The following is a 57367-nucleotide window of genomic DNA, read 5'->3' as shown; positions in this document are numbered from 1 at the left end:
GAGCGATCGTTGACGTCACCGTCCGGTCGAGGAAATCACGATCGTGGCTGACGAGGATGACCGTGCCCGGAAAGCCCGTGACAATCTCCTGCAACAGATCCAGCGTCTCGATGTCGAGGTCGTTGGTCGGTTCGTCGAGGATGAGAAGGTTCGCCGGCCGGGACAGGATGCGCGCCAGCATCAGCCGAGCGCGCTCACCGCCTGAGAGGTTCTTGATCGGCGTGCGTGCCTGCTCCGGCTGGAACAGGAATTCCTTCATGTAGCCGGTCACATGCCGCTGCTCGCCATTGACGAGCAGGTTCTCGCCGCGCCCGTCCGTCAGGTAATTGGCGAGCGTATCCTCGGGATCGAGATCCTCGCGCTTTTGGTCAAGCGTGGCGATCTCGAGATTGGTGCCGAGCTTGACCGCGCCGCTGTCCGGCGCAAGCTGGCCGGTCAGCATCTTCAGAAGCGTCGTCTTGCCGGCACCGTTGGGTCCCACGAGACCGATGCAGTCGCCGCGATGCACGCGGATCGAAAACGGCGCGACGATCGCGCTGTCGTCGTAGCTCTTGGTGATCTTGTCGGCCTCGATCACCAGCTTGCCGGATTCCTGCGCGTCGGAAACGCTCGCCTGTACCGTTCCCTGCGGCCCCTTGTGGCCGCGATACTGCGCGCGCATCGTCTGCAGCTCGCCCAGGCGGCGCATATTGCGCTTGCGCCGCGCCGTCACGCCGTAGCGCAGCCAATGTTCTTCCCGCTCGATCGCCTTGCCGAGCTTGTGCTGTTCAAGCTCTTCCGCCTCCAGCACCTGATCGCGCCAGGCCTCGAAAAACGCAAAACCCTTGTCGAGCCGGCGAGAGGTGCCGCGGTCCAGCCAGACGGTCGCCGTCGAGACTTTCTCCAGGAAACGGCGGTCGTGCGAAATCAGGACCAGCGCGCTGCGCGTCTTCTGCAGTTCGCCTTCCAGCCATTCGATGGTCGGCAGGTCGAGATGGTTGGTCGGCTCGTCGAGCAGCAGAATGTCGGGCTCCGGTGCCAGCACGCGCGCAAGGGCTGCGCGACGCGCCTCGCCGCCGGAAAGATTTTTCGGGTTTTCCTCGCCGGTGAGCCCCAGGTGCGAAAGAAGATAAGTGACACGGTAGGGATCGTCACCCGGCCCGAGCCCGGCTTCGGCATAGGCCTGCACGGTCTCGAAGCCGGCAAAATCCGGTGCCTGCTCCAGGTAGCGCACCGTCGATGCCGGATGACGGAATACCTCACCGGACTGGGCATCGACGAGGCCGGCAGCAATCTTCAGCAGCGTCGATTTGCCCGAGCCGTTGCGGCCGACGAGGCAGATCTTGTCGCCCGGCTCCACCTGTAGCGCAGCGCCGGCAAGCAGCGGCGTGCCGCCGAAGCTCAGGAAGATATCGTCGAGTTTCAGGATGGGAGGCGCCAAGTATCAGACTCCGGAAAGATCATAGGGCCGCGCGAGCACGATGGCCCTGCCGCTGGCAAGCGAGAAGCGCACGCGGCCTTCCGCCACATTGGAAATGGTGCGCGACGAGCCGAAGGGCAAATGGAAGTCGATGAGCGGATAGCGGGCATTTTCGATGGACAGCCCGTTGAGTTCGCTGAAGCCCGGCACCGAAAACAGGCTGCCGGGCGGAAGGTCGATCTCCAGCGCACCGGGAAGCAAAGGTACCGCCTCCTCGCTGCCCGAGGTGAGCAGCACGTCGAAACCTTGCTGTGCCAGTTCGACCCCGTAAAGCAAATGTTGAAGCGCATGGTCGGAACGTTCGCCGCCCAGCGCACCTGCAAGGATCAGGCGTTTTGCGCCGCGCTCGATCGCCTCGGCAACGGCGATTTCACCATCGGTCGCAGCCTTTGCGGCCGGATAGGGCTGGCGCGGCACGGTGGGAAAGGCCCCGTCGAGATCGGGCGGCGTCGAATCGAAATCGCCGACCCACAGTTCCGGCACCACGCCGAGAGCCGCCGCATGGCGCATGCCGCCATCGGCCGCAATGAAGCGGCTGTCCCGAACGGCGTCGCGCAGGCGATCCGTCAGGCTGAGTGCCCCGCCGAGCAGGATGGTGAAGGTGGACTGGCTCATGGGCATTGCCCATAGCGCAAACGGGGGGTGAAGGGGAAGGGGCGCCAGACATCCGGCCGGGCATCCGGCGCCTTTCTCCTAGAAGCGGTAGGTCACGCCGGCGCCGATCAGCCAGGGATCGAGTTTCGCTTTGCCGCTGACGTCGGCACCGCCGACTGTCGCATCGAAATCCGGGCGCAGGAAGATCTTCTTCACATCCACGTTCGCGCCCCAGTGCTCGTCGAACATATAGTCGAAGCCCGCCTGCAGGGCGACGCCGAACGTGTTCTTCACGTCGAGGCTGTCGGCGCTCTTGCCGGACTGGTTGTAGAAGACCGTGTAGTTCACACCGGCGCCGAGATAGGGCTGGAAGGCACCGAAATCGGTGAAATGATATTGCAGTGTCAGCGTCGGCGGCAGCAGCCAGGTCTTGCCGATTTCGCCGAGCCCGGCAATCGAACCTTCGCCATGCACATTGGCATAGGTCGTGCCGAGAATGAGTTCGGCGGAAATATTGTCGGTGAAGAAATAGGAGATATCCACTTCCGGAACCACAGTGTCCGAATAGGACAGACCCGATCCGGAGATGCCGTCGACCGAACCGTTGTCGCGCGTGATCACCCCGAGCGCGCGCAGGCGCACCTGCCATGGGCTTTGCGCGGCCGCCGGCGCGTCTGCCGGAGGCGTCAGATCGGCGCAAAGCGCCGCCTGCCCGAAGGATGCGAAAACAATGGCGGCAAACATGCCTCTCAGCCGAAGCCGATGATGTTTCATGTGAATCTCTCCTGATGTCGTCGAACGAGGAGAGACTTAGACTTGCCTTGGACGGGCCGGCTTGAGCGAGATCAAACGCTCCGCCTATTTTCCTCAGCCCGGCGTATCCTTGTCGCGGGAAAGGAAGATCGCCTCATAGCCGCCGATGAATTTCTCGAACAGCAGCGAGAAAGTTTCGACTTCTTCCTGCGGCCAGTCCCGCACGACCTCGGAAACGAAGGCAAGCTTCTGGGCCTGGATTTCCGCCAGCAGATTCTGCCCGACCGGCGTCATGACGACGACGATACGGCGCGCATCCGCCTGCGAAGCCTCGCGGCGCAGGACGTTGCGGCCGACCATATCGGACACGACCCGGCTTGCCCGCGATGGGTCGATGCGCAGCATCTCGGCAATGGCCCCGACCGTCACCTCGCCGTTTTCCTGCGCGCGGCGCACGGCATCGAGCACGTCCAGATGCGAAAGCTCCAGATCCGGCGCCACGCTCTGGATCGCCAGGCGGCCGATCAGCCGGCGGCCTGTCATCATTCGCATGCGCGTCATGGTGCGGCCGATGCGTGGCACGCTGTCCATGGAAGCGTCGTCAAGCGCGATCGGTCTTGTCTTGGGCAGGGTCTCGTTCATGACGGAACCATAACAGACGGGAGTCGAAAATAAAATATGCCGATGTCAATAATGTGCCATTGACAAATATATGACATTAGCACATAAAGCACTGGCACAACGAATATGGCCCTCCCATGGATATGCAACCTGCCCCCGCACCGCTCGTGACGGATCCCCGCAAGCGTCTCATCCTTTTCCTCTTCCTGATGACCGCCATGTTCATGGCAACGCTTGACAACCAGATCGTCTCCACCGCTCTGCCGACAATCGTCGGCGAGTTCGGCCATCTGGATCGCTTCGGTTGGGTCGGTTCTGCCTATCTGCTGGCGCTCAGCGCCGTCATGCCGCTCTACGGCAAGCTCGGCGATCTCTTCGGCCGCAAATATGTGATGATGACGGCGATCGCGATCTTCACGGCGGGCTCTGCCGTCTGCGGCCTTGCCGTCTCCATGAACACGCTGATCGCCGCCCGCGTATTGCAGGGCTTCGGCGGCGGCGGCATCATGGTTTCGATCTTCGCCGTCAACGCCGACCTGTTCGAGCCGCGCGAGCGCGCCCGCTACCAGAGTTATTCCAGCCTCGTTCTGATGGCCTCCGGCGCCATCGGCCCGGTCCTCGGCGGCACGATGAGCGATCTCTTCGGCTGGCGCTCGATCTTCCTCGTCAACGTGCCGATCGGTTTCATCGTATTGACCGGTCTCGCCTTCATGCTGCCCTACCGCAAGCCGCATCGCCGGCCGAAGATCGACTATGCCGGCGCGCTCCTGCTGGCGCTGACGACGACCAGCATCGTGCTTGCGACCGACAGCAGCGAGCTTTTCGGCGCGCTGATCTCGCCGCAAAGCATCGGCATCGTCGCCTTCGGCGTGGTGTGTGCCGTCACCTGGGTATTCGTCGAGCGCCGCGCGCCGGAGCCGATCGTACCGCTGCAGCTTTTCCGCAATTCAACCTTCAGCCTGTTGCTGGTGATCTCCATCATGGGCGGCGCGATCGCCATCGGCATGGTCAACTATCTCGCGCTGTTCCTGCAGACGACGACGGGCCTTTCGCCCTCCGGCGCCGGCCTGCTCTTCATCCTGCTGACAGGCGGCCTCGTCTGCGGCTCCCTGAATGCCGGCCGTATCATTTCGAAGACCGGCCGCTACAAGCCCTTCGCCATCGCCAGCCTCACCTGCAGCGCCATTGCCTTCGCCTTGATCTCGCAGGTTCATGCCGGAACGCCGATCGCCTTCATCGGCGCCATCATGCTTCTGCACGGCATCGGTATCGGCCTTGCACAGCAGGTTCCGGTCATCGGCGTTCAGAACGCCGCCCCGGCCCGCGATGTCGGCGCGGCGACCGGCTCGGTCACGCTGTCGCGCATGGGCGGCGCCTCGATTGCCATTTCCATCTACGGCGCGATCATCGCATCACAGCTCGGCAGGCTCGGCTCCTCCATTCCCGGTGTTGCCAATATCGAGGAGCTGACGCCGAAAATGATGGCAGCACTTCCCGAGGCCAGCCGCCAGGCCGTGGCCGACGCTTATGCCGCTGCCTTCTCGCCGCTGTTCATGACCTCCTGCGGCATTGCTTTGATCGGTCTGGTGGCCGCCATCATGCTGAAACCGGTGCAGCTGCCGCGCGCCGGCGAACGCAAGAGCGACCCGGCCAATCTCGCTGCGGAAGCCGCAGAATAGGCACAGGCGCACCCTCGCCTGCCCTCTCTCATTTTAGCAGAGACGAAACACCACCCTTAATTGCATTCTTCGCGCAAGCGTTACGCTTGCCCGCATCGGTCGCCGTAATGGCCGATTTTTTCCGCAGTGCGGTCGGAATCTGCACTTGCGATGGAACTTTCGCCATAATTTCATCGGAGCGAGAAGTGCCTCGACGGGCGAGGCATTGCCGAAATGCAACGGCGCCACATTTAGATAGAGTCTCGCTATGCAACCCACGCGGAAATCAGCTACAGCAAAGACTTGGATTGGCCGATTGTGCAGCGCGAGAACCGAGGCGGAAGCCTATTGAATTTTCCTGGCAACGGCCGGCCCGAAGATGCGGCGGACCGGCGACTTAAAATGACGCGGAGAGACAGACTGGACAGCATGACGACGTGGAAATCGCCCGCGCTTTCCAGGAATGCCTTTCTTGCGCCACGCCGTTGGGCGCGCCGCCTCCTGCTGCTTTCGGTCTGCGCCGTGGCGCTGAACGGTTGCGAGTCGCTGATCGAGCAGTCCTATCAGCCAACCGTCGGCCCCTCGTCCAACCCGCAAATCGTCGACGAAGTGCAGAAGAACGATCCGCGTGCCGCCATGGGCGCGCGCGAACATCCGCGCATCGTTGCGAGCTACGGCGGTGAATACAAGGACGCCAAGACCGAGCGCCTTGTCGCCCGCATCGCCGGCGCGCTGACGGCCGTCTCGGAAAACCCGAGCCAGTCCTACCGCATCACCATCCTCAACTCGCCTGCCATCAACGCCTTCGCACTGCCGGGCGGCTATCTCTATGTTACCCGCGGCCTGCTTGCGCTTGCCAACGACGCCTCGGAAGTGGCCGCCGTTCTTTCGCACGAAATGGGCCATGTCACCGCAAACCACGGCATCGAACGCCAGAAGCGCGAAGAGGCGGAAGTGATCGCCAGCCGCGTCGTCGCCGAAGTTCTGTCGAGCGATATCGCCGGCAAACAGGCGCTTGCCCGTGGCAAACTGCGCCTTGCCGCCTTCTCCCGCCAGCAGGAACTGCAGGCCGACGTCATCGGCGTGCGCATGCTCGGCGAAGCCGGCTATGATCCCTATGCGGCCGCCCGGTTCCTCGATTCCATGGCCGCCTACAGCCGCTTCATGTCGGTCGATCCGGAAGCCGACCAGAGCCTGGACTTCCTGTCGAGCCATCCGAATTCCGCCCAGCGCATCGAGCTTGCCCGCAGCCATGCCCGCGCCTTCGGCCAGGAAGGTTCGGTCGGCGACAAGGGCCGGGACTATTATCTCGACGGTATCGACGGCCTCCTCTATGGCGACAGTCCGGAAGAGGGGTATGTGCGGGGCCAGACCTTCCTGCACGGCGGCCTCGGCATCCGCTTCGACGTGCCGCCCGACTTCAGCATCGACAACAAGGTCGAAGCGGTCATGGCAACCGGCCCGAACGATATCGCCATCCGCTTCGACGGTGTGGCCGACAACCAGAACCAGAGCCTGACGAATTACATTTCCAGCGGCTGGGTGACCGGCCTCGACCCCTCGACCATCCAGCCGATCAACGTCAACGGCATGGAGGCCGCGACCGCGCGCGCCACCGCCGACCGCTGGGACTTCGATGTCACAGTCATCAGAAACAACAACCAGATTTTCCGTTTTCTGACGGCAGTGCCGAAAGGCAGCCCGTCGCTGGAGCCGACGGCAAACGTTCTGCGCGCGAGCTTCCGCCGGATGACGCCGAGCGAAGCCGCTTCGCTGAAGCCGCTGCGCGTGCGGGTGGTGACGGTCCGCCCCGGCGACAACATCACCACGCTCGCCTCCCGCATGATGGGCACCGATCGCAAGCTCGATCTCTTCAAGCTGATCAACGCCCTGCCGACGGGTGCCGCCGTGTCTCCGGGCGACCGGGTGAAGATTATCTCCGAATAAAAGAAAGCCCGGCTTTAAACCGGGCCAGTCTGTGCTGCTGGGGAGTAATTCCTGGTCAGGCGTAGGTTGCCATATGCGGGTCGGCGCTGACGAGCGCCGTACGAAGCTTTTCCATCGCCCGGCTTTCGATCTGCCGCACGCGCTCCTTGGAAATCCCGAGGTCGGCGCCGAGCTCTTCGAGCGTTGCCCCGTCTTCGGCGAGCCGGCGCGCGCTGATGATCTTCATTTCCCGTTCGTTGAGATGCTTGAGGGCAGACGCAAGCCAGACGCGGCGGCGCTCGCCGTCAATCATGTTGGAGACCTGCTCATCCGGCAGCGGTTCGTCGCTGACGAGGAAATCCATCTTTTCGGCGCTGTCGGCATCACCCGACACGGAAGGCGCCTGCAGCGAGGCGTCGTTGCCGGAAAGGCGCGCGTCCATCGTCTGCACGTCGGCGAGGCTGACACCGAGAGCAGCGGCGATTTCCTGATGAATGGACTGCAGCGTCAGTTGCGTGTCGCCCTTGGCAAGCTTGGCACGCAGGCGCCGCAGGTTGAAGAACAGCGCCTTCTGGGCCGAACTCGTGCCGCCGCGCACGATCGACCAGTTGCGCAGGATATAGTCCTGGATCGAGGCACGGATCCACCAGCTTGCATAGGTGGAAAACCGCACATCGCGCGCCGGTTCGAAACGAGCCGCGGCCTCCAGGAGCCCGACATAGCCTTCCTGCACGAGATCGCTCATCGGCAGGCCGAAATTGCGGAACTTGCCGGCCATGGAAATCACGAGGCGCATATGCGCCATGGCGATCTGATTGCGGGCACCGCGGTCCTCATGGTCTTTCCAGCGGATGGCCAGGTTATGCTCTTCTTCACGGGCGAGATAGGGAGCCGCCATTGCTATTTTGATCATGCGCCGATCTGCAGACATGTTCTTCATATCGCTCTCCTAAACGGGCCACGTGCCTAAAAATGAACAAGCAAACATCGTTTCCGGAACATCGCTGTTCCGGAGCAAACTCGGATCCTGAATGCATAAGGGCCTCGCTCCTGGACTTTTCAGGAGGAGGCCCTATCTCTCATCATATGCCGCCGAAGCGGCTGGATTGGATCAGTTTCTTGAGATTGCCGGAAAGGCAAATTCTGGAGATCATGATCCGCTCCTCATCGAACATTGACAGCTTTGGCGGACATCGGGCCGAGCTTCAAGGCTCCGGCTTAAGTCCGCATCACTGTGTATGAACGCTGGAGCGTCGAAAAAGTTCCAATAAAAAACCCGGCACCAAGGCCGGGTTTTTTCGTCAGCAAAAACAATGCGCTGTTAAGCGGCTTCGTCCTGCGAGTCGTCCTCTTCGATTGCCTTGCCGCGCTTCGGACCCTTGTTGAGATTGGTCTCGACGAGGCGAACGGCTTCGGTTTCCGACATCTTGTTGACGGCCGCGATTTCGCGGGCCATGCGGTCGAGAGCGGCCTCGTAAAGCTGGCGCTCGGAATAGGACTGTTCCGGCTGGTTCTCTGCACGGTAAAGGTCGCGAACGACTTCTGCGATGGAAATCAGGTCGCCGGAATTGATCTTCGCATCATATTCCTGGGCGCGGCGGGACCACATGGTGCGCTTGACGCGAGCCTTGCCCTGCACGACCTTGAGGGCACGCTCAACGAAGTCGGTCTCGGAAAGCTTGCGCATGCCGATGCTCATGGCCTTCGCGACCGGAACCTTCAAACGCATCTTGTCCTTTTCAAAATCGATGACGAAAAGTTCAAGCTTCATGCCTGCGACTTCTTGCTCTTCGATAGCCGTGATGGTACCGACGCCGTGTGCGGGATACACGATCGATTCACCAGTCTTGAAGCCGTGACGTGCGGTAGAAGGTTTTTTCTGCTGGGTGGTCATTCTAATCAAAAACTCCCTGTTACGCTTCCGGCAGCGGCCGGAGCCGGGTCAGTCAGGCCCGGATGAGACGGTTAAATCCGTCGGGTGACTTCACTCTGGTTCCACCAGACAGAAGCAAAAGCTATCCTTGCGCGCGATCTTGGGATCCGACAGCTCAAGTTATTGATATGTCACGGAAACCGCGTACGGATTTGTTCTACTTTCGTGATGGTTTTGGGCATGCGTCATGCCACAAATGGAACAGTGTGGTGAACGTATCACAAAAATATGAGGAAATCAATAATTTGCTGAACGTGAGTCATGTAGGCAACACATAGCCCCCATGTGACTCACGCGTAATTTGAAACGTTTAACCTACCGTTGAACCCGGTTTCAACGGCACGGCACGCGGATATTTTCAATCGCCGCTGCCGGGCTTTTCCGAGAAGTATTTCTCGAATTTCCCGGTCTCGCCGTCCAGTTCCTTGGCCCCGGCCATCGGCTCTTTTTTCACCGTGATATTCGGCCAGATGCTGGCATATTCGGCATTGATCTTCAGCCACTTGTCGAGCCCCGGCTCGGTATCGGGCTTGATTGCCTCGGCAGGACATTCCGGCTCGCAAACGCCGCAGTCGATGCACTCATCGGGATGAATGACGAGGAAATTCTCGCCCTCGTAGAAACAGTCGACCGGGCAGACTTCGACACAATCGGTGTATTTGCAGCGGATGCAATTGTCGGTCACGACATAGGTCATGAAGAACTCCAGGATGTCCATGCGGGCGGGGTCGGGCAACCTGGAACGTCGCGCCTGTCCCCTGAGCCGGAGAGAAAGCGTGGACAGGCTTGGGAGGCAAGCACGCTACCCGGCAGGCTGCGTGTGACGTATCGGCTTTACAGCAGGATTTCAAGGACAAACGATCTCTGAAAGGCTGACGGCGGGAAGAGTTTTCTAATCCTCGTCCGACATCAGCCTGTCGATTGCACGGCGTTCCTTTTTCGTCGGCCTTCCGGAACCGCTAGCGCGAATGGCCTGCTCATAGGGCGTGAGACGTTTTGCCTCATCCGGGGGCGGCGACAGATCCTCGTAGAGCAGCTTAGCCTCCTCATAAGGTCCGCGCCGGTCGCCGGGCAGGCGGACGACCAGGACGACATCTCGCCGCTCCAGCGTCAGGTCGACGCGGTCGCCCGCCTTGACCGTCTGGCTGGGCTGCGCGCAGCGCGTGCCGTTGATGCTGACGTGACCGGACTGGATATGGCTCTGCGCCAGCGAGCGCGACTTCACCATGCGGGCGAAAAACAGCCATTTGTCGATGCGCTGGCGCGAACCGCTTCCTGGCTGTGTTTCTTCGCCCATGGTTACTTCTTCATCTGCTCCTTGAGCGCAGCAAGCTTGGCAAAGGGAGAATCCGGATCGATCGGCTTCTCCTTGCGCGGCGGCTTGGCCTCGAAGCGCAGCGGCTGCGAATTGCCGCGGTTGTTGTTGCGGTCGTTGCGATCGCCACGATCCTTGCGGTCGCCGCGATCCTGACGATCGCCGCGCTGCTCGTTGCGGTCATTGCGCGCATGTTGAGGACGTCCGCCGTCACGATTGCCGCCTTCGCGGTTGCCGCCGTCCCGGTTGCGGTTGTTGTTGCGGTTGCCGTCCCGGCTTTCGCCGCCTTCGCCGCCATGGCGGCGATTGTTGCGGTCTGCGCGGTCCTGCCCCTGGCCTTGTCCGCCACGGCGCTCGCCATGGCCGCGCGCCTGACGCTGGTTTTCGTTGCGTCCCCCGAGACGCCACAGGAGAACCGGCTTGGGCTCCGCAGCCTCGCCGGCCTCGGCCGAAGCTTCGGCAACTGCCGGCGCTTCCGCAGCCGCCGGCGCGGCTTCGACGGCGGGCGCCTCTTCCGAAGCGCCGTCGGCGTCGTCATGGTCGGCCTTCTCAGCCGTTTCTTCGGCCGCAGGCTCGGCCGCAACCGCCGCCGGTGCGGATGCAGCATCCTGCGTCGCAAGGAATGCGGTCGCCTCTTCGGCCTTTACCGCGTCGGCACGGTAGCCGAGACCCTTGAGGATCTCTTCCATGTCTTCCAGTGTCGCGCCGAGAATGGACAGCATTGCCGTCGTCGTCGTGAAGCGGCGTCCGTCATAGGCGCCGTCCGGGCGCGCGCCCTGACCCGGCTTCCACTGCAGCAGCGGACGGATGAGGTCGGCAAGTCGCTCGAGAATGTCGATGCGCACCGCGCGCTTGCCGAGGAAACGGAAGCCCGCGAGTTTGTAGAACATGCGCTCGAAGCTCGGATCGGTGACGACGGACGTGCGGCCGGCGGCCAGCACCGGGATGAGATCGCCATAGCCTGGCTTTTCGAGGCCGTCGTTCTTCAGTGCCCAGAGCAGGGTGATGAGTTCCGCCGGCGCCGGCTTGAGAAGCGCCGGTACGAAGATGTGATATGCGCCGAAGCGGATGCCGTAACGGCGCATGGAGGCGCGGGCATCCTGGTCCAGGGACTTCACCTCTTCCGTCACATCGCGGCGGAAGAGCACGCCGAGATTTTCCACGAGCTGGAAGGCGAGCCCCTTGGCAAGACCCTGCAGGTCCTCGGCGCGCGACAGGTCGTCCAGCGGCTTCAGTACCGTGCTGATATGGTGGTTGACGAACCGTTCGATACGGGCGGCGACATGGTCGCGCGCATTGCCCGTCAGCTGCTCGTCGGCAAGCAGGATGACGCGCGGCCGCATCACATGGTCGCTGCCGGAAAGACGGCCGACGGGATCGCCGAGCCAGCGCACCAGCCCATCCGAGCCGATCGCCAGATCGGCATTGCCTGCGGCATGCAGGCGCGCTGCGCGAGCTTCGAATTCGAGCGCGAGCGCCTTTTGCGACGCAGCCTGAACCGCCTTGGCGTCCGGCCCGTCCGTTCCCCCGACAGGCGTGAAACGGAACCCGGTCAACTGCCCCACATGATGTCCTTCAACGAAGACATCGCCATTCACACTGATTTCAGCTTCCAGCATCGCATTCTCTCTCAGGCGCTTCATGAGCACAGATGTCCTGCGATCAACAAAGCGTTTCGTCAACCTTTCATGTAACGCATCGGACAATCGATCTTCGATTTCCCGCGTCTTTTCCTGCCAGTGTGTCGGATCGGCAAGCCAGCCGGGCCGATTCGATACATAGGTCCAGGTTCTTATCTGCGCGATTCGCGCCGAAAGCGTGTCAATTTCCCCATCTGTCCGATCAGAGCGGTGAACTTGCTCCGCAAGAAATTGCTCGTTCACCGTGCCATAGCGCACCAGATCGGAAAAGAGGGTAGAGATAAGATCGGCATGTTGCGCAGGCGTTATGCGCCGATAGTCCGGCAGAGCGCAAGCCTCCCAGAGCTTTTCGACCCGCGCCGGCGTGTCAGCGAGATCAATGATTTCCGGATAGCGCGACAGGTGTTCGAGCGCCTGCTGGTCGACTGCCGGCAGCGCCCGCGTCAGGCCCGGCACGCGGGGGCCGGTCTCCAGGCTTGCCCGCAGGGATTGTATCGAGGAAAAATCGAGATCCTTGGTGCGCCACTGCAGAACCTTGATATTGTCGAACTCATGGCCCTCGATGCGCTGCACGAGCTCCTCGTCGAAGGGCGAGACCTGGCCGGTGACGCCAAAGGTACCGTCGCGCACGTGCCGGCCGGCACGGCCGGCGATCTGGCCGAGTTCGCCGGGATTGAGGTTGCGGAACTGGTAGCCGTCGAATTTCCGGTCCTGGGCGAAGGCCACATGGTCGACGTCGAGATTGAGGCCCATGCCGATCGCATCGGTCGCAACGAGATATTCGACATCGCCGGCCTGATAGAGCGCCACCTGCGCATTGCGGGTGCGCGGGCTGAGTGCGCCGAGCACGACGGCTGCCCCGCCGCGCTGGCGTCGGATCAGCTCCGCGATCGCATAGACCTCGTCCGCCGAGAAGGCGACGATCGCCGAGCGCTGCGGCAGCCGGGTAATCTTTTTCTGCCCGGCGTAAAGAAGGTGGGAAAGCCGCGGCCGCTCCGTAACCGTAATCCCCGGCAGAAGCTGCTGCAGGATCGGCCGCATGGTGGCAGCGCCAAGCAGAAGCGTCTCCTCGCGGCCGCGCAGATGCAGGATCCGGTCTGTAAAGATATGGCCGCGCTCGAGATCGCCCGCGAGCTGCACTTCATCGATGGCGACGAAGGCCGCCTTGGTCTCCCGCGGCATTGCTTCGACCGTGCACACCGAGAAACGCGCATTCGGCGGCGAAATCTTTTCTTCGCCTGTCACCAGCGCCACGTTCTGGGCACCGACCTTTTCGACCACCCGCGTATAGACCTCGCGCGCCAGCAGACGCAGCGGCAGGCCGATGACACCCGTGCCGTGCGCCACCATGCGTTCGATCGCATAATGGGTCTTGCCGGTATTGGTCGGCCCGAGCACCGCGGTCACGCCGCGCCCGCTCAGTATCATCGGCTGCGAAGTCAGGGTCATGGTCCATGCAAGTGAGGCGCGAACGCCCCGGGGTCAAGTCGGCTCCTGCGGGAGAGGCACAGAACACATGGACAGCCGAAGCACCAAACGCAAGGGCAGATTTGAAATAGACTTTGGATTGAGCGTGGAAGCCACAGTAGCTAAGTGCTTGATTTAAGATTCGGAACAGCTTGAGAACGAATCGGAGACGAATCGCTGACTCCCGCTGATTCAGCTTTTGTTCACGGCTAAGTATTGATTTTGAATCACTTTTTTACACTAGATGCTGAATCTGCCGATCCGACCGAGAACAAATGCCGGCAACCGCGATTAACGCTTGTGGCATGCACCGCAGAAACGCAAGGTCAAGCCCAAAATTAACAGTTCGACCAAAGCCGGAACGAATCGGAGACGAATCGCTGATGTCGAGGTTTTCCCTTTTCGTTCACGGCGAGATCTTGTGAGCGCTGTGGTCTCTGATCCCAAGATACGGATTCCGATCTTGCTGCCGCCGTTCAAAGCCGTATGACCGCATTAATCTTTTACATGTCGAATTCACGAAGCTTTAAGCCGGCCGCTGCCGGCAATCGGCTTAGGAGTCACCGCCGATCAAAGCCGGAACGAATCGCCGACGAATCAGAGACATCTTCATTTTCCGGCTTTGTTCACCGCAACATATTGTATTTAAATGGAATTTTAACCATAACAGGAAATGGCCGACATCGGTTTGCCGACTTGCTTTCCTCGAAACCGGCTAAATCCGGTTCTGTCATAGTGGCCGATAACGCCGGCGTGATATTCCGAGAGCTTAGCCGGGAACAAAAATCGAGGATGCGTGTTACTAGTCCAGTCGAAATGAGGATGAGGCAGGACAAACACCATGCTTGGCACGATACTTCTTATTATCCTTATTCTATTATTGATCGGCGCCTTGCCGAATTGGGGTTATAGCCGCGGATGGGGCTATGGACCTTCCGGAGGTTTGGGGTTAGTTCTCGTCATCATTATCATTCTTGTCCTGATGGGCCGAATTTAAAGGCCAGAACCTGGGGAGTTTAGACATGAAGAAGATTGTTCTTAGCTGCGCTCTCATCGGCGCTCTCGCATCCTGCACGCCGACGGAGCAGGGCACGGCGATCGGCGCCGGCACGGGCGCCATCATCGGCGGCGCTGTCACCAACAGCTGGGGCGGCGCGGCAGTCGGCGCAGTCGCTGGCGGCCTGACAGGCGCCCTGATCGGCCAGTCGGTCGAACGCCGCGGCTACTGCATCTATCGCGACCGCTACGGCCGCCGCTACGAAGCGCGTTGCCGCTAATCGGCATCGGCCCATCAGAAATTTTCAACGGGCGCTTCGGCGCCCGTTTTTCTTCCGCCTTTTCGTCGTCAACGCTGCGTTGACGATGGGTCGCTGAAGTCAAACCTACCGCGTCGCCAGCGCCGAGCCCATATTCCTTTCAACATCGCAGGGACCGAGCACATACCGCCTGCGAGCGCAAAGGAACGCTACCATGGCCCAGATTTTCCTCAATTCCGCCGTCGCCGTCCTGATCGCCTCGGCTTTTCTGACGACGGCAGTCGCTGCCCTCCGCAGCCGGGACCGCGCTGTCCAGAAAGTGCCGGTCAGAGCCGGCAGGCGCCATCATCCAAACGCCTGACCTATCCACGAAACCGGAGCCGCGTGGCAGCGGCTATCCGAGCCCCCGACCACGGGGAGAAGCGAATATGAACAGGATCATCGCAATCGCTGCCCTCATCACCATCGGCCTTGCAGCCTATGGTGCGTCTGCCGGCCCCTATGACGGTACCGGCAGCTTCCCGAACAGCTATGCACACAGCCAGAAGAAATAGGCTCAGACGAAGAACTGGCCGCCATTGGCCGTCAGCGTCGAACCGGTAATGAAACCGGCATCGTCGGAAACGAGGAAGGTTACGCAGCGCGCGATCTCCTCGGGTTCGCCCAGGCGCCCGACCGGGATTTGCGGAATGATCTTCTCGTTCAGCACCTTTTCCGGCACCGCACGCACCATCTCCGTCCCGATATAACCGGGGCAGATGGCATTGACGGTGATGTTCTTGACGGCGCCTTCCTGGGCAAGCGCCTTGGTAAATCCAAGGTCGCCGGCTTTTGCGGCCGAATAGTTCACCTGCCCCATCTGACCCTTCTGGCCGTTGATGGAAGATATGTTGACGATACGGCCGAAGCTGCGGTCACGCATGCCGTTCCAGACATGGTGCGTCATGTTGAACAGGCCGGTGAGATTGGTGTTGATGACCTCGTGCCATTGCTGCGGCGTCATCTTGTGGAACATCGCGTCGCGCGTGATGCCGGCATTGTTGACGAGGATCTCGACCGGCCCGAGTTCGGCCTGGACTTTCGCTATGCCCTCGCCGCAGGCGTCGTAGTCGGAGACGTCCCACCTGAAGGCCGGAACACCGGTGGCATCGTGAAATGCTCTCGCCTTTTCCTCATTGCCGGCATAGTTGGCGGCCACTCGATAGCCGGCATTCTTGAGCGCCATCGAAATTGCCGCGCCGATGCCGCGCGTACCCCCAGTGACCAGAGCCACTCTGCTCATGTTCCGCTCCCCTTTTGTTGTCAGCCCGCTCTCGGGCGGGCCTCAAGAAACATGCATCGTACGCTATTTACATTGCTTCGAAGCACATCGCGACGCCCATGCCGCCGCCGATGCACAGAGTAGCCAACCCCTTCCTGGCGCCCCGGCGCTTCATCTCGAAGAGCAGGGTGTTGAGAATACGCGCTCCCGAAGCGCCGATCGGATGACCGATCGCAATCGCACCGCCGTTGACGTTGACGATATCGGGATTCCAGCCGAGATCCCTGTTGACGGCGCAGGACTGGGCCGCAAAGGCCTCGTTGGCTTCGACAAGGTCGAGATCGCCGACAGACCAGCCCGCCTTTTCCAGCGCCTTGCGGGAAGCCGGGATCGGGCCTGTGCCCATGACCTGCGGGTCGACGCCGGCCGTCGCCCAGGAAACGATGCGGGCAAGCGGCTGGATACCGCGGCGCGAAGCTTCCGCCTCGCTCATCAGCACGGCGGCGGCGGCCCCGTCGTTGAGACCGGAGGCATTCGCGGCGGTCACCGTGCCATCCTTGTCGAACGCGGGCCGCAGCTTGGCCATGGCCTCGAGCGTCGCGCCGTGGCGAATATACTCGTCGGCATCGACGGTCACGTCACCCTTGCGGGTCTGAATGACGAAGGGAACGATTTCATCCTTGAAGCGGCCGGCTTTCTGCGCGGCTTCGGCCTTGTTCTGCGAGCCGACGGCGAACTGGTCCTGGTCGTCACGGGAAAGCTGCCATTGCCGCGCGATATTTTCCGCGGTGATGCCCATGTGGTAGCCGTAGAAGGCGTCGGTCAGGCCGTCCTTGATCATGGTGTCGATCATTTTCATGTCGCCCATCTTCACGCCGCCGCGCAAATGCGCTGCATGCGGCGCCATCGACATGGATTCCTGGCCGCCGGCGACAATGATCTTCGCATCGCCAAGCGCGATCTGCTGCATGCCAAGCGCAACGGCGCGCAGGCCCGAGCCGCACAGCTGATTGACGCCCCAGGCAGTCGCCTCCTTGGGAATTCCGGCCTTCATCGCCGCCTGGCGGGCCGGGTTCTGGCCTTCGCCAGCCTGCAGAACCTGGCCGAGAATGACCTCATCGACCTCTTCAGGGGAAACACCAGCTCGCTCCAGCGCGCCCTTGACGGCGGCAGCACCAAGCTCGTGAGCGGGAACGGTACCGAAAGCACCGTTGAAGGAACCGACAGCGGTACGCGCTGCGCTGGCGATGACGACGGATGAACTGCTCATGGGTGGTTTCCTCGTTTCTCATCACACATATAAGTCGAAACTGACAAAGCTGCAGGCCCAAGTCAAATGCCAAGACGGCGGGGGCACATTGTTGCAGCGCGCCAGAATGAATTTGCTCGTAAAGGAAAGGGCTTGCCGCATCGCACAAAGAGATTGTCACCACCCTTCTTTTGCGTCTACAGTCGCAACCGGAGGAGTATCCATACAATCAGACGGGGTTCGGGAGACTGATAATGGCAAAGACCGAAGGTCAAATCGTCATCAAAAAATATGCCAATCGCCGCCTCTATAATACAGGCACCAGCACCTACGTGACGCTGGAAGACCTGGCGGAGATGGTGAAGAAGGGGGAGGACTTTGTCGTCCAGGACGCAAAGAGCGGCGACGACATCACGCATTCGGTATTGACCCAGATTATTTTCGAGCAGGAGTCGAAGACCGGCAACACCTTGCTTCCGATCTCCTTTCTCCGCCAGCTCATCACCTATTACGGCGACCAGATGCAGATGGTCGTTCCGAGCTTTCTCGAACATTCCATGCGCGCCTTCACCGAACAGCAGGCACAGATCCGCGAGCAGGTGAACCGCGCCTTCGGCGAAACGCCGCTCGGCAAGAACCTGCAGCTTCCCATGCAGATGGTCGAGGATCAGGTCCGCCGCAACACCGAAATGTTCCAGCAGGCCATGCAGATGTTCTCGCCCTTCATGACGCCGCCGCCCAAGGAAACGCGCAAGGCGGAGGCCAAGGATATCGACGAGCTGAAGGAACAGCTTCGCGCGCTGCAGAACAAGCTCGACAGCCTATAGGCCGATCGAGACGTCGCGGCCGGCACTGCGGATCGACACCGCAAAGCCGCCGATCACGTCGATCAGCGCAATGGTCATCAGAATGAAGAAGACTTGGGTCGCCGCATCCTGGACGAGCAGAAACTCGACCAGGAAGGCGATGAAGACCAGCATCGACAGCATGTGATTGACGAGGTTGCCGGAACCGTTCCGGGTTGCTTTCAATATTTCGAAGAAGAGCACGATGAGCGCCACGACGATGAAGAGATCGCCGAGCGCCATGCTCCAGATCGCACCCGAGAGCATCGACAGCACGATAACGTCGTGCTGGAGCGCGGGAATACCGCCGCCGCCCAACAGGCCCAACATCGCCAGATTGTAAAGAATAAAAGGTATAACCATCAGCGGTATTACGGTCATCATGCGGCCTGATCTCCCTGAACTGTCAGGAATACTGCCCGACATCACCGCCGCACTTCAAGACACCGAAGGTTATAATATCCTGAAAAGAAAAGGCCGGCGTCGAGCCGGCCTTCAAAACTTCATCGGACAAGCCGCATAAGGAATTATGCGTTTTCCTTCGGCGTCAGAACCTGACGGCCGCGGTACATACCGGTCTTCAGATCGATATGATGCGGGCGACGCAGTTCGCCGGAGTTCTTGTCTTCGACATAGGTCGGAGCCTTCAGTGCATCAGCCGAACGGCGCATACCGCGCTTGGACGGGCTTGTTTTTCTCTTCGGTACAGCCATTTCTCTTACTCCACTTGCGGGCAAAACATCTCCGCGGCCAGACTGGCGGCCGAAACGGACATGTCGCGATTTCGGAAATTTTGCGCGCTTATACATGCAAGGCGCGGTCTTGACCAGTCCCCAGATGTATTTTTTGCGATGCCGCTGATTCCCCGTTCAGACCTCGTCTTCCGGCACGATCCACGGCTCGGCACGCGCGGCCTCTTCCCATTTCCGCCAGGCCGGGTGCGCCTTCATCGCATCCATATAGGCCAGGATATCGGCGCTGCCGACGAGATCGTAGGCATCGAAGCGGTTGACGACGGGGGCAAACATCGCATCCACGCCGCTGAAGGCACCGAACAGGAATGGCCCGCCGGATGCCTGCAGCAGGTCGCGCCAGATCGTTTCGATCCTGATGACATCGGCCGAAACGCCGTCCGGCAGCGCAATCCTGCCCTTCGGCCGGCGGATATTCATCGGGCAGGCGCTGCGCAGCGCCCGGAAGCTCGACATCATCTCCATGCAAACCGACCGCGCAAGCGCCCGACCGGCACGGTCCTCCGGCAGCAATCCGGCTTCAGGAAAAAGCTCCGCCACATATTCGATGATGGCGAAGGATTCCCAGATCTTCAGTCCGCCATGCTGCAGCAAGGGCACATGCCCGCTCGGCGATACGGCCTTGATGTTGGGATTGCCGTTTGGATAATCGAAGGGGATCAGCACCTCTTCGAAATCGATGCCGACGCCCGTCAGCGCCATCCATGGCCGGAAGGACCAGGAAGAATAGTTCTTGTTGGCGATATAAAGCGTCAGCTTGTCCATGTGATTTCCTGTCAGGGTTCGAAATCGAAAATCAGCACTTCGTGGAAATGGTTCATGTCCTCGAACACGCAGAAGGCCGGGGGCATCAGCTCGAATACCGGAGCCTCCCGGCGGATATCCTCCGTCACCTCGTCGAGCATGGCCTGCCAGCGCGGCAGCGCCTCGTCTTCCAGTCGCTCGATCGCGTAGGCGAAGGTCATGTGGAACTTGTAGTCGTCGTGGTTGGGCTGACGATAACCCAGAAGATCGGCAAACGCATCCCGCCAGGCGCGCATCACCTTGCGGTCTGCCGCCGTTGCCCCTTCGACGAGCAGGCCGGTCGGCCGTGCATTGACGACGGCGACCTTGAAAGGCTCGAACACCGAGAACCCTTCGAGCCGCGCCGCCATAAGCTCGGTCATGTCGTCGATCGGCGTTTCCAGGGGAATGTCGCCGGGCCAGAAATTCTCCGCACGGCGGCCCTCGATAACGCCCTCGAAAAGCGTCATGTGGAGGCTTGTGATCGGCGTGAAGAGAAACTGCGGCGCTTCTGGCATCGCGAGATATTTTTCGCGTGCCGCGATCAGCGTCCGTTGCGTCTGCGAGCCCTTTACCGGGTGGCAGACGATCGTGTTGCCCTGCTCCGGCAGGAAACCGCCGACCTTGCGGTAGCGTGTGCCCAGATGCGCCGGCGGATGGGGATTATGGGTCCTGGAATATTGAAGAAGTTCGGGGGAAAATATCGTTGACGTCATGGGCGACTCAGGGCTTCCGTTGGTGCTGCTTTCGCCCTTATGGCAGGACCAAGAATGTCAGATGACGCTTGCCGCTTCCAACGACAAGTTCTGATATCAATCATAGATGCATTTGATGTAATCGCCCGAACCTTGAGCCCGTCGCTCGATCACGCCCGCCAGCCGCCGCAGACCCCGCCCGGGTTTTCCGGCATTGCGGTCGATGGGATTCGGCAGGGAAACCGCCAGAAGCGATGCCTGCCGGCGGGTGAGCTTGGCAGCCGGCACCTTGAAGTGATACTGCGCCGCGGCCTCGATGCCGTAAATGCCGGGACCCCACTCGGCGATATTGAGGTAGATCTCCATCAGCCGCCGCTTCGACCAGACGAAATCGGAGGCAACCGCGAGCGGCAGTTCCAACCCCTTGCGGATGAAGGAGCGGCTGTTCCAAAGGAAGAGGTTCTTCGCCGTCTGCATGGGGATCGTGCTGCCGCCACGCGTTTCCTGGCCCTGCAGCGTATCTTCGACCAGCATGCGCATCTCGCGCCAGTCGACGCCGCCATGGAAACAATATTGGCCGTCCTCCGACATCATCACCGATTGGACGAGAACAGGCGCGACATCGTCGATCGACACCCACTGCCGGTCATAACCGCGCAGGAGCACGAGATCCCGCAACATCAGCGTCGAAACCGGATGGATGAAGGGCAGAAGATAGAGGAAGATCAGGACGTAAGGCAAAAGCAGCACGGCCAGAACGGCAAGAACGATGCGCTTCAGCACCTGGCGGTCTCCAAACCAGCGCCGGCGAACCGGCGCCTCGGCGCTCTCCTCTGTCTCCGGCGCTATATCCAATGTCCCAGTCCGTTTTCGCCCTCGCCGTTGTCATACCGCCTGAAAACCCGCATTGCCAGAGCACAGCTGAAATCTTGGAGCGGTGATCGACAATTCCGTTGCCAGCAGCCGTTCCGTCGTGCCAAAGAGCGCGCATGGACGCCAAACGGGAAACATTCGAGACACGGTTGAAAAGCGGCGCTGCCGAGGTCGAGGCGCTGCTTGACCAGTTGCTGTCTGCGGCGGTCCTGTCCGACGAGATCGCCCGTCCGGATCTCCTGCGCGGCGCCATGCATTATGCCGTGCTCAACGGCGGCAAGCGCCTGCGACCCTTCCTTGTCGTGGAAAGTGCGGCCCTTCTCGGCGGCAACAGGCAGGCGGCCTTGCGTGTCGGAGCGGCCCTCGAATGCATTCATTGTTATTCGCTCGTTCACGACGACCTTCCGGCGATGGACGATGACGATCTGCGACGCGGCAAGCCGACCGTGCATATCCAGTTCGACGAGGCGACCGCGATCCTCGCCGGCGACAGCCTCCTGACCTACGCTTTCGATGTCATTGCCGCGCCCGAAACGGACCTGCCGGACCGGGCCAAGACGGAACTCGTGCTGGCGCTCGCCCGTGCTGCCGGCCTCGGCGGCATGGCCGGCGGCCAGGCGCTCGATCTCGCGGCGGAAAAACAGGCGCCCGACGAGGCCGGCATCATCCGCCTGCAGGCCATGAAGACGGGGGCGCTGATCCGCTTTGCCTGCGAGGCCGGCGCCATCGTCGCCGGCGCTTCCGCAGACGACCGGCAGCGCCTGCGCCGTTTCGGCGAGAAGATCGGCCTCGCCTTCCAGCTTGCCGACGATATCCTCGACCTGACCTCGGACATCAAGACGATGGGCAAGGCAACCGGCAAGGACGCTGCCCGCGGCAAGGGAACACTGGTGGCGCTGCACGGGATGGAATGGGCTGAAAAACAGCTGCGCCGGCATGTCGAGGATGCGGAAACTTTGCTTTCCCCCTATGGCGAACATGCCGCGGCGCTGGTTGCCACGGCCCGTTTCATCGCCGAACGAAAAAGCTGACGCAACAGAAGAGGCGCCGCTTGCGCGACGCCCTCTCCCTGCCCCACCCATTGCCTGTCAGGCGCGTGCGAAATGCCCCGTTTCTTTCGCGGGTGAGGACTGCCGCATCAGGATCGCCACGACCACAAGTCCGCCGATCACGCTCAGATGCTCGATCGCAAACATCATCTCGAGAAACGCCGCCTCGCCGCTCATGCCCCAGAAGGCGTGAGCGATCGGAATGGTCAGCACGGTGAAGACGCCGAGGGCGCCGGCCCCGAGCCAGACGTAGCGCCCTGATATGACCAGCGCCGATCCGACGAGCTGTACGAAGATGACGGCAAGCGCGACCGGCGCTGCCGGCGAAAGCCCGTAGCGCTCCATCTCGGCAAGCGCCGTGTTGAAGTCGAAAAGCTTGGCAAGCCCGCTCGACCAGAACATCAGGGTCAGGAGAATGCGGGCGAAAAGCCTGGTGATGGCAGATGCCAGCAGCCGGTTGATGAAATCGGGTGTCATGATCGCTCCCCTTCGATGATGCTCAGCCCATGGGCGGAAGCGGAATGTCGATGCCGAACCTGGCGGCCGTCTCGACGATCTTGCCGACATCGGGAACGCCCATTGGCGGGAAGGTCGTCGTTCCCGGCGCGAGCGGATCGCCGACGGCCACGAAGAATTCCTCGTGCAGGTCGCCGGGGAAATTGATCAGCAGCATGCGCGACGGCTTGCTGTCGATATTGCGGAAACTGTGCATGACGCCCGGCGAGACATGAACGAAATCGCCCGGGCCGCAATGCTTCGTCTCGTCGCCGACGATGATCTCGTAGCGACCTTCGAGAACCAGAAAGGCTTCCTGATCGGTCTGCGTATGCGGCGGCGGGCCGGCATTCGGCGCGGTATAGACTTCGATCACGGTAAAGCTGCCTTTCGTATCCGCATAGCGGGCGCGGAAGGTGAGGATGTTGCCGAGGAAGTGGACGGTCATCGGTGCCGCTGCGCCCGTCTTGAAGGAAGGTGTGGAATTCATTGCCTTGTGCTCCAAATAGTTTGTGATACACTCAACTCTTAATGAGACTAAAATCTCATAACGAGGCAAAAATGGACAGTCAAGAAAAAAAGTTCGAGCGCGTGAACCAGAAGCGCCGTACCCGCACGGAACTGTTGCGGGCGGCGCGAAAGATCATTGAAAAAGGGGGGCATCCCTCGGTCGCCGAGGTGGCCGACTTGGCCGGGATCTCCAGGGCAACCGCCTATCGCTACTTCTCGACACCGGACGAGATCATCCGCGAAGCGGTACTGGATGGCGTGGCCGATGTGATCAAGGTTGCGCCCGCGCCTGACAATGCCGGCGCGGCAACCGTCGCGGACCGGCTGGACAGGCTGGTTGCGGACGTCTTTCAGATGGTGCTCGGCAATGAGAGCGTCTTCCGCGCGCTGCTCGGCAGCTCGGCGGTCGGCGACAGCCAGGTTCGTCGTGGCGGCCGCCGCATCGACTGGCTGAAACAGGCGATGGCGCCTTTGGAAGGCGAAATACCGCCAAAGGAGTTCAAGCGCCTCGTCAACGCGCTCTCGCTCGTCATGGGCATAGAGTCGGTCGTGGTGATGCGCGATATTTGCGAGCTGGAGCCGAAGGAAGCCGAAAAGACCCTGCGCTGGGCCGCAAGGACCTTGCTTGCCGGCGCGTTGGCAGAAAGCACGAAGGCGGAGTGATTACTCCGCCGCTGTCTTCCTGCCGAAGCGCTTCTCGATATAGTCGATGACAAGCGCTTCGAAATCCGAAGCGATGTTCGGCCCGCGCAGCGTCAGCGCCTTCTTGCCGTCGATGAAGACCGGAGCGGCCGGCGTCTCGCCGGTGCCGGGCAGCGAGATGCCGATATCGGCATGTTTGCTCTCGCCCGGACCGTTGACGATGCAGCCCATGACGGCGACGTTCAGCGCTTCCACGCCCGGATATTTCTCGCGCCAGACCGGCATGTTCTTGCGGATGTCGTTCTGAATGTTCTGGGCAAGTTCCTGGAATACCGTCGAGGTCGTGCGCCCGCAGCCGGGACAGGCCGCAACCACAGGCACGAACTGGCGGAAACCCATGACCTGCAACAACTCCTGCGCCACCTGCACCTCGCGCGTGCGGTCGCCGTTCGGTTCCGGCGTCAGCGAAATGCGGATCGTATCGCCGATGCCGTTCTGCAGCACATAGCCCATGGCAGCCGAAGAGGCGACGATGCCTTTCGTGCCCATGCCGGCTTCGGTCAGGCCGAGATGGAGCGCATGGTTGGAGCGTTCGGCCAGCATGGAATTCACCGCGATCAGATCCTGCACCTGGCTGACCTTGGCCGACAGGATGATGCGGTTGCGCGGCAGACCGATCTCTTCGGCAAGCTGGGCTGAAAGCAACGCCGACTGCACGATCGCCTCATGCGTCACTTGGCGCGCCGAAAGCGGCGAGCCCTCCGCCTGGTTCTTGTCCATCAGCTGCGTCAGCAGTTCCTGATCGAGCGAACCCCAGTTGACGCCGATGCGCACCGGCTTGTCGTAGCGGATCGCCATCTCGATGATTTCGGCAAACTGCTTGTCCTTCTTGTCCTTGAAGCCGACATTGCCGGGATTGATGCGATATTTCGCCAGCGCTTCAGCACATTCCGGATGGTCGGCCAGCAGCTTGTGGCCGATATAGTGGAAATCGCCGATCAGCGGCACGTCCATGCCAAGGCGCAGCAGGCGTTCGCGGATCTTCGGCACGGCAGCCGCACTTTCATCGCGATCGACAGTGATACGCACCAGTTCCGAACCGGCGCGGTGGAGCGCGGCCACCTGGGCCACGGTGGAATCGACATCCGCCGTATCGGTATTCGTCATGGATTGCACGACGACCGGCGCCCCGCCGCCGACAATGACGCCGCCGACATCGACAGCAACGGAAGCGCGGCGCGGTTTCGGATCGAAATCGAAAGCAGACATGAAGAACTCTACACCCGGAAAACAGAGCCTTTCAGGTGGATCAAGCCCGCGAGCTTGTCAACCGCCCCGCATATCACTTTTGTTTGGAGGCGGCTCAGTGGCCGCCACCCGAGGCGCCGTCCGCATAATGCGCAAGCCTGGAGAAGGCGAGCACGACCAGAAGCAGCACCGGCAGCGCCATGAAGACGGCCGCAAAGCCGACATGCTCCGCCACGAAGCCGATCACCGAAGGCGCCACCAGCATGCCGGAATAGCCCATGGTCGTGACCACGGAAATGCCGATGCCGGGTTTCAGGCCGGGAATGTTGCCTGCCGCCGAAAAGGCAATCGGCACCATGTTGGAAATGCCGATGCCGCAGAAGGCAAAGCCGAGTATGGCGATCTCCGCATTCGGTGCGAGGCTGGCGAGCAACATGCCGACGATGGCAAACAGGGTGCAGATACGCAGCGTTTTCACGCCGCCAAGGCGGTCGCGGACCAGATCGCCCGCAAAGCGCATGATCGCCATGGTCGCCGAGAAGGCTGCAAAACCGAGGCCGGACAGCGCGACCGACGCACCCATTTCCTGCCGCAGATAAAGCGCGCCCCAATCCAGCACCGCGCCCTCCGGCACCATGCAGAACAACGCCATGAGACCAAGCAGCCACGGCAGCGGTACCATCGGCAGCCGCGTCTTTTCCTTCTTGTCTTCGGGATGCGGCGGATCGGCGAGAACCATCGGCCAGGCGACGGCAAGGAAGATTGCGGCCAGCACGGTCGCCAGTTCCGCATGGCCGAGAATTCCGAGCTTGGAGATGACGAAACCACCGAGGCCGGAGCCGATCAATCCGCCAAGGCTCCAGAAGGCATGGCAGGACGACATGATGGCACGGCGCATGGATTTTTCCACCGCCACCGCATTGGCGTTCATCGCCACGTCCATCGCACCGATGAAGCCGCCGAACAGGAACAGCGAGATTGCACCGGTAATGACGTTTGGTGCCAGCGTCAGGGCCAGAAGCATTGGCAACACACAGACGGCAAGCGCCAGCGCGACGACGCGCGAGCCATGCCTTGCGATCTGCGCGCCGGCGATCGGCATCATGACCAGCGAACCGAAGCCGAAGACGAGGATCATCAACCCGAGTTCGAACTTGGTAAGCCCCAGTCGCTCGGCAAAATCGGGAATCTTCGGCGCCCAGCAGCCGACGACGAAGCCGTTCATGAGAAAGAGCAGCGAAACCGCCGCCCTGCTCCTGGTGATGAAGCCGCTCCGTGCCCCCGGAACCGTGCGCACCTGATTATCCATTTCCTTGTCTTTCCTCTTGATCCGGCTGACCGCCCGATCCCAACAACAGGCGGAACGGCCTCAGACCGTTTTCTCCGCAATGATCGTCCGGCACCCCCGCGCGCGGTATTCCTCAAGCATGACGGCATCCGCGTCATGTTCCACCACAAGACATTCGCAATGCGCGACCGGCAAAACGCTGTGCGGCGCCGCCGTACCGAATTTCTCCGACGTGGCCGCAACCATGACCCGCTTGCTCCGCGATGTGGCGAACCGCTTGAACTCGGCGTCCTCGAAGCCGAAGGTCGTCAACCCCGCCTCTATATCGACGCCGCAGGCACCGAGAACGCAGAGATCGGGCGACAGCTGCTCCATGTCGCGCAGCGCCTTGGCGCCGAGCGAACCGCCGGTCTGGCGATCGACCAGACCGCCGATCAGGATCACGTTGACATCGGGTTTCTCAATCAGGGCAGCGGCGATTGCCGGTGCATTCGTGGCGGCCGTCAACGGAAGATCGGCCGGCAGCGCATGGGCGATCGCCAGATTGGTACTGCCCGCATCGAAAAAGACCGTGCTGCCGGCTGCAATTTCCCGTGCCGCGGCGCGCGCCAGCGCCTGTTTCCGCTCGGCGGCAAAGCTCATGCGCTGGCTCAGGCTTCCGCGCGCCGGCGAAGCCGGCAACGCGCCACCATAAACCCGCTCGCAGAGCCCTGCCGCCGCCATCTCGCGCAGGTCGCGCCGCACCGTATCCTCCGAGACGCCGAATTCGAGAGCAAGCTCCGCAGCCAGTACACGGCCACGCGTCTTGAGCCTCTCGGAAATAACAGCCTGGCGTTCTCGCAACAGGAAATCTTGCATGTTTATACCGGATCAACCTTTCAGGATCTCAAACCATGCATAAACAATGACAAACGTGCATGCAACATGCACGGCTACACGTTTTCTGACGGTGTGAAACAATGCCCCACGCAAAGGGCGAAATATCGCATATTGACCGTCCCCGGGGGCGGGACTATCGATCGGCCGTTCCCGATTCCTGCCGGCACATCCTGCCTCTGGTACGTCCCCGTGAAAAACTCCGTCAGCCTGGGCATTCTGCTCACGACAACAGCCTATATGGCGTTCACCTTCCATGACGCCATCGTCAAGGTTCTGACGGCGAGCATTCCCGTCTGGCAGATCCTGTTCTTCCGCAGTCTCACCATTCTTCTCGGCTGTCTCGCCTATGGTCGCGCCAGGCTGGTGCATCAGGCCCTCACCTCGCCGATCATCAAGCCGATGATCGCCCGGAGCATCCTTCTGCTCTGTGCATGGCTTTCATACTATACCGCCGCGAGCCACCTGCAGCTCGCGGAGGTCACGACCCTCTACTATGCCGCACCGGTCGTCGGCACGGTGCTTGCCTGGTTCATTCTGAGGGAAGAGGTGACGCCTGCACGCTGGCTCGCCGTCGGCATCGGCTTTATCGGCGTGCTCATTGCCTGCAACCCGGTTGGGCTGACGATTTCGTGGTCGGTCTATCTGGCACTGCAGGCAGCCGTGCTCTGGGCATCCGCCATGGTACTGCTGCGCAAGACCTCGCTGCATGAGAAGACAATCGTCCAGCTTGCGGTTTCCAACGTCTTCTTCCTCATCATGACGAGCATCGCCGTCATCTACACCTGGCAGACCCCGACACTGTCGCAACTCGCCCTGTTGATCGGCACCGGCGTGTTGGCCGGTTGCGCCCAGTTCGCCCTCTTCGAAGGCATGCGTCAGGCGCCGGTCTCGGTGCTGGCGCCCTTCGAATATACCTCGCTTGTCTGGGCCTTCGTCCTTGGATATCTGATCTGGGCCGACATTCCCGCGCACAATGTTGTCGTCGGCGCGGTCATGATCCTCGGGGCAGGTTTCATCATCATCGTCAGCGAGCGGCTGCGCCGTCGCGCCGCGGCCTGATACCGGTTTCAGCGGGATTCACGGCTGGAGCGGCGACTTGAGAAAAATATTCGCAGTTGCCGCTTTTATTTGCAGTTTTCTACGCTTCCGTTGCCGCAATTTTCTGCGATGTATCGCCATCCGAACACACTCTTCCCAAGGATGGAAAGAACAATGAACTGGTTGAAAACCGTCGCCGCCGCCGCTCTCATTCAGGCCGCAGCCCTCATGCCCGCCCATGCCGGCGAAAACCTGAGCGCCATCAAGTCTGCCGGCGTCTTCAAGATCGGCACCGAAGGCACCTACGCGCCCTTCACCTATCACGACGAAAGCGGCAAGCTCGTCGGCTTCGACGTCGAGATCGGCGAAGCGATTGCCGCCAAGCTGGGCGTCAAGGCAGAGTTCGTCGAAGGCAAGTGGGACGGCCTGATCGCCGGCCTCGACGCCAACCGCTACGACACCGTCATCAACCAGGTCGGCATTACCGACGCGCGCAAGCAGAAGTACGATTTCTCCGAACCCTATATCGCGTCCAAGGCCGTCCTGATCGTCCGCGACGGCGACGACAGCATCAAGTCCTTCGCCGATCTCAAGGGCAAGAAAGCCGCCCAGTCGCTGACCAGCAACTTCGGCAAGCTCGCCACCGAAGCCGGCGCCGAACTCGTCGGCACCGACGGCTTCGACCAGTCGATCCAGCTCGTGCTGACGAAGCGCGCCGACGCAACGATCAACGACAGCCTGTCCTTCCTCGACTTCAAGAAGCACAAGCCGGACGCCCCGGTGAAGATCGTCGCCCAGCAGGAAAATGCCGACTATTCCGGCATCATCATCCGCAAGGGCGAGCCTGAACTGCTCGAAGCGATCAACAAGGCGCTCACCGACATCAAGGCCGACGGCACCTACCAGAAGATCGCCGACAAATATTTCGGCCAGGACGTTTCGAAGTAAGTCCTGAAACCGGCGGTTTCGCGCTGCCGCCATATCCTTTATAGCTGCATGAAAAAGCGTTCGGCGAACCCTCGCCGGACGCCTCTTTTCTTGAGGACACGCCCTTGCCGCACTGGCTTCAACTGATGGCGGAATCGCTTCCCTCGCTCCTCTGGGCAGGGCTGATCTTCACCATTCCGCTGACCCTGCTTTCCTTCCTTTTCGGCCTGATCCTGGGCCTGATTACCGCGATTGCGCGGCTCTTCGGTCCCGCACCTGTCGCAGCCATCGCCCGCTTCTACGTCTGGGTCATCCGCGGCACGCCGCTGCTCGTCCAGCTTTTCGTCATCTTTTACGGCCTGCCGAGCATCGGCATTCTGCTTGATGCTTTTCCGGCCGCCCTGATCGGCTTCACGCTCAACATTGGCGCCTACAGTTCCGAGATCATCCGCGCGGTCATCTCTTCCGTGCCGAAAGGCCAGTGGGAAGCGGCCTATTCGATCGGCATGAGCTGGCGCCAGGCGATGAGCCGCACCATCCTGCCGCAGGCCGCGCGCGTCGCGGTTCCGCCCTTGTCGAACACCTTCATCTCGCTGGTCAAGGATACGTCGCTTGCGGCCGCCATTACCGTGCCCGAGCTCTTCCAGGCGGCCCAGCGCATCGTCGCCACCACTTATGAGCCGCTGATCCTTTATATTGAAGCGGCGCTGATCTATCTCGCCCTAAGTTCCGTTCTCTCGGCGCTGCAGCAGCGGCTCGAACGCCGCTTCGCGCGCTATGGCGGCATGCTGGAGGCAAATGCATGATCGAGCTCTCCAATATCGAAAAGCGTTTTGGCGACGCCGTCATTCTGAAGGACATCAGCATCCGCATCCCGGAAGGCAGCGTCACCGCCCTGGTCGGCCCTTCCGGCGGCGGCAAAAGCACGCTGCTCCGCTGCATCAATCTTCTGGAGATTCCGACCGCCGGCACCATCCGCCTCGGCGAAGAAGCGCTCTCCTTCTCCCCCGGCAAGCGCGTCGGATGGCAGGCGATCCAGAAGATCCGCCGCCAGACCGGCATGGTCTTCCAGAACTTCCAGCTCTTCCCGCACCAGACGGCGATCGAAAACGTCATGGAGGGCCTGGTCACGGTCCTGAAATGGCCGAAGGAAAGGGCCCGCGAACGCGCCCTGGAACTGCTGACCAAGGTCGGCATGGCCCACAAGACCGACGCCTGGCCCTCGACGCTTTCCGGCGGCCAGCAGCAGCGCGTGGCGATCGCCCGTGCCCTTGCCCCTTCGCCCCGCGTCCTCCTCTGCGACGAGCCGACCTCCGCGCTCGATCCGGAACTGTCTGCGGAAGTGGTGGATGTGCTGGGCCAGCTTGCCCGCGAGGGCACCACCATGGTCATGGCGACCCACGATCTCAGGCTCGCCTCCAAGATCGCCAACGACGTGGTCTTTCTGGAAGCCGGCAGCGTGGTGGAAACGGGCAGCGCAAGAGCGATCTTCAATGCGCCGGAACGGGAGCGCACCAAGCGCTTCATCTCCACGATCAACGCCGCCCATACCTACGATATCTGAAGCGATGCCGGGACACGGTAATCCCGGCATCGCTGACATTCCGATCAGCCGGCATAAACGACGAGCAGATCCTTGGCATCGATCTGGTCGCCGGCCTTGACCAACACCTCCAGGATCGTCCCATCCTTCTCCGCGTGCAGCGCCGTTTCCATCTTCATCGCCTCGATGGAGACGAGCACGTCGCCGGCGTTGACCGCTTGTCCGGGGGTAACGAAGACGCGCGAAATGACGCCCGGCATCGGCGCCCCGACATGGGCCGCATTGCCGGCTTCCGCCTTGCGGCGCGCCGCCGCCCCCGAAGCGCCGTGGGCGCGATCCGGCACCTTGATGCGGCGCGGCTGGCCGTTGAGTTCGAAGAAGACCGTTACCATGCCCTGGCTGTCGGTGCCGCTCATCGCCTGGTTGACGATGACCAGCGTCTTGCCCTTTTCGATATCGGCAAACAGTTCCTCGCCGTCAGCCAGACCGTAGAAATAGGCAGGCGTCGGCAGCACCGAGACCGGGCCATAGGTGTCCGAAGCCAATGCGAAATCGGTAAAGACCTTGGGATACATCAGGTAGGAGGCGAACTCGAAGTCGCTGACCTCGCGCTCCAGCTTGGTCTCGATCACCTGGCGCTCCGCATCGAGATCGGCATCGGCAAGCAGCGAGCCGGGGCGCACGGTATAGGGTTGCTCGCCCTTCAGCGCCTTCTTCTGCAGCGCTTCCGGCCATCCGGCCGGCGGCTGGCCGAGATCGCCCTTCAGCATCGAGACGACCGATTCCGGGAAGGAAACTTCCCTGTCCGGGCTCACGACATCGGCAACCGTCAGGTCCTGCGAGACCATCATCAATGCCATGTCGCCGACGACCTTGGAAGACGGCGTCACCTTGACGATATCGCCGAACATCTGGTTGGCGTCGGCATAGGCCTGCGCCACCTGGTGCCAGCGCGTCTCAAGCCCCAGCGAGCGAGCCTGTTCCTTGAGGTTGGTGAACTGCCCGCCCGGCATTTCGTGCAGGTAGACTTCCGAGGCAGGTCCCTTCAGGTCGCTCTCGAAGGCTGCGTATTGATGGCGCACCGCCTCCCAATAGAAGGAAATGCGTCGGATCCATTCCGGGTCGAGGCCCGGATCGCGTTCGGAACCGCGCAGTGCCTCGACAATCGAGCCGAGGCAGGGCTGCGACGTATTGCCGGACAGCGCATCCATGGCCGCATCGACGGCATCGACACCTGCATCCACGGCCGCAAGAACCGTGGCGGCGGCAATGCCGGACGTATCGTGCGTATGGAAGTGGATCGGCAGGCCGGTCGCCTCGCGCAAGGCCTTGAACAAAACCTTGGCCGCTGCCGGCTTCAGAAGACCCGCCATATCCTTCAGCGCGATGATATGCGCGCCGGCCTTTTCGAGCTGGACGGCAAGATCCGTATAATATTTCAGGTCGTATTTCGGCCGCGCCGAATTGAGGATGTCGCCCGTGTAGCAGATCGCCGCTTCGCAGAGCTTGTTCTCCTCGGCAACCGCATCCATCGAGACGCGCATGTTCTCGACCCAGTTCAGGCAGTCGAAGACGCGGAAGAGATCGATGCCGCCCTTTGCCGCCTGACGGACGAAATATTTGACGACGTTGTCGGGATAGTTCTTGTAGCCGACGCCATTGGCGCCGCGCAGCAGCATCTGCAGCAGCAGGTTGGGAGCCGCCTCGCGGATCAGCCCCAGACGTTCCCAGGGGTCTTCGGTCAGGAAGCGCATGGAGACGTCGAAAGTCGCTCCGCCCCAACATTCCAGCGACAGGAGGTTCGGCAGCGCATGCGCATAGGTGCCGGCAATCCGGGCGATGTCATGCGTGCGCATCCGGGTGGCGAGCAGCGACTGATGACCGTCGCGCATCGTCGTATCGGTCAACAGCACCTGCTTCTGTTGCCGCATCCACTCGCCGAACTTCTTCGGTCCGAGCTTGTCGAGAAGCTGCTTCGTACCGTCGGGGATCTTGCCGCCGTCTGCATAGGGTACCACCGGCTTTGCGGCATCTTCCGACGGACGCGGACGATCCTTCGCCTCGGGATGGCCGTTGACGGTGACATCGGCAAGGTAGGTCAAGAGTTTGGTGGCACGATCCTGCCGCTTGACCTGCTGGAAAAGTTCCGGCGTCGTGTCGATGAACCGCGTCGTATAGGAATTATCCTTGAACCGGGGATGCGTAATGATCGCTTCGAGGAAGGTCAGGTTGGTCGCGACACCGCGGATACGGAACTCGCGAAGCGCGCGGTCCATACGGGAAATGGCTTCCAGCGGGTTCGGCGCCCATGCCGTCACCTTCACCAGCAGGGGATCGTAATAGCGCGTAATGATCGCGCCGGTATAGGACGTGCCGCCGTCAAGACGGATACCGAAGCCGGAGGCCGAGCGATAGGCGGTGATGCGGCCGTAATCCGGAATGAAGTTATGCTCGGGATCCTCCGTCGTGATACGGCACTGCAGCGCATGGCCGTTGAGCCGGATATCCGCCTGCTTCGGCACGCCGGATTCCTCCGTGCCGATCGCAAAACCGTCGAGGATATGGATCTGCGCCTTGACGATATCGATGCCCGTGACGACCTCGGTAACGGTATGCTCGACCTGGATGCGCGGATTGACCTCGATGAAATAGAATTTGCCGGTATCGGCATCCATCAGATATTCGACCGTGCCGGCGCCGATATAGTTCGTCGCCTGCGCGATCTTCAGCGAATAGGCGGCAAGCTCCTGGCGCTGCGCTTCCGAAAGATACGGCGCGGGCGCGCGCTCGACGACCTTCTGGTTGCGGCGCTGGATGGAGCAGTCGCGCTCGAAGAGATGCACGACATTGCCGTGCGTGTCGCCGAGGATCTGGCTTTCGACGTGACGGGCGCGCTCGACCAGCTTTTCGAGATAGACCTCGTCCTTGCCGAAGGCGGCCATCGCCTCGCGCTTGGCCTCCGTCACCTCGCGGGCAAGATCGGCTTCCGAGCGGATGACGCGCATGCCGCGCCCGCCGCCGCCCCAGGAGGCCTTCAGCATGACGGGATAGCCGATTGCAGCGGCCATCCTGGCAACTTCCGCCATATCGTCCGGCAACGGATCGGTGGCCGGCACGACCGGCACGCCGACCGAAATGGCAAGATTGCGCGCCGCCACCTTGTTGCCGAGCTGACGCATCGTATCGGCCCGCGGGCCGATGAAGGTGATGCCGGCGGCATTGCAGGCATCGACGAATTCCGGGCTTTCCGAAAGCAGGCCGTAGCCCGGATGAATGGCGTCGGCGCCGGAAAGCTTGGCGACGCGGATCACCTCGTCGATCGACAGATAGCTCTCGATCGGCCCGAGATCACGGGCAAGATGCGGGCCGCGGCCGACCTGATAGCTCTCGTCGGCCTTGAAGCGGTGCAGCGCCAGCTTGTCTTCCTCGGCCCATATCGCAACCGTTTTTATCCCGAGTTCATTGGCCGCGCGGAAGACGCGGATGGCGATTTCGGAGCGGTTGGCGACAAGGATCTTCGATATGGGCAATGTACTCTCCTCAAAGCACGAAAACGGGCAATGCTGCACCCGCGAAAAGAATTCTTAACGTGCTGTTACAGAAAGTTCAATTTCCTCCGCTATGGCGAAACAGAATTTCTCAAATTCTAGGTAATCAGCCCATATCGGAACGCCAGCGCTACTGCCTGCTGCCGGTTCTTGGCCTTCAGCTTATCCTGCAGGCCGTTCATGTACCAGTCTACCGTATGGTTGGAAATCTTCAGATGTTTGCTGATCTCCATCGAGGTCATGCCCTCGGCAAGATAGTGCAGGATTTCCATTTCGCGCCGGGTCAGCTGCGTATCCGTCACCGGCACCGTTTCCAGCGCAGCAGCTTCGCCCTGCAGATCGAGCAGCCGCCAGAAAGCCTTGCGGGCGATCGCGTCGAAAAGCGAGATTTCGGCCGGTGACAGTTCGACGGGTTTACCGCCAAGGCTGAGGCTGCCGAGGATGCCGTTGCGTCCGTAGATCGGGAAGACATAGCCGTCTTCCAGCCCGTGACCGAAGGCATCGACCATCATCTGCTCCATGCGGCGCTGATGCGGGTCCTCCCGGAAGGCCGCCATGCTGTCGCGCCAGCGGAAGGGCCGTTGCGCATGCGCAAGATACCGCACGGTCGGATCGACGAGCACGTATTTTTTCACCGCGTAGACGTGTGACCATCTGTCGGGCCACCGGCTGGCCATAGTCACACTCCATGGGTTGTCTCCCTGCTTGGGGTGGCGAAGAAGACCGTAGAAATCGAATCCCCTGGCATGGATAACCTTGCCGAGCTCTTCGACCGCACTTTCGCTGTCGGAATATTCCTCTAGAACAACAAGTAATTGAATTAAAGAATGAATTTGCACAAAATGCCCCTTGCCCGGACCCTCGAGGCCGCCGGAGCAGGCCTCATAACCCGCCGCTGAACGGTCTTTCTTAAAAGCTGCAGTTCACAAACCGGATGGTGCGCTAGACGCTCCGGGGAATGCAAGCGCAAATTGTCGCGATGTATGCCTAAGCAACAATTTCGAAACTGGGGCCACTTATCGCACTTTACGATCGCGCAGGACGCGCGAATTTCGAAGCCGGATTCCAAACCTGAATATCCCGTTAATCGTCGGTTCAGGTAGGTTTTTATAGCATCGCATCATCCCGTTTTTCGCAGATGCAAAAGAGGTCCCGACGTGTCGTTATTCAAGGTCTATGCAAGGGCTCTGCGCTATCTCGGCGCCTACAGGCTCCGCGTATCCCTCGTCGTTATCGCGAATATCGTATTGGCGGCCATCACCATCGCCGAACCGATCCTGTTCGGACGCATCATCGATGCGATTTCCGGCAAGGGTGAGGTCAAGCCGATCCTCATGATGTGGGCGGCATTTGCCGTCTTCAACACCATTGCCTTCGTGCTCGTGGCGCGTGAAGCCGACAGGCTGGCCCATGGCCGCCGCGCGACGCTGCTGACGGAAGCTTTCGGCCGCATCATCTCCATGCCGCTTTCCTGGCATCACCAGCGGGGCACGTCCAACGCGCTGCATACGCTGCTGCGCGCTTGCGAAACCCTGTTCGGCCTTTGGCTCGAATTCATGCGCAACCATCTTTCGACGGCCATTGCGCTCGCCCTGCTTGTCCCGACCGCGATCTCGATGGACTACCGCCTCTCTGCGGTCCTGATCGTCCTCGGCATCGCCTATTGGCTCATCGGCCGCGTGGTCATGAGCCGCACGAAGGACGGCCAGGCTTCGGTCGAAAACCACTATCATACCGTCTTCGGCCATGTCAGCGATTCCATCAGCAACGTCTCGGTGCTGCATAGCTACAACCGCATCGAGGCCGAAACCCGCGCCCTGAAATCCTTTGCCGACCGCCTGCTGCAGGCCCAGTATCCGGTTCTCGACTGGTGGGCGCTGGCCAGCGCGCTGAACCGCATGGCCTCCACGATCGCCATGATGATCGTGCTCGTCATCGGCACCGTGCTCGTCCAGAACGGCGAGTTGCGCGTCGGCGACGTCATCGCCTTCATCGGCTTCGCCAACCTGCTGATTGCCCGCCTGGACCTGATGCGCCAGTTCGCCACGCAGATCTTCGAAGCCCGTTCGAAGCTGGAGGACTTCTACAATCTGGAAGATTCCGTCCGTGAACGTGAAGAGCCGGCCGGCAACGGCGAGATCAAGGACGTCAAGGGCGATGTCGAGTTCAACGACGTATCTTTCGGCTTCGCCAACAGTTCGCAGGGCCTGCACAACGTCTCCTTCAAGGTAAAGGCCGGCCAGACGGTTGCGATCGTCGGCCCGACCGGTGCCGGCAAGACGACGCTCGTCAACCTGCTGCAGCGCGTTTACGATCCGCAAAGCGGCCAGATCCTCGTCGACGGCCATGATATCAGCAAGGTCACGCGCAAGTCGCTGCGCCGCTATATCGCCACCGTCTTCCAGGATGCCGGCCTGCTGAACCGCTCGATCAGCGACAACATCCGCCTCGGCCGCGAGAACGCCTCGGAAGAGGAGATGCGCCGCGCGGCCGAAGCCGCCGCCGCTGCCGACTTCATCGAGAACCGTGACGAACAGTACGAGACCCATGTCGGCGAGCGCGGCAACAAGCTCTCCGGCGGTGAGCGCCAGCGCATCGCGATTGCGCGCGCCATCCTCAAGGATGCGCCGATCCTGGTGCTGGACGAGGCGACTTCCGCGCTCGATGTCGAGACGGAAGCCCGCGTCAAGGCGGCGATCGACAATCTGCGCCAGAACCGCACCACCTTCATCATCGCCCACCGTCTCTCGACGGTCCGTGAGGCGGACATGGTGCTGTTCCTCGACAACGGCCGCATCGTCGAGCACGGCAGCTTCGATGAACTTAGCCATTCGAACGGCCGCTTCGCCGCCCTGCTGCGCGCCAGCGGCATCCTGACGGATGACGAAGTCCGCAAGGCCCACGCGACCGAGGCCGCCTGATCGGCCTGACAGGAACATGATCGGGAGCCGGAAGAGCATCGCTCTTCCGGCTCTTTCGTTGGTTGGGATTCCACGTGAAACATTGACGGAAGGCCCGCCCGTCATTTGCGCCATCCCCGCAACACCCAGCTGAGCTAGGCCGCCCTCTCATAGACAAGATCGGGCGCAACGATCCATTCGCCCCGCTTGAGGGACAGGACATCCAGCCTGCCTTGGCCGTCCCTGGCAGCGACGCCGACGAAGCGGTAACGACCGCCGTTCCGGTCAATCACCAGAGCGGAAATCGGCCTGCCGCGAAGGTGGCCGATCACGGGACCATCGGTCCTGGCGGCATCAAGCAGGAAATATTCATGCGGGACGTTACGGCTGACCATCAGCTGCGGCCCTCGCCTCGCACAACGCTCTTGGCCTCTGCCTTCGCCATGACATCCGTGCGATTGCCCGCGATCGCAGCAGGCTTGCGGCAAAACTGTTTCGCCTTCTTGATCTCGACAATGAATGGCTTTCGCTGCAGCCTCATGATCCGTCCTTTCCATTTGAAACGCGTGTCACTTAAAGATGCATTCGATCTGCCCAAGCGGCCCGAAATCCGCCGCCAGATGCTGCCCGGGCCAGACCTGAAGAATGGCCGTGCACGATCCCGTAGCGACGATATCGCCGGCCTGAAGCTGCCTGCCGTTGGCAGAGAGCCGATCCGCCAGCCAGGCGACGGCATTGAGCGGATTGCCCATGACCGAAGTCGCCCTCCCGGCAAAGACCGTCTGCTTGAACAGGAAGGTCGTAACGTCGATGTCGGCGAGGCCTGCGGGCGAAAAAGTTCCGATACGATCGCCACAGATGGTTGCGACATGCAGGCCGAAGTCGGCGATCGCGGCCCTGTCCCCGGCAAAGACACGTCGCGTCCGTCGCCCGATGATGCCGATGGCCGGCCGACAATCGAGCACTGCGTCGGCAGCACTGTCGAGAGTGACCGGCTCTCCGGTTTGCGGATAGGGCCGCAGCATGGTGAAAGCCAGTTCGCACTGGACGCCGATGGTCCCGGCAGGCAGCTGAAATTCCTTGACACAGGCATGCAGTGCGGAGGCGGGAATCTCGGAATAGATCGGCGTGAGAAGGCCGAGAGTGCGGCGCGATTGCTCGCTGCTGCCGATAATAGCATAGCCCCTGCGCTCGAAACCCAGCGCGTCCTGCGCAATCGCCTGAATGTCGTAGGCTTCGCGTTCGGAAGAAATCAGGTCGAGCGGAAGATCGCAAACGTCGTTGTGCCGGCGGCTCTTGGCGAGGATATCGGCCGTAGCGTCCTTGAGTTCGAAGTACACCGTCGTGCTCCCTGTCATTGGCATTGCTTTCGCAGCCAAGATGGATCGCGGGACATAGCCGTTCCATTCGAGTTGAATGGCTAAAAAATCAAAATCTTATAGTCGTGACCTGGTCTTCGAAGCCGCACAATCGCGGTCGTTCCGCACGAAAGGAAAGCCGGCGGCCTTCCGACCGCCGGCTTGACGATTATCCAGCAAAGCCTCGGCCTATTTCCGTTTGCCTTGGCTGTAAGCCCGGCTGATACGAACCGGCACCGGGATAGCGCCGCCGCCGAGAGGCCGGGCCTTTTCCTGTTCGCGCTTGTCTTCGAGATAATAAGCGTAAGCGAACTGGGCAGCGATGCCGGCAAGCACGAAGATCGGACCGATGACCTGGTCCCGATTGGTGATGTAGAGCAGCACCTGCCCGACCATCGCAAGGATCGTGCCGGCAACGAAGATGTTCAGCGAGTGACGACCGAGGATCGTCAGCGGGTGATCGGCCGGGCGGCGGAAAGCCTGCGACACCGCCGGAATATTGACCACGAGATAGGCGAGCGCCAGCACGTGCAGAAGGCGCGGCAGCGACAGGAATGTCTTGTCGAAGCCCGTCAGCACGGCAGGCAGGCCGAGCGCGGCAAGATGGTTTCCGAGATCCCAGAGATGCGCCGTCACCCAGATGAAGGAGAGAACGACATAGCCCAACGCCAGCGCGAAAAGCAGCGGATGACGGGGAAGGCTGCCGCCGCGTTTGACATGCATCATCGAGACGATGCCGATCGTGAACAGGAACTGCCAGGAGAACGGATTGAGGAACCAGTCTCCCTCGAACAGCATGTTTTGCGGGACAAAATGGTAGATGCCCGCGAGCAGCCAGACCGTGCCGGAAACGGCCAGCGCCAGCAGCGTGCTCTTCTCGTTCAGAAGCAGGATCAGCGGCACCATCAGCATCAGCGCGCCGTACATCGGCAGGATATTGTTGTAGCCGATCTGGTGGCCGAGCAGCAGCAGGGCCGGAATGCCCTCCTTCAGGTTCATCAGCACCGCCAGGATGTTGATCTCGACCAGCAGGCCCGGCCGATGGAACAGCCAGGCACCGCAGATGAAGAGCGCAAGCGTGACGAAGGTGGTGATCATATGGGCGAGGTAAAGCGTGAAGGCGCGCCTTGCCGCCTTGATCGCCATTTCCAACCGCTTGCCCGGCTTGAAGCGCGAACCATAGGCAAGTCCGACCGCGATGCCCGAGATCAGCACAAAGGCTTCGGCGGCATCGGAAAAGCCGAAATTCTTGGTCGTGATATATTCGAAGATCTGCCCCGGAACGTGATTGATGAAGATCGTGATGAGCGCCAGACCGCGAATCACATCGAGCCTCGTATCACGCTTGGACGCCGCCACTGATATCGAACTTCGCTGGGCGCCAATGGCTCTGGTCGGCATACCTGCCATGGTGTCTCTCCTGTTATCCGTTTTGCAAACGCTACGCCGGCCAAAAGGGTTCCCCTCTGGCCGTGCGAATCGCCGGAAATTCAGCTTGGAGATTGCTGTTATCCGACCGGATACCCCTCGTTGGGATTGGCTATTTCGCTGCCGTTTATCGACGCAGTGTAGCCGTCAGCATTGGACGCTTTTGAGACCGAAATGCGGTATTTGCTTCCGCCGCGTTCGATCTCTGCCGCAAACCCGTCCCAATTGGAAGGAAGCGACGGGCGAATATAGAGTTTTCCACCCTTTAGCCGGATACCGAGAATGCCCTCCACCGCCGCGCGGTAGAGCCAGCCGGCCGAGCCCGTATACCAGGTCCAGCCGCCGCGCCCGGCATAGGGTGGATGCCCGTAGACGTCGGCCGCAACAACGTAGGGCTCGACCCGGTATCGTTCGACGGCCGCCTTGTCCAGGCAATGGGTGATCGGGTTGAGGATCTGGAAACAGCGCAGGGCATCGTCGCCGCGCTTTAGTGCCGCCAGCGCCATCACCACCCAGGTCGCGGCATGTGTGTATTGGCCGCCATTCTCGCGGACGCCGGGCGGATAGGCCTTGATATAGCCCGGGTCCTGCAGCGACCGTTCGAAAGGGGGCGTGAAGAGACGAACGATACGCGCATCCTCATCGACCAGCCGCTCGAGCACCGCATCCATCGCCTTGATCGCCCGCTCGGGATCGCCTTCACCCGAGAGAACACTCCAGGACTGCGCGATCGAATCGATCTGGCATTCCAGGCTCTCCTTCGAGCCGAGCGGCGTGCCGTCGTCGAACGTACCGCGGCGATAATAGCCACTGTCCCAGGCAACGGTTTCGAGCGCCTTCCTGAGTTCGGCGAGATGCGCCTTCCAGTGCGCGGCGCGGGCCTTGTCGCCCCGGTCTTCGGCATAGGGTATGAAAGAACGCAATGTGCCCGCGAGGAACCAGCCGAGCCAGACGCTCGTACCCTTGCCCTCGATGCCGACGCGGTTCATCCCGTCGTTCCAATCGCCGCCGAGGAAAAGCGGCAGGCCGTTCGTTCCCTTGCGGGCAATGGCAAGATCGAGTGCCAGCGCCGCATGTTCGTAGACGCTGACCGTATCCTCGGATAGTTCCGGCTTGAAGAAGGAGTCATGCTGGCCGTCCAAGAGGTCCGGGCCTTCGAGGAAGGGCAGCTGCTCGTCGAGCACGCTCTTGTCGCCGCTGACACTGCAATAGTGATCGATCGCATAGGCGAGCCACACGACATCGTCGGAGATCATGGTGCGCACGCCCGCCCCCGTCCCCGGCAACCACCAGTGCTGCACATCCCCCTCGCGGAACTGGCGCGACGCAGCGTTGACGATCTGGCGCCGCGCAATGCCCGGCTCCTGCAGCACGAAGGCCAGCGTGTCCTGCAACTGGTCGCGAAAGCCGAAGGCGCCGCTCGCCTGGTAGAAGGCCGTGCGGGCCATGATGCGGCAACCGAGGCTCTGATAAGGCAGCCAGCTATTGACGAGGTAGTTCATGCCCCGATCCGGTGTCGAGATCTGCAGCCTGCCGGTGAATTCCTGCCAGAACCCCCGGTTTGCCTGCACCGCATCGTCGAACGATGCCTTGCGAATATCGGCAATCAGGGCACGCGCCTCCTCTTCGCCGGACGCATCGCCCAGGAAGAAAGCAACATCGCGTTCTTCGCCGGCGCCGAGTTCGATGTCGATCGCAAGGATCGCTGCCGGATCGCCATCGAGTCCCGTTGAGCCGGAAAGAGCAGCAGCGGCCGTCACTGCAACGGGCGCCTCGATTGTCCCGCTCCGGCCGATGAACTCACGGCGGCTGGCCGAAAAACTCGAAACCGCCTCGCTTGCGGCGAAGAAGGCGGTCCGGCCAGCATAGTCGATACTGTAGAGGTTCGTCGCAAACAGCGCTCCTGCCTCCTCGTCCCGTTTCGACAGGATGAAGGGGGCGGTCTTCTGCGGATTGTTTCCAAGGACCCATTCCACATAGGCGTAGAGCCTGAGCTTGCGGCCTGCCGAACCGGTGTTGCGCAGGCGCAGGCGCTGCAGCTTCACCGGCTCGTCGCGATGCACGGTCTGCGTCACCTCCAGCGCGATCTCGTGCTGCGTGCTGGAGAAAGTGGAGTAGCCGAGACCGTGGCGCGCTTCGAAACGAATGTCGTTGCGGCGGGACAGGCTTGCGAATGGTGTCATGACCGCACCGCTTTCGAGATCCGCCACGTAGAGGGCCTCGCCGGGACGGTTGATGACGGCATCGTTCGACCAGGCGGTGAGCTGATGGTCGCGCGAATTGACGCTCCAGGTGAAACCGGCGCCTTCTGCCGATACGTGGAAACCGAACCGGTCGTTCGAGACGACATTGATCCAAGGCTGCGGCGTCGCCTGCCCGCCTGGCAGGCGCACGACATATTCGCGGCCGTCGCGGGCAAAACCGCCGAAGCCGTTCCAGAAGTCGAGCTCGCCTTCATCCTCGAGCGAAACGGTCTTGACAGCCGGGGCAGGCAGAGGCGGCCTACGCTTGCCCGGCGTGGCGGCGCGATCCACCTTTTCCGTTTCTACCGGCTCTTGGCCCGCGGGTTTGGGGCCGACCGGTTTGGAAAGCATGCGGACGCGGTTGATCTGGTCGATCACCTTGCCGTTCTTCGCATGCAGCGTCACGCGCGAGGCGGCGATCAGCGCCTGGTAGGTGCTCTCTTCCATGAGATCCTTGCGGACCGCGAAAATGTGCTGGCGCAGACCGTCGGCATGCCCCATGCGGCGCACGCCCTCGCACATCGCGTCGAGCGCATGCTGCATATCCTGCGCGTAGGAAGACGCCCGCTCGTTCATGATGACGAGATCGGCGGTCACGCCGCGTGAACGCAGATATTCCTGCGCCAGCAGCGCCTCGCGGGCAATTTCAAGGTCCATGTCGTCATCGATGCGCAGCGTGAAAATCGGAAAATCGCCCGAGATTGCCAACGGCCAGAGTGCCGACTGCGGCTGCAGGCCGGCTCGGACGAGATTGTCGTCGCCGCGAAGCTGCATGTCGGGATAGACGAGATAGCGGCCGAGATGCTGGAACGCTGCCGCCTGCTGCGAACTGACCCCGACATGGCGCATCTGCACCTGAGTGCGCGTCCATGCCTGGACGAGTTCATGATTGAAGGCATCCGGATGGCGATAGCGGTCGACGGCCTTGTCCACCTCGGCACGGCTGGGGGCGGCGATCGTCCAGAAGATCACGCCGACCTTCTTGCCGGCCGGCACGCGCACCGTCCGGCGCAACGACAGGGCAGGATCGAGGGTAAAACCGTCGGTGCCGGAAAGGCGGCTCCCCGGATCGAAGGCCGTGGCATTCGAAAGGCTGCGGCCGCGACCGATGAAGGCGCGCCGCTCGGTCTCGAATTCCGTGTGGCGCGTATCCCCGGCATTGTCGACGATCAGATGCGCGATGCTCATGTTCGCTTCGTTCGGATCGCGTTTGTTCCGCTCGGCGTGGATGGCGTCGCCGCGCTTGTCGATCTCCGTTTTGACGAACATGCGGGCGAAGGCCGGATGCGCATTGTCCGTGTCGTCGGAGGTAATGACCGGTTCGAGATAGGACGTCACCTCGATAAAGCGATCTTCCGCACCGGTGTTGAACAGCGTCAGGCGCCGGGCCTCCGCGTCATGTTCGGTGGCAACGATGCATTCGAGCTCGCTCGTGAGTTCCCCAAGGACCTTGCTGAACACGGCTTTTTCGTCAGCGAATTCCACCCGGACCGTTTCTCCCTCCGCGCTCTTCGGTTCGGCTGTCGCCGACCACCATTCGTTGGTCGCCGTATCGCGCAGGAAGATGAAATTGCCCCAGCGGTCTTCGGTCGGATCCGGTTTCCAGCGGGACACGGACAGACCGTTCCAGCGGGCGTAACCTGCGCCTGTCGCCGTCAGCATCAGGGAATAGTGGCCGTTCGAAAGGAACACGAGCTCGCGCTCGCGCGATGCCGGATCGGCGAGTTTGCGGACGACCGGGCGCATCAGGTCGTCCTGGATGGCGGCAGGCGTTTCGGACTTGTCCCTGCCGCTCATGACCGGGATGTCGCGCGGAGCCTTTTCCTGCAGCAGCAGTTCGGCCGCCTCGATGACGGGATCGGAGTGGAAGAGTTCGCGCAGATGGCCGTTGAACGCGACATTGGCGACGGCCGCGATCGACATGCCGTGGTGGTGGGCATAGTAGTTGTAGACCACGGCGCATTGCTTGCCTTCGGGCACGCGCGTCGGTGTGAAATCGACCGCGTCATGGAAGCCGAACCTGCCAAGAGCGCCGAGCTTGCGAAGCTTCTGCAGGTTCTGTAGCGACGCCTCGGGATCGTATTGGCTGGCAAGCAGCGAAGCATAGGGCGCGATGACGGCATTATGGCCGAGACCACGCTTGAGGCCGAGCGTCGGCACGCCGAAATTCGTGTATTGATAGTTGAGATTGTGGTCTCGCGCATTGAAGGCCGCTTCCGAAATGCCCCAGGGCGTACCAAGCTTGCGGCCGTGGTTCATCTGCTCGATGATGACGAGATTGTTGGTCTGGTTGAGGATGCCTCCGCCACGCTCCTGCATGACGAGCGGCGGCATCAGATATTCGAACATCGATCCGGACCAGGAGACCAGCGCGCCGCGCGATCCGACCGGCACCACCTGGCGGCCGAGCTTGTACCAATGCTCGGTCGGCAGGTCGCCCTTGGCGATGCCGAAGAGCGAGGTGAGACGGCATTCCGACGCCAGAAGGTCATAGCAGGCCGCATCGAGTTCGCCGCTCTCGACACGGTATCCGATCGACAGAAGCCGGCGTTCCGGACGGTACAGGAAACCGAAATCCATCGAAAAGGCGAGATCGCGGGCCTTGTCCCGGAGCGCGACCAGACGGGGGCGCAGCGCATCGATATTGGAAAGGTCGAAGGTGCTGTCGGCGATATGCGCCTCGCAGGCCTTGACCAGCGAGGCCGCCCACGACGTGACCTCTTCCGTCTGTTTCGACTTCACTTCGTGGTGCAGGTTGCCGGCGAGCTTCTGGATGTCGCGCGCCAGGACCGCGAGGTTGATGACACGGATCGAGGCGAACTCATGCTCGCGCTTGACGGCGGCAAGCGCATTCTGGAAGCCGGCAATGCGCTCCTCCAGCCGGCGGCGCAGCGGCCGCACGGTCTTGCGGTCGTCGGGCAGGTCCGCAAGCACCTCCCCAAGAATGCCGGCCGTGTCGCCCACACCGTCGAGATTGCCCTGGACATGCGCCGAGGGCGCTTCCGCCCAGTCGCGGCAGGCCGAGGAAACGGCAATCAGATGACCCGCGAGATTGCCGCTGTCGACCGCCGAGACATAGCGCGGCCCGAGGGTCTGCAAGGTATCGGTGTGATACCAGTTGAAAAGATGGCCGCGAAACTTTTCCATCCGGTCGATCGTGGCGACCGTCTGCTCCAGGCGCTCGATCGTTTCTTCGAAGGAGAACCAGCCGAAATGGCGGCCGGAAATGACCGATAGCAGATAGACGCCGATATTCGTCGGCGAAGTGCGTGTCGCCACGACGACCTGGGGCGTTTCCTGCACGTTGTCGGGCGGCAGATGGTTCTGCTCCGCCGTCGTGAAGGTTTCGAAATAACGCCAGGTGCGGCGCGCGATCTTGCGCAGTTCGCTGGAGACGCCATCGGGCACGTCAAGCCGGTCTTCCGTCTCGGCCGACTGGCTCACGTACCAGGCGACCGCCGGCGAACAGATCCAGAGCAGCGCGAAGGGAACGCCGACGAAAAAAGCATCGGTGCCCGACAGCGCGGCGAAGGCAACCGATAAGATCGCCAGCACCGGCGCATGCCACATGGCTCGGTAGTAGGAAAGGATGGTGCCCTGCTTGCCGGCCCCGACGCTGGCGGCGGTGCGCCATTGCAGGAGCAGTTTGCGGCTGACGAAGAGGCGGTAGAGCGATCGCCCGATCGCATCCGCGATCATGCAGACGGTGTCGGCGATGAAGATGATGCGCAGCGCCACCTGAGCGTTGGCGGCCGCTATATCCGAACAGACGGTATAGAGATGGGCGCTGGCGACGATATCGCCGCTGCGGGGAATAATGCCGCTGATGAGCGAAAGGGTCGGCGCCACGAACAGGCAGACGATCAGCAGGATCTGCCAGATCAGCGCGCCAAATGGCTCCAACAGATACCAGCCGAGCACCGAAGCGAGGAACCAGGCGATCGGTGTCAGCGAGCGGCGCAGATTGTCGAACATCTTCCAGCGGCCAAGCGCGGTAACGCCGTGTTGCGGACTGAACATATAGGGCAGAAGCTGCCAGTCGCCCCGCGCCCAGCGATGCTGGCGCGAGGTTTCGACCTCGTAGCGCACCGGAAAGTCCTCGACGAGTTCGAGATCGGTGACGAGTGCGCAACGTGCCATCGAACCTTCGAGAAGGTCATGGCTCAGAACCGAATTTTCCTCGATGCGTCCCTTCAGCGAGGCCTCGAAGGCATCGACATGATAGAGGCCCTTGCCGGTGAACGTGCCTTCGCCGGCAAGGTCCTGATAGACATCCGAAACCGTGAAGACATAGGGATCGAGACCGCGATTGATCGAAAAGATGCGCTGGAAGACCGACGCGTCCTTGCCTGTCGTCAATGACGGCGTGACGCGCGGCTGCAGGATGCCGTAGCCGCTTTCGACGCGCCCGCTTACAGGGTTGACGACCGGGCGGTTGATCGGATGATGGAGCTTGCCGACGAGTTTGGTGACGGTATCGCGCATGAGGCGCGTATCGGCATCGAGCGTCATGACATATTCGATACCGGCCGGCGCGGTGTTCACCCCCGGCAGATAGGTCGTATCGCGGTCGCCGCGCAGCAGCAGGTTCAGCTCGTGCAGCTTGCCGCGCTTGCGCTCCCAGCCCATCCATACGCCCTCGCACGGATTATAGAGGCGGCGGCGGTGCAGCAGATAGAAGCGCGTCTTGCCGTCATGGGCATAACGGGCCGAGAGGCCGGCGATCTCCCGGCGCGCATATTCCAGCACCTCGAGATCGCCAGGGGTTTCTTCAACCTCGCTGTCCGGCCAGTCGCTGAGCAGTGCGAAATAGATCTCGCCGCGCGGATTGGCGAGATAGTGGACCTCGAGATTGCGCACCATCTCGTCGACGCTGTCGCGATCGGAAATCAGGCACGGCACGACGAGGAGCGTGCGCGCATCCTCCGGGATGCCCTGTTTGAACTCATATCCGACAAGCCGCGCGGGCGTGACGAAGAAGGAAAGCATCGTGTTGAAGAGCCCGCTCGCACCTTCCGAGGCCGGCAGCGCGAACAGGATCACCAGCAGGGCGATCTCAATAGACCCCATGCCGGCATTGGCCATGAACCCTGCGACGATCGCCATGGCAATGATCGTGATCAGCCCGACCGGCAGGGCGACCGCCATCCAGTTTAATTTGCGCACCGCGCGAATGGCGTGCTGCGCCAGCGTCGGGCGGTAGCCTGCGCGCGCTTCGAATTTTGGGCGTTGAGCCCCGGCGATAAAACCGCCGATATCGGGCTCATGCGGTTGCGGCTGATCGGCAAGCTTCGCCTCGGCCACCATGTCGACGGCCAGCTGCGCGATTTGCACCTCGCTCAGCGGAGAGCGCCTCGCAAGCCTTTCGATCTGCCGGCGGTAGCTGTTGCGCGAACCGGAGTCGAGGTCGCCATAGTCGGACTGGCCCCAGAGCAACCTGTCGACGTGGCTGACCTGCTCGACCCAAACCGACCATTCGGCATCGTTGATCTCGCGCAGGCTGCGAATAATGTTGCCCATCGTGACATTGCCGGCCGAGAGGCGGCCATGCTCCGCCATCATCGTCTCCTCGCTGTCGCGCCCGAGCTTTTCCAGGCGTTCGTCGAGCCAGGAGATCGCCAGGCTCGACGTCTGCGACCCGTCCCGCATGCGGTAGAGGAATTGGGTCGAGAACGTGTTGTCCTCGGCGAGGTCTTCCAGGGTCTTCAGATAGGCGGCAGCCTTTGCGGCATCGGCAAGACGCACCAGTTCGTTGGCCGCCTCGTTGGCGCGGCGGCGCATGCGGCGACTGCGTTCGACCCGGCTCGAAATACGACGGAGGTTTTCCACCAGCACGTAGCGCACCAGGGACGGCAATGCCCAGAGTTCGCCGATCCTGAGAGTTTCGTGCTGCTGGAAACCGTCGACCAGCGCCGTCAGGCTTTCCTGCGAGATCGTGCCGTGCGTATGGGCGACATAGAGCCAGGCCAGTGCCAGCGTGCGCGGTATCTCGACGCCGCCGACTTTCATAAGCGGCAGTTCCCGGTAGAACCGGCGCGGGAAGTCGCGGCGGACTTCGTGGATCGCTTCCTCGACGATGTAGTGGTTGTCCAGCAGCCATTCAGCGGCCGGCGTGATCGCCTCCCCCGCCTCGACGTCGGCCGCAGTCGTGCGGTAGACGCGCAGGATCTCCTCTTGGTTTTCCTTGTGGCGCGCGAAGAAGTCAAATGCCGCGAAACCTGGCAACTCGCTCACGGTCCCGCAGGCGACCCTTTCGCCCATAGCTCTGATGTCTTCGTTCGACAGATAGGTCGAGCGGATCGAATCATTGTGGTCGATCAGCTTCTTCTCGGGCTCGCGCGACAGGCTCGGAGACGGAATGGAAATGGCCATGGGCTCGGTTCTGGATTCAAACGACGGTGCGATTTCGGCACGGTTCTGCATTGTTCGTGATGACCCTCGAATGGACGGACCGGTCATCTTCGCAGCCGGGGGAAGACGCTTCCCGGCAAAACTGTCCGGGAAGGTTGGACACCCTTTCGAGAATTCAAGTCGCAGGACCTTTCTCCTGCGTCCCCTGGCCGGCGTGAAAAAGGCGCACGGACGATGTCCATGCGCCTGCACGGCGTTCCCGGCGCCCTCAGCGCCTCACGCCTACTTGCCGCAACGGGCTAGACCGCATGGAACAGATAAAGAAGGATGATGATGGGGATCGGGATACCGATCAGCCACAGCAGGATACCTTTCATGAACATTCTCCCTGAACAACATCGAAGTGTCAGGAGAATGCCAGCGCATCCCAATTGTTCCGGACAGGAAAATATTCGATCAGTCAGACGCCCTCAGACGGCGCCTCGAACGCGCCGGTCTCAGCCGACGACGCCGCAAACCACTGCGACGACAAAAAGGAAAGCCGCCGTGAAAAGCGTTGCATGGATCGCGGTCTGGATTCTGTGCCGCGTAGTGACCGGCTTCTTTGCCGGTACGGATCCGTACTGGTTCACGTGAGTATGCGAAATACCCAGATTTGCCATGTGTCGCCTCCGTCTGTTCGTTTTGCGGCCGAACCCTCGGCTCGCCTTTATATTCTTATATTCCTATAAGGTAGGTAGAGATAAATTTCCGTCCAGAGCGGACGGAAGAGAAAATCCACCCGGCGTCAACTCAGCAGAGCGTGCGCCATGCCCAGATCCAGGAGCGCTCGAGAGCGCCGTCGTTCTGGGGTACATTGGAGGAAGTTTCGATCAACCGGCGGTCCTTTTCCGCCGGGATCGTCACGGAGGCGCTTTCCCTCCGCTCGGCCTTAACAGGAGGATCGAGGTAACCCATGGTCATCCCACCGAGAAAGAACATGCCTCAACCTCCATCGATCACGAAAGCTAACGGTCGTTAACGGGATCATGACAGAACTAAGGCAGCTGTCAATAGTCTAGTCGAATGGTCGTGTTTTAGGGAATGATTATCCTTAACGCCGGCGACGCATGAGATTTTTCAAGGGCTTGAAAACACAGGCTTTCAAGCCTTCACAAACCCTTTGCTGGCAACCATCAAATTTCGCGTGTACTCCTCGTGAACGCTGCCGGCGGCAAGTTCGGCCGATGTCAGCCGCTCGACAATGGCGCCGCCGCGCATGACGGCAAGCCTCTCGCACATATGGGTGACAACGCCGAGATCGTGACTGACCATGACGAAAGTCAGCTTCCGGTCGCGGCGGATCTGCTCCAGAAGATTGAGGACTTCGGCCTGCACGGAAGCATCGAGCGCCGAGGTCGGCTCGTCGAGGAGCAGGATCGACGGCTCGACGATCAGCGCGCGGGCAATCGCCACACGCTGCCGCTGGCCGCCGGAAAGCTGGTGCGGATAACGGAAGCGGAAACCGTTACCGAGTCCGACTTCGTCGAGCGCGCGGGCAATGCGCCTCTCGCTGTCGCCGATGCCGTGGATCGCAAGCGGCTCCAGAAGCAGCCGGTCGACCGTCTGGCGCGGATGCAGCGAGCCGTAGGGATCCTGGAAGACCATCTGGACGCTGCGGTAGAAGCTTCTGCTGCGCTTCGACCCTTTCAGCGGCTCGCCATGAACGCGGATCGTTCCCTCGCTGACGGGAGCAAGCCCGGCGACGGCACGCAGCAGTGTCGACTTGCCCGAACCGGATTCACCGACGAGGCCGAAGGATTCGCCGCTTTCGATGGAGACGCTCACATCCTTGAGGGCATGGAAATGGTCGTAAATGACGCCAAGATGGTCTGCGGAAAGCGCCGTCGTCATGCTGCCCACTCCGGCTTGCGGTCGAGCACCGGCAGCGGATGCCTGTTTTCGCCGATCTGCGGCATGCAGTTGAGCAGGCCTTGCGTATAGGGATGTTTCGCGTTGCGAAGCTCGGACGCGGCGATCTCTTCGACGATGCGGCCGGCATACATGACGATGACGCGGTCGCAGAAGGAGGAAACGAGCCTCAGATCGTGGGAGACGAAGATCAGCCCCATGCCGCGTTCGGCCACAAGCCGGTCCATGATCCGGAGAACGTCGAGCTGGACCGTGACGTCGAGGGCCGAGGTGGGCTCGTCGGCGATCAGCAGCTCCGGCCCGGCGATCAGCATCATGGCGATCATGGCGCGCTGGCCCATTCCGCCCGAGACCTCATGCGGATAGAGATCGAAGACGCGTTTGGGATCGCGAATCTGCACCGCTTCCAGCATGTCGAGCGCGCGTTCCTGCGCCTCGCCCCTGCCTATCTTCTCATGCGTGCGCAGCGTTTCGCAGATCTGCTTGCCAATGGTCATGACCGGATCGAGCGAATATTTCGGATCTTGCAGGATCATGGCGATGCGCTTGCCGCGCAGCCTGCGCCGCTCGCCGGCCGATGCCTTCAAGAGATCGATACCGCTGAAATCCAGCGTATCGGCAGCGACGATGCCGTGTTTAGGCGTCAGGCCCATAATAGCGCGGCCGGTCTGCGACTTGCCGGAGCCGGATTCGCCGACGATCCCCAGACGCTCCTTGCCGAGCGTGAAGGAAACGCCGCGCACGGCCTCGATGACACCGGTGCGGGTCGGATAACTGACGCGCAGGTTCTTGACGGTCAGAAGCGCACTCACTGGCCGGCCTCCTTCGGATCGAGGGCGTCGCGCAGGCCGTCGCCGAGAAGGTTGAAGCCCAGGCTGACGACGAGGATGGCAATGCCGGGCATGGCGGCCACCCACCATTGGTCGAGGATGAAGCGGCGGCCGGAGGCGATCATCGCACCCCATTCGGGCAGCGGCGGCTGCGCGCCGAGGCCAAGGAAACCGAGGCCTGCCGCCGTCAGGATGATGCCCGCCATGTCGAGCGTCACGCGCACGATGAGCGAGGAAATGCAGAGCGGCATGATGTGGCGCACGATGATGCGCAACGGCGAGGCCCCCATCAGCTTGACGGCCGAAATATAGTCCGAGCGGCGAACCGTCAGCGTCTCGGCGCGGGCGATGCGCGCATAGGGCGGCCACGACGTGATGGCGATGGCGATGATGGCGTTCTGAATGCCCGGTCCGAGCGCCGCAACGAAGGCAAGCGCCAGCACGAGTTTCGGGAAGGCGAGGAAGATATCGGTGATGCGCATCAGCGTCGCATCCACCCATCCGCCGGCATAGCCCGACACCGTGCCGACGATGAGACCGATCGGCGCGGAGATGATGGCGACCAGCACCACGACGAGCAGCGTCAGCCGCGAGCCGTAGACGAGGCGGGAGAAGATATCGCGGCCCTGATCGTCGGTGCCGAGCAGGTAGCCGGTGCTGCCCGGCGGCAGCAGGCGGGCATTCTTGAGATCGCCCACAACGGGATTATGCGTGGCGATGACATCCGCAAAAGCGGCAATCAGCAACAGCGCCACGATAATCAGCAGGCCGACGACGGCAAGCCGGTTGGCGGTAAACTGCCGCCAGGTGACATAGGCGCGGCCAAGCCGCGCCTGCATGCGCGACTGCGGCCTGTCGGACAGCAGCCAATCGCGGCGGCTCATGGGCATGGAAGGCGTGGTCGGAACCGTCATCGGTTGCGCGTCCTCGGGTCGAGTATCCGATAGAGAAGATCGGAGACGAGATTGATGCCGACAAAGACCGTGCCGATGACGATCGTGCCGCCAAGCACGGCGTTCATATCGGCGCTCTGCAGCGAATTGGTGATGTAGAGGCCGATGCCCGGCCAGGAGAAGACGGTCTCGGTCAGCACCGAACCTTCGAGCAGGCCGGCATAGGAAAGCGCGATGACGGTCACGAGCGGCACCGCCGCGTTTCTCAGCGCATGGCCCCAGATCACCCGCGTTTCGGACAGGCCCTTGGCACGCGCCGCCACCACATATTCCTGCGACAGCTCGTTCAGCATGAAGCTGCGGGTCATGCGGCTGATATAGGCGAGCGAGAAATACCCAAGCAGCGAGGCCGGCAGGATGATGTGGCGGAAGACGTCATAGAAGACATCCCACTGCCCCTGCCAGGCGCTGTCGAGCAGATAGAAGCCCGTGACCGGCGTAAAACTGTATTCGTAGACGATGTCGATGCGGCCGGGGAAGGCCACCCAGCGCAACTGCGCATAGAAGATCACCAGCGAGATCAGCGCCAGCCAGAAGATCGGCACCGAATAGCCGACAAGGCCGATGACGCGCACGATCTGGTCGGCAATGCTGCCGCGGCGCACGGCGGCGAGCACGCCGAGCGGCACGCCGATGACGGAGCCGATGATGGTGCCGACGGTGGCAAGTTCCAGGGTCGCCGGAAACACGCGGCGGATATCGACCATGACCGGGTTTGTGGTCAGGACCGAATTGCCGAAATCGCCTGACAGAATGCCCTTGAGATAGATGTAGAACTGCTCGTAAAGCGGCAGGTCGAAGCCCATTTCGCGGCGCACGCGCTCCACGACATGGGTCGGCGCGCGATCGCCGAGAATGGCGAGCACGGGATCGATCGGCACGACGCGGCCGATGAAGAAGGTGACGGCCAGAAGGCCGAGATAGGTGGTGACGGCGGCAAAGAGGAAACGCCCCACCGCCTTGGCAAAGGAGAGTGCACGGCCCTTGCGGGGCCGCGCCTCCTGTCTTGTTTCGACGACGCTCACTGGATCAGCCTAGCCGGCTTATCACTTCGAGATCGGCCCTACATAGTTCGTATCGAAGCTCGGCCCCAGCTTGAAATCCTTGAGGCTCTTGCGATAGCCGGCCACTTCGATCTGCTGGAAGATGATGACGAAGGGGCTGTTGGCCAGGAACTTCTTCTGGATGTCCTCGTACATGGCAGCACGCTTGGCGGCGTCACGTTCGAGCAGGGCAGCCTTCGTTTCCTTGTCGAGTTCAGGCGCTTCCCAGGTATTGCGCCATGCCAGCGACTTCACCGTGCCCGCATCGGAATTGTCCGGATTGGACGTGAAGGTGTCGGCGTTGGAATTCGGGTCGAAATAGTCCGAGCCCCACTGGCCGATATACATGTCGTGCGTACGGGCGCGGTACTTCGTCAGCGTCTGCTTGCCGTCGCCGGGGATGATTTCCATCTTCACGCCGGCCTGGGCGAGCGTCTGCTGCATGGATTCGGCAATGCCCGTCACCGGCTGCGTGTTGCGCACATCCATCGTGACCGAGAAGCCGTCCGGCAGGCCGGCCTTGGCAAGCAGTTCCTTCGCCTTGGCAACGTCGAGCTTGTAGGGGTTCTCGTTCAGCGCGCCGAGCTGCCCTGTCGGCAGGAAGGTCTGATGGATCTCGCCGATGCCCTTGATCAGGGTGGCGCCGATCGCGTCATAGTCGACCAGATATTTGAAAGCTTCCTGGACCTCTGGCTTCTTCAGGTTCTCGTTCTTGCTGTTGAGGCTGACGTAATAGACCGTGCTCTTCGGCGCGTTGGTGGTCGCCAGATCCGCATTCTTCGAAACGGCGTCGAGGTCGCCGGGCTCGAGGTTGCGGGCGATATCGATATCGCCGGCTTCGAGTGCCAGGCGCTGCGCCGAGCTTTCCTTCATGTAGCGGTAGATGACGCGGTTGAGCTTTGCCTTTTCGCCGTAATAATTGTCGTTGCGCTCCATGACGACGACTTCGTTGGCGCGCCACTCACGCAGCTTGTAGGCGCCCGAACCGGCATAGTTCGTTTTCAGCCACTCGTTGCCGAAGTCGTTGTCGTACTTGTGGTCGGCATCGACGGTGACCGGCTTCACATGGTCCATGACCAGCTTCTTGTCGACCACGGACGCGACGGTTGCCGTCAGGCAGTTCAGCACGAAGCTCGGCGCGTAGGGCTTGTCGACGGTGAAAGTAAAGGTCGTCGCATCGACGGCCTTCGCCTTTTCGGTGACATTGTCTCCCGTCAGGCCGAACTGGGTGAGAATGAAGGCCGGGCTCTTGTCGAGCTTGACGGCGCGCTCGAAGGACCAGGCCACGTCCTCGGCGGTGATCGGATTGCCGGAAGCAAACTTCAGGCCCGGCTTCAGCTTGAACGTATAGGTCAGGCCGTCATCGGAAACGGTCCAGCTCTCGGCGAGATCGCCCTTGACCTTCGACGTGTCGTTCATGTCGAGACGAACGAGCAGGCTGTAGGTATTGCTGGTCACTTCAGCCGTCGAAAGTTCGAAAGCCTCGCCCGGATCCATCGTGATGATGTCGTCGATGGCGAAGCCTTCCACAAGCGTATCCTTCGGCGTCTCCGCGAAGGCGGCGGGCGCTGCCACCATCAGGAGCGAAAGGGCAGCTCCTGCGGAAAGAAGGCGGAAGCTGCGGTTCAGTTTGGTAATCATCATGGTCTGTTCCCCTGTTTTTGATTGATTACAAATGTCTCGTTCGGTTTCAGACGTCCTCTTCCCTCCACGCCGAAGCCAGGATGCGAAGCCAGTTTTCGCTGGCCATTTTTCTCAGTTCTTCATCACCATAGCCAGCTTGCCGGAGAGCGGCAATCAGCTTCTGGTTCCCGGCGGCGTCACCGATTTCCTCCGGAATGGTGGCGCCGTCGAAGTCGGAACCGAGCGCGACGCAATCCACTCCGATACGGTTCACGAGATAGTCGATATGGCGGATCATATCGGAAAGCGGCGTGTCGGCGTCGGAACGGCCATCCGGGCGAAGCATGGCCGTCGCATAGTTCACGCCGACAAGGCCGCGACGTTCGCGGATCGCATCCAGCTGCCTGTCGGTCAGGTTGCGCGCGACCGGCGTGAGCGCGTGGGCATTGGAATGGCTGGCGACGAGCGGCTGGTCGCTGGTCTTGGCCACATCCCAGAAACCCTTCTCGGTAATATGGGCAAGGTCGATCAGGATGCCGAGGCGGTTGCATTCGCGCACCAGCGCGAAGCCGGCATCCGTCAGGCCCGGCGCCGTATCCGGCGAACTCGGGAAGGCGAAAGGCACGCCGTGGCCGAAAATATTGTGACGGCTCCAGACCGGGCCGAGCGAGCGCAGCCCGGCGGCATAAAAGACGTCGAGTGCCGCAAGATCGGCGCCGATCGCTTCGCAGCCTTCGATATGCAGGACGGCGGCGAAAAGGCCCGACGCCATCGCCCTACGGATATCCTTCACCGAGCGGCAGAGGCGCCAGGCGCCGGCGCGGTCGAGCCTCAGCGCGATCGCCGCCATTTCCGTGGCGATGGCGAGCGACGACAATGGGTCGAGAGGAGCGGCAAGCGGCGTCGCATAGTGGCCGTTGGCGTCTGGATCGGCAAAGACCAGGTCGCCGGAGGGAATGTAGATGGCGCAAAGCCCGCCGGCCAGACCGCCGGCCTTCGACCGCGGCGCGTCGATATGGCCCGCAGTCGTCCCATCGGCGAATTCCGCGACCGGATCGTTTCCGTCTTTCGCATGGGACCAGAGTCGAAGGAGAACGTCGTTGTGACCGTCGAATACGAGTTGCATCTGCTTTCCTGCGCTGCCCGAACGGGCGGATCGAAGCGGCAAGAATAGAAAAGCTGACGGAAAGCGCCACCTATTTTTTCACCGATGCGTAATATCTATGCAGCGCAATTTTGAGATGCAGAAAGAGCCGGCTGTAACCGACATCGATGTTGCGATCCGCCGGCTCTGACGCGATGAAATGCTATTCCTGCCAGAGACTTGAAAGAAGCCGATGATAGAAGACATTTCGGACATGCTGGTTCGGCAATACCCGAATGCGAGATTGACGACTGCCGAGCAACCGCTGCCGCAAGCCGATTTTGAAGCCCAGAAACACAAGCATTTTTCCCGCCGCGCGCTTGGCGGAGCGATCGGCATTATCCGCAATGCCAGAGGTCGGATCGTGCTCGCAAAGAGAAGCGGAATGCATCTCGGCTGGTCCCTGCCGGGAGGAACGGTTGAAGAGGGCGAGGATTTTTCGCTCGCTTTTCAACGAGAGATCCAAGAGGAGATCGGCGTGTCCCTGGACGCTGTGGAACTGATCGAACTTGAACGGAAGCGGTTCATTTCTCCTCATGGCGAAAGCTTCGATTTCCTGCTTGCCGTCTTCAAGGCGGGGATGCACGAGGATACACTGCCGTCGCCGACCGATGACGCGATAGCGGAAGGACTGGAGATCGCTCTCTTCGATCCGGCCGGCATTCCCGCTGAGATGATTCTGGGTGATCGGCAGAAGCTGACGCAATATCTGGACGTCAGATAAAATTCGCGGCTGTCGCAGTAACCGCATCTATCCCGTGAAACAAAAAGAAGGGGCCGAAGCCCCTTCAGACCGCTGACAAACCCGTCGATTTTTTCGGCGGGTTTTGTTTTTGAAGGTTTGGTTGTTTCCGGTTTGGTCGTGAGGCAGACGAAGTTGGCGGCCTTTTGCCTTCATGTCATGGCTGGTTTGGGTGCTTTGGTGAGCGCCATGGCGATCTTCTTGATGTTTTGGGCGGCGGCGGCAAGCAGGCATTGGCAGGCGACGCGGGTGAGACTTCGGAAGCGGGCATAGCGGTGGCCGTGAAGCTGCTTGGCATCGGCGAAGGAGCGTTCGACCGTCTCTTTGCGGCGCTTATAGATGGCCTTGCCCCAGGGGGTTAGGCGATGGGCATCGGTGCGTTCACGGGCGTCAGCCCAGACATGGCGGGTGATGGTGCGGATGGCTTTGGTGTTCGATGTGCATGAGGCCAGCAGCGGACAGGTGCAGCAGATGGCCGGATCCGACGTGTAATGCTTGTAGCCGTTCCGATCGGTGGTGGCATAGGCAAGCAACTGGCCCTCAGGGCAACGATAGCCGTCCGTGTCAGGTTCGTAGGCGAACTTCGACTTGCGC

The 57367-nt window shown here is 61.5% G+C and carries 51 protein-coding genes (1 of these 51 cut by a window edge); 15 read left to right on the top strand and 36 right to left on the bottom strand.

Annotated elements, in window-relative coordinates:
• The 4 genes from ACFPWW_RS29270 to ACFPWW_RS29255 all read right to left on the bottom strand — a co-directional run.
• A protein-coding gene (locus tag ACFPWW_RS29270; RefSeq protein ID WP_377314700.1) for an ABC-F family ATP-binding cassette domain-containing protein crosses the window boundary here: on the bottom strand, nucleotides 1-1420 show its 5' portion. The gene continues 404 nt to the left of window position 1, outside the view; only the first 1420 of its 1824 coding nucleotides appear in the window; the start codon lies at nucleotides 1418-1420; the stop codon falls past the left edge of the window.
• 3 nt (nucleotides 1421-1423) lie between these two features.
• On the bottom strand, nucleotides 1424-2074 hold the full coding sequence (locus tag ACFPWW_RS29265; protein WP_112702695.1) for a thiamine diphosphokinase: 651 nt from the start codon (nucleotides 2072-2074) through the stop codon (nucleotides 1424-1426).
• Between the two features lie 78 nt (nucleotides 2075-2152).
• Nucleotides 2153-2827 carry an OmpW/AlkL family protein gene (locus tag ACFPWW_RS29260; RefSeq protein ID WP_377314698.1) on the bottom strand — a complete coding sequence of 225 codons (675 nt, stop codon included), beginning with the start codon at nucleotides 2825-2827 and terminating at the stop codon, nucleotides 2153-2155.
• Between the two features lie 93 nt (nucleotides 2828-2920).
• Nucleotides 2921-3448: a MarR family winged helix-turn-helix transcriptional regulator gene (locus ACFPWW_RS29255; protein WP_377314696.1), complete on the bottom strand. Its 528-nt coding sequence runs from the start codon at nucleotides 3446-3448 to the stop codon at nucleotides 2921-2923.
• 116 nt (nucleotides 3449-3564) lie between these two features.
• On the opposite strand from ACFPWW_RS29255, the gene ACFPWW_RS29250 reads away from it, so the two are divergent.
• Nucleotides 3565-5106: an MDR family MFS transporter gene (locus tag ACFPWW_RS29250; RefSeq protein WP_112564367.1), complete on the top strand. Its 1542-nt coding sequence runs from the start codon at nucleotides 3565-3567 to the stop codon at nucleotides 5104-5106.
• A 381-nt stretch (nucleotides 5107-5487) separates the two neighbouring features.
• Nucleotides 5488-7032, top strand: coding sequence for a M48 family metalloprotease (locus ACFPWW_RS29245; RefSeq protein ID WP_377314693.1), 1545 nt, complete (start codon nucleotides 5488-5490; stop codon nucleotides 7030-7032).
• A 55-nt stretch (nucleotides 7033-7087) separates the two neighbouring features.
• Here the strand turns inward: ACFPWW_RS29245 and ACFPWW_RS29240 are convergent, their stop codons facing one another.
• The 5 genes from ACFPWW_RS29240 to ACFPWW_RS29220 all read right to left on the bottom strand — a co-directional run bounded on the left by ACFPWW_RS29240 (nucleotide 7088) and on the right by ACFPWW_RS29220 (nucleotide 13348).
• Nucleotides 7088-7951 carry an RNA polymerase factor sigma-32 gene (locus tag ACFPWW_RS29240; RefSeq protein ID WP_112564363.1) on the bottom strand — a complete coding sequence of 288 codons (864 nt, stop codon included), beginning with the start codon at nucleotides 7949-7951 and terminating at the stop codon, nucleotides 7088-7090.
• Between the two features lie 381 nt (nucleotides 7952-8332).
• Nucleotides 8333-8905 carry a CarD family transcriptional regulator gene (locus ACFPWW_RS29235; protein ID WP_003543775.1) on the bottom strand — a complete coding sequence of 191 codons (573 nt, stop codon included), beginning with the start codon at nucleotides 8903-8905 and terminating at the stop codon, nucleotides 8333-8335.
• A gap of 397 nt (nucleotides 8906-9302) precedes the next feature.
• Nucleotides 9303-9641, bottom strand: coding sequence for a ferredoxin FdxA (gene fdxA / locus ACFPWW_RS29230; RefSeq protein WP_112564521.1), 339 nt, complete (start codon nucleotides 9639-9641; stop codon nucleotides 9303-9305).
• 195 nt (nucleotides 9642-9836) lie between these two features.
• Nucleotides 9837-10241 carry an RNA-binding S4 domain-containing protein gene (locus ACFPWW_RS29225; RefSeq protein WP_377314686.1) on the bottom strand — a complete coding sequence of 135 codons (405 nt, stop codon included), beginning with the start codon at nucleotides 10239-10241 and terminating at the stop codon, nucleotides 9837-9839.
• Nucleotides 10242-10243: 2 nt separating this feature from the next.
• Nucleotides 10244-13348, bottom strand: a complete 3105-nt coding sequence (locus ACFPWW_RS29220; RefSeq protein WP_377314684.1) for a helicase-related protein — start codon at nucleotides 13346-13348, stop codon at nucleotides 10244-10246.
• An 859-nt stretch (nucleotides 13349-14207) separates the two neighbouring features.
• Between ACFPWW_RS29220 and ACFPWW_RS29215 the strand changes: the two genes are divergently transcribed.
• The 4 genes from ACFPWW_RS29215 (at nucleotide 14208) to ACFPWW_RS29200 (ending at nucleotide 15176) form a co-directional block, all read left to right on the top strand.
• Nucleotides 14208-14363 (top strand): DUF3309 family protein, encoded by a 156-nt coding sequence (locus tag ACFPWW_RS29215; RefSeq protein WP_017962528.1) that lies wholly within the window; start codon nucleotides 14208-14210, stop codon nucleotides 14361-14363.
• A gap of 25 nt (nucleotides 14364-14388) precedes the next feature.
• Nucleotides 14389-14643, top strand: coding sequence for a YMGG-like glycine zipper-containing protein (locus tag ACFPWW_RS29210; protein ID WP_112564357.1), 255 nt, complete (start codon nucleotides 14389-14391; stop codon nucleotides 14641-14643).
• A gap of 193 nt (nucleotides 14644-14836) precedes the next feature.
• Nucleotides 14837-14983 carry a hypothetical protein gene (locus ACFPWW_RS29205; protein ID WP_377314680.1) on the top strand — a complete coding sequence of 49 codons (147 nt, stop codon included), beginning with the start codon at nucleotides 14837-14839 and terminating at the stop codon, nucleotides 14981-14983.
• A gap of 67 nt (nucleotides 14984-15050) precedes the next feature.
• A complete protein-coding gene (locus ACFPWW_RS29200) occupies nucleotides 15051-15176 on the top strand; it encodes a hypothetical protein (protein ID WP_377314678.1) in 126 nt (41 codons plus the stop codon).
• Between the two features lie 2 nt (nucleotides 15177-15178).
• Here ACFPWW_RS29200 and ACFPWW_RS29195 read toward each other — a convergent pair whose 3' ends face one another.
• Nucleotides 15179-15904: a beta-ketoacyl-ACP reductase gene (locus ACFPWW_RS29195; RefSeq protein ID WP_112564355.1), complete on the bottom strand. Its 726-nt coding sequence runs from the start codon at nucleotides 15902-15904 to the stop codon at nucleotides 15179-15181.
• A gap of 67 nt (nucleotides 15905-15971) precedes the next feature.
• Nucleotides 15972-17153: an acetyl-CoA C-acetyltransferase gene (locus ACFPWW_RS29190; protein WP_112756988.1), complete on the bottom strand. Its 1182-nt coding sequence runs from the start codon at nucleotides 17151-17153 to the stop codon at nucleotides 15972-15974.
• Nucleotides 17154-17386: 233 nt separating this feature from the next.
• Here ACFPWW_RS29190 and phaR point away from each other — a divergent pair, with 233 nt between their 5' ends.
• Nucleotides 17387-17959: a polyhydroxyalkanoate synthesis repressor PhaR gene (phaR, locus tag ACFPWW_RS29185; protein WP_112564351.1), complete on the top strand. Its 573-nt coding sequence runs from the start codon at nucleotides 17387-17389 to the stop codon at nucleotides 17957-17959.
• Here phaR and ACFPWW_RS29180 read toward each other — a convergent pair.
• The 5 genes from ACFPWW_RS29180 to mtgA all read right to left on the bottom strand — a co-directional run bounded on the left by ACFPWW_RS29180 (nucleotide 17954) and on the right by mtgA (nucleotide 21062).
• Nucleotides 17954-18361 (bottom strand): hypothetical protein, encoded by a 408-nt coding sequence (locus ACFPWW_RS29180; protein WP_113413223.1) that lies wholly within the window; start codon nucleotides 18359-18361, stop codon nucleotides 17954-17956. The genes phaR and ACFPWW_RS29180 overlap by 6 nt on opposite strands.
• A 143-nt stretch (nucleotides 18362-18504) precedes the next feature.
• On the bottom strand, nucleotides 18505-18690 hold the full coding sequence (rpmF, locus tag ACFPWW_RS29175) for a 50S ribosomal protein L32 (RefSeq protein WP_026186748.1): 186 nt from the start codon (nucleotides 18688-18690) through the stop codon (nucleotides 18505-18507).
• Between the two features lie 156 nt (nucleotides 18691-18846).
• Nucleotides 18847-19494 (bottom strand): glutathione S-transferase family protein, encoded by a 648-nt coding sequence (locus tag ACFPWW_RS29170; RefSeq protein WP_377314675.1) that lies wholly within the window; start codon nucleotides 19492-19494, stop codon nucleotides 18847-18849.
• An 11-nt stretch (nucleotides 19495-19505) separates the two neighbouring features.
• A complete protein-coding gene (locus ACFPWW_RS29165) occupies nucleotides 19506-20228 on the bottom strand; it encodes a DUF1868 domain-containing protein (protein ID WP_377314673.1) in 723 nt (240 codons plus the stop codon).
• A gap of 96 nt (nucleotides 20229-20324) precedes the next feature.
• The gene (mtgA, locus tag ACFPWW_RS29160; protein ID WP_377314671.1) at nucleotides 20325-21062 is read right to left on the bottom strand and encodes a monofunctional biosynthetic peptidoglycan transglycosylase; all 738 of its coding nucleotides are present in this window, start codon (nucleotides 21060-21062) and stop codon (nucleotides 20325-20327) included.
• A gap of 134 nt (nucleotides 21063-21196) precedes the next feature.
• Here mtgA and ACFPWW_RS29155 point away from each other — a divergent pair, with 134 nt between their 5' ends.
• The gene (locus tag ACFPWW_RS29155; RefSeq protein WP_112564342.1) at nucleotides 21197-22111 is read left to right on the top strand and encodes a polyprenyl synthetase family protein; all 915 of its coding nucleotides are present in this window, start codon (nucleotides 21197-21199) and stop codon (nucleotides 22109-22111) included.
• Nucleotides 22112-22168: 57 nt separating this feature from the next.
• Here the strand turns inward: ACFPWW_RS29155 and ACFPWW_RS29150 are convergent, their stop codons facing one another.
• Nucleotides 22169-22606, bottom strand: coding sequence for a DoxX family protein (locus tag ACFPWW_RS29150; RefSeq protein ID WP_112564340.1), 438 nt, complete (start codon nucleotides 22604-22606; stop codon nucleotides 22169-22171).
• 22 nt (nucleotides 22607-22628) lie between these two features.
• Nucleotides 22629-23114: a cupin domain-containing protein gene (locus tag ACFPWW_RS29145; protein ID WP_377314669.1), complete on the bottom strand. Its 486-nt coding sequence runs from the start codon at nucleotides 23112-23114 to the stop codon at nucleotides 22629-22631.
• 71 nt (nucleotides 23115-23185) lie between these two features.
• Between ACFPWW_RS29145 and ACFPWW_RS29140 the strand changes: the two genes are divergently transcribed.
• Nucleotides 23186-23797 carry a TetR/AcrR family transcriptional regulator gene (locus ACFPWW_RS29140; RefSeq protein ID WP_377314667.1) on the top strand — a complete coding sequence of 204 codons (612 nt, stop codon included), beginning with the start codon at nucleotides 23186-23188 and terminating at the stop codon, nucleotides 23795-23797.
• Here the strand turns inward: ACFPWW_RS29140 and ispG are convergent, their stop codons facing one another.
• The 3 genes from ispG to ACFPWW_RS29125 form a co-directional block, all read right to left on the bottom strand.
• Nucleotides 23798-25045: a flavodoxin-dependent (E)-4-hydroxy-3-methylbut-2-enyl-diphosphate synthase gene (gene ispG, locus ACFPWW_RS29135; RefSeq protein ID WP_113413219.1), complete on the bottom strand. Its 1248-nt coding sequence runs from the start codon at nucleotides 25043-25045 to the stop codon at nucleotides 23798-23800.
• A 94-nt stretch (nucleotides 25046-25139) separates the two neighbouring features.
• The gene (locus tag ACFPWW_RS29130) at nucleotides 25140-26333 is read right to left on the bottom strand and encodes an MFS transporter (protein WP_112564332.1); all 1194 of its coding nucleotides are present in this window, start codon (nucleotides 26331-26333) and stop codon (nucleotides 25140-25142) included.
• 60 nt (nucleotides 26334-26393) lie between these two features.
• Nucleotides 26394-27170, bottom strand: coding sequence for a DeoR/GlpR family DNA-binding transcription regulator (locus ACFPWW_RS29125; protein WP_377314665.1), 777 nt, complete (start codon nucleotides 27168-27170; stop codon nucleotides 26394-26396).
• Nucleotides 27171-27380: 210 nt separating this feature from the next.
• On the opposite strand from ACFPWW_RS29125, the gene ACFPWW_RS29120 reads away from it, so the two are divergent.
• The 4 genes from ACFPWW_RS29120 to ACFPWW_RS29105 all read left to right on the top strand — a co-directional run bounded on the left by ACFPWW_RS29120 (nucleotide 27381) and on the right by ACFPWW_RS29105 (nucleotide 30720).
• On the top strand, nucleotides 27381-28250 hold the full coding sequence (locus ACFPWW_RS29120) for a DMT family transporter (RefSeq protein ID WP_377314663.1): 870 nt from the start codon (nucleotides 27381-27383) through the stop codon (nucleotides 28248-28250).
• Between the two features lie 153 nt (nucleotides 28251-28403).
• A complete protein-coding gene (locus ACFPWW_RS29115) occupies nucleotides 28404-29177 on the top strand; it encodes an amino acid ABC transporter substrate-binding protein (protein WP_377314661.1) in 774 nt (257 codons plus the stop codon).
• A gap of 104 nt (nucleotides 29178-29281) precedes the next feature.
• On the top strand, nucleotides 29282-29962 hold the full coding sequence (locus ACFPWW_RS29110; RefSeq protein WP_112564324.1) for an amino acid ABC transporter permease: 681 nt from the start codon (nucleotides 29282-29284) through the stop codon (nucleotides 29960-29962).
• Entirely contained in the window at nucleotides 29959-30720 is a 762-nt protein-coding gene (locus ACFPWW_RS29105; protein WP_112756058.1) for an amino acid ABC transporter ATP-binding protein, read from the top strand. The genes ACFPWW_RS29110 and ACFPWW_RS29105 overlap by 4 nt, the downstream gene beginning before the upstream one ends.
• Nucleotides 30721-30764: 44 nt before the next feature.
• On the opposite strand, the gene pyc is transcribed toward ACFPWW_RS29105, so the two are convergent.
• Nucleotides 30765-34229: a pyruvate carboxylase gene (pyc, locus tag ACFPWW_RS29100; protein ID WP_377314659.1), complete on the bottom strand. Its 3465-nt coding sequence runs from the start codon at nucleotides 34227-34229 to the stop codon at nucleotides 30765-30767.
• Nucleotides 34230-34345: 116 nt separating this feature from the next.
• Complete coding sequence (locus tag ACFPWW_RS29095) at nucleotides 34346-35086, bottom strand: LuxR family transcriptional regulator (RefSeq protein WP_112564318.1); 741 nt, start codon at nucleotides 35084-35086, stop codon at nucleotides 34346-34348.
• Nucleotides 35087-35404: 318 nt separating this feature from the next.
• Between ACFPWW_RS29095 and ACFPWW_RS29090 the strand changes: the two genes are divergently transcribed.
• A complete protein-coding gene (locus ACFPWW_RS29090; protein WP_112564316.1) occupies nucleotides 35405-37168 on the top strand; it encodes a glucan ABC transporter ATP-binding protein/ permease in 1764 nt (587 codons plus the stop codon).
• A 134-nt stretch (nucleotides 37169-37302) separates the two neighbouring features.
• Here ACFPWW_RS29090 and ACFPWW_RS29085 read toward each other — a convergent pair whose 3' ends face one another.
• The 12 genes from ACFPWW_RS29085 to ACFPWW_RS29030 form a co-directional block, all read right to left on the bottom strand.
• Complete coding sequence (locus ACFPWW_RS29085) at nucleotides 37303-37542, bottom strand: hypothetical protein (RefSeq protein WP_377314657.1); 240 nt, start codon at nucleotides 37540-37542, stop codon at nucleotides 37303-37305.
• 174 nt (nucleotides 37543-37716) lie between these two features.
• Entirely contained in the window at nucleotides 37717-38487 is a 771-nt protein-coding gene (locus ACFPWW_RS29080) for a 2-keto-4-pentenoate hydratase (RefSeq protein WP_112702712.1), read from the bottom strand.
• 207 nt (nucleotides 38488-38694) lie between these two features.
• Nucleotides 38695-39915 carry an OpgC family protein gene (locus ACFPWW_RS29075; RefSeq protein ID WP_112564312.1) on the bottom strand — a complete coding sequence of 407 codons (1221 nt, stop codon included), beginning with the start codon at nucleotides 39913-39915 and terminating at the stop codon, nucleotides 38695-38697.
• A 98-nt stretch (nucleotides 39916-40013) separates the two neighbouring features.
• The gene (locus ACFPWW_RS29070) at nucleotides 40014-48548 is read right to left on the bottom strand and encodes a GH36-type glycosyl hydrolase domain-containing protein (RefSeq protein ID WP_377314655.1); all 8535 of its coding nucleotides are present in this window, start codon (nucleotides 48546-48548) and stop codon (nucleotides 40014-40016) included.
• Between the two features lie 771 nt (nucleotides 48549-49319).
• A complete protein-coding gene (locus ACFPWW_RS29065) occupies nucleotides 49320-49508 on the bottom strand; it encodes a hypothetical protein (RefSeq protein ID WP_112702714.1) in 189 nt (62 codons plus the stop codon).
• A 162-nt stretch (nucleotides 49509-49670) separates the two neighbouring features.
• Nucleotides 49671-50420, bottom strand: coding sequence for an ABC transporter ATP-binding protein (locus tag ACFPWW_RS29060; protein ID WP_377314653.1), 750 nt, complete (start codon nucleotides 50418-50420; stop codon nucleotides 49671-49673).
• Entirely contained in the window at nucleotides 50417-51250 is an 834-nt protein-coding gene (locus ACFPWW_RS29055) for an ABC transporter ATP-binding protein (protein WP_112564307.1), read from the bottom strand. Before ACFPWW_RS29055 ends, ACFPWW_RS29060 begins: the two co-directional genes overlap by 4 nt.
• Nucleotides 51247-52182 carry an ABC transporter permease gene (locus tag ACFPWW_RS29050; protein ID WP_112564305.1) on the bottom strand — a complete coding sequence of 312 codons (936 nt, stop codon included), beginning with the start codon at nucleotides 52180-52182 and terminating at the stop codon, nucleotides 51247-51249. The genes ACFPWW_RS29055 and ACFPWW_RS29050 overlap by 4 nt, the downstream gene beginning before the upstream one ends.
• Nucleotides 52179-53246 carry an ABC transporter permease gene (locus ACFPWW_RS29045; protein ID WP_113498471.1) on the bottom strand — a complete coding sequence of 356 codons (1068 nt, stop codon included), beginning with the start codon at nucleotides 53244-53246 and terminating at the stop codon, nucleotides 52179-52181. Before ACFPWW_RS29045 ends, ACFPWW_RS29050 begins: the two co-directional genes overlap by 4 nt.
• A gap of 21 nt (nucleotides 53247-53267) precedes the next feature.
• Nucleotides 53268-54908 (bottom strand): ABC transporter substrate-binding protein, encoded by a 1641-nt coding sequence (locus ACFPWW_RS29040; protein WP_112564301.1) that lies wholly within the window; start codon nucleotides 54906-54908, stop codon nucleotides 53268-53270.
• A 46-nt stretch (nucleotides 54909-54954) separates the two neighbouring features.
• Entirely contained in the window at nucleotides 54955-56013 is a 1059-nt protein-coding gene (locus ACFPWW_RS29035) for a dipeptidase (RefSeq protein WP_112756047.1), read from the bottom strand.
• Between the two features lie 181 nt (nucleotides 56014-56194).
• Entirely contained in the window at nucleotides 56195-56422 is a 228-nt protein-coding gene (locus tag ACFPWW_RS29030) for a hypothetical protein (protein ID WP_377314650.1), read from the bottom strand.
• Between ACFPWW_RS29030 and ACFPWW_RS29025 the strand changes: the two genes are divergently transcribed.
• On the top strand, nucleotides 56417-56755 hold the full coding sequence (locus ACFPWW_RS29025; RefSeq protein ID WP_377314648.1) for an NUDIX hydrolase: 339 nt from the start codon (nucleotides 56417-56419) through the stop codon (nucleotides 56753-56755). The genes ACFPWW_RS29030 and ACFPWW_RS29025 overlap by 6 nt on opposite strands.
• Nucleotides 56756-56925: 170 nt before the next feature.
• Here the strand turns inward: ACFPWW_RS29025 and ACFPWW_RS29020 are convergent.
• Nucleotides 56926-57367: transposase (locus ACFPWW_RS29020; RefSeq protein WP_377314646.1), on the bottom strand; the 442-nt coding region annotated here is incomplete at its 5' end.

It is taken from the genome of Rhizobium sp. GCM10022189 (genome assembly GCF_042656325.1).
GTDB lineage: Bacteria > Pseudomonadota > Alphaproteobacteria > Rhizobiales > Rhizobiaceae > Rhizobium.
The sequence above is the reverse complement of the archived record's forward strand: the minus strand, read 5'-3'. Positions and strand labels throughout refer to the sequence as shown.

Bases quoted from the DNA above. Each gene is read 5' to 3' on its own strand.
- ACFPWW_RS29265 (WP_112702695.1), bottom strand. From the start codon at position 2,074: ATGAGCCAGTCCACCTTCACCATCCTGCTCGGCGGGGCACTCAGCCTG.
- ACFPWW_RS29260 (WP_377314698.1), bottom strand. From the start codon at position 2,827: ATGAAACATCATCGGCTTCGGCTGAGAGGCATGTTTGCCGCCATTGTT.
- ACFPWW_RS29255 (WP_377314696.1), bottom strand. From the start codon at position 3,448: ATGAACGAGACCCTGCCCAAGACAAGACCGATCGCGCTTGACGACGCT.
- ACFPWW_RS29250 (WP_112564367.1), top strand. From the start codon at position 3,565: ATGGATATGCAACCTGCCCCCGCACCGCTCGTGACGGATCCCCGCAAG.
- ACFPWW_RS29245 (WP_377314693.1), top strand. From the start codon at position 5,488: ATGACGCGGAGAGACAGACTGGACAGCATGACGACGTGGAAATCGCCC.
- ACFPWW_RS29240 (WP_112564363.1), bottom strand. From the start codon at position 7,951: ATGAAGAACATGTCTGCAGATCGGCGCATGATCAAAATAGCAATGGCG.
- ACFPWW_RS29235 (WP_003543775.1), bottom strand. From the start codon at position 8,905: ATGACCACCCAGCAGAAAAAACCTTCTACCGCACGTCACGGCTTCAAG.
- fdxA (WP_112564521.1), bottom strand. From the start codon at position 9,641: ATGACCTATGTCGTGACCGACAATTGCATCCGCTGCAAATACACCGAT.
- ACFPWW_RS29225 (WP_377314686.1), bottom strand. From the start codon at position 10,241: ATGGGCGAAGAAACACAGCCAGGAAGCGGTTCGCGCCAGCGCATCGAC.
- ACFPWW_RS29220 (WP_377314684.1), bottom strand. From the start codon at position 13,348: ATGACCCTGACTTCGCAGCCGATGATACTGAGCGGGCGCGGCGTGACC.
- ACFPWW_RS29215 (WP_017962528.1), top strand. From the start codon at position 14,208: ATGCTTGGCACGATACTTCTTATTATCCTTATTCTATTATTGATCGGC.
- ACFPWW_RS29210 (WP_112564357.1), top strand. From the start codon at position 14,389: ATGAAGAAGATTGTTCTTAGCTGCGCTCTCATCGGCGCTCTCGCATCC.
- ACFPWW_RS29205 (WP_377314680.1), top strand. From the start codon at position 14,837: ATGGCCCAGATTTTCCTCAATTCCGCCGTCGCCGTCCTGATCGCCTCG.
- ACFPWW_RS29200 (WP_377314678.1), top strand. From the start codon at position 15,051: ATGAACAGGATCATCGCAATCGCTGCCCTCATCACCATCGGCCTTGCA.
- ACFPWW_RS29195 (WP_112564355.1), bottom strand. From the start codon at position 15,904: ATGAGCAGAGTGGCTCTGGTCACTGGGGGTACGCGCGGCATCGGCGCG.
- ACFPWW_RS29190 (WP_112756988.1), bottom strand. From the start codon at position 17,153: ATGAGCAGTTCATCCGTCGTCATCGCCAGCGCAGCGCGTACCGCTGTC.
- phaR (WP_112564351.1), top strand. From the start codon at position 17,387: ATGGCAAAGACCGAAGGTCAAATCGTCATCAAAAAATATGCCAATCGC.
- ACFPWW_RS29180 (WP_113413223.1), bottom strand. From the start codon at position 18,361: ATGATGACCGTAATACCGCTGATGGTTATACCTTTTATTCTTTACAAT.
- rpmF (WP_026186748.1), bottom strand. From the start codon at position 18,690: ATGGCTGTACCGAAGAGAAAAACAAGCCCGTCCAAGCGCGGTATGCGC.
- ACFPWW_RS29170 (WP_377314675.1), bottom strand. From the start codon at position 19,494: ATGGACAAGCTGACGCTTTATATCGCCAACAAGAACTATTCTTCCTGG.
- ACFPWW_RS29165 (WP_377314673.1), bottom strand. From the start codon at position 20,228: ATGACGTCAACGATATTTTCCCCCGAACTTCTTCAATATTCCAGGACC.
- ACFPWW_RS29155 (WP_112564342.1), top strand. From the start codon at position 21,197: ATGGACGCCAAACGGGAAACATTCGAGACACGGTTGAAAAGCGGCGCT.
- ACFPWW_RS29150 (WP_112564340.1), bottom strand. From the start codon at position 22,606: ATGACACCCGATTTCATCAACCGGCTGCTGGCATCTGCCATCACCAGG.
- ACFPWW_RS29145 (WP_377314669.1), bottom strand. From the start codon at position 23,114: ATGAATTCCACACCTTCCTTCAAGACGGGCGCAGCGGCACCGATGACC.
- ACFPWW_RS29140 (WP_377314667.1), top strand. From the start codon at position 23,186: ATGGACAGTCAAGAAAAAAAGTTCGAGCGCGTGAACCAGAAGCGCCGT.
- ispG (WP_113413219.1), bottom strand. From the start codon at position 25,045: ATGTCTGCTTTCGATTTCGATCCGAAACCGCGCCGCGCTTCCGTTGCT.
- ACFPWW_RS29130 (WP_112564332.1), bottom strand. From the start codon at position 26,333: ATGGATAATCAGGTGCGCACGGTTCCGGGGGCACGGAGCGGCTTCATC.
- ACFPWW_RS29125 (WP_377314665.1), bottom strand. From the start codon at position 27,170: ATGCAAGATTTCCTGTTGCGAGAACGCCAGGCTGTTATTTCCGAGAGG.
- ACFPWW_RS29115 (WP_377314661.1), top strand. From the start codon at position 28,404: ATGAACTGGTTGAAAACCGTCGCCGCCGCCGCTCTCATTCAGGCCGCA.
- ACFPWW_RS29105 (WP_112756058.1), top strand. From the start codon at position 29,959: ATGATCGAGCTCTCCAATATCGAAAAGCGTTTTGGCGACGCCGTCATT.
- ACFPWW_RS29085 (WP_377314657.1), bottom strand. From the start codon at position 37,542: ATGGTCAGCCGTAACGTCCCGCATGAATATTTCCTGCTTGATGCCGCC.
- ACFPWW_RS29075 (WP_112564312.1), bottom strand. From the start codon at position 39,915: ATGGCAGGTATGCCGACCAGAGCCATTGGCGCCCAGCGAAGTTCGATA.
- ACFPWW_RS29070 (WP_377314655.1), bottom strand. From the start codon at position 48,548: ATGGCCATTTCCATTCCGTCTCCGAGCCTGTCGCGCGAGCCCGAGAAG.
- ACFPWW_RS29065 (WP_112702714.1), bottom strand. From the start codon at position 49,508: ATGTTCTTTCTCGGTGGGATGACCATGGGTTACCTCGATCCTCCTGTT.
- ACFPWW_RS29060 (WP_377314653.1), bottom strand. From the start codon at position 50,420: ATGACGACGGCGCTTTCCGCAGACCATCTTGGCGTCATTTACGACCAT.
- ACFPWW_RS29050 (WP_112564305.1), bottom strand. From the start codon at position 52,182: ATGACGGTTCCGACCACGCCTTCCATGCCCATGAGCCGCCGCGATTGG.
- ACFPWW_RS29040 (WP_112564301.1), bottom strand. From the start codon at position 54,908: ATGATGATTACCAAACTGAACCGCAGCTTCCGCCTTCTTTCCGCAGGA.
- ACFPWW_RS29035 (WP_112756047.1), bottom strand. From the start codon at position 56,013: ATGCAACTCGTATTCGACGGTCACAACGACGTTCTCCTTCGACTCTGG.
- ACFPWW_RS29025 (WP_377314648.1), top strand. From the start codon at position 56,417: ATGCATCTCGGCTGGTCCCTGCCGGGAGGAACGGTTGAAGAGGGCGAG.
- ACFPWW_RS29030 (WP_377314650.1), bottom strand. From the start codon at position 56,422: ATGCATTCCGCTTCTCTTTGCGAGCACGATCCGACCTCTGGCATTGCG.